The organism is Mesorhizobium sp. CAU 1741, from assembly GCF_039839275.1.
Classification (GTDB): domain Bacteria; phylum Pseudomonadota; class Alphaproteobacteria; order Rhizobiales; family Rhizobiaceae; genus Aerobium.
In genome coordinates, this window is record NZ_JBDOQP010000008.1 from 1 (window position 1) to 55,467 (window position 55,467).

General features: G+C 64.5%; 61 protein-coding genes (1 of these 61 only partly in view). 18 read left to right on the top strand and 43 right to left on the bottom strand.

The window, feature by feature from the left end; translation table 11 throughout:
• From AAFN84_RS23915 to AAFN84_RS23935, 5 genes are all read left to right on the top strand, one after another.
• Positions 1-478, top strand: a 478-nt coding sequence (locus tag AAFN84_RS23915; RefSeq protein WP_347517247.1) for a methyl-accepting chemotaxis protein, incomplete at its 5' end; no start/stop codon positions are given.
• 144 nt (positions 479-622) lie between these two features.
• Positions 623-1,084: a chemotaxis protein CheW gene (locus AAFN84_RS23920; RefSeq protein WP_347517248.1), complete on the top strand. Its 462-nt coding sequence runs from the start codon at positions 623-625 to the stop codon at positions 1,082-1,084.
• Positions 1,081-1,968, top strand: coding sequence for a protein-glutamate O-methyltransferase (locus AAFN84_RS23925; protein ID WP_347517249.1), 888 nt, complete (start codon positions 1,081-1,083; stop codon positions 1,966-1,968). The genes AAFN84_RS23920 and AAFN84_RS23925 overlap by 4 nt, the downstream gene beginning before the upstream one ends.
• Complete coding sequence (locus AAFN84_RS23930) at positions 1,965-3,002, top strand: chemotaxis response regulator protein-glutamate methylesterase (protein ID WP_347517250.1); 1,038 nt, start codon at positions 1,965-1,967, stop codon at positions 3,000-3,002. The genes AAFN84_RS23925 and AAFN84_RS23930 overlap by 4 nt, the downstream gene beginning before the upstream one ends.
• A 100-nt stretch (positions 3,003-3,102) precedes the next feature.
• Complete coding sequence (locus AAFN84_RS23935; RefSeq protein WP_347517251.1) at positions 3,103-3,696, top strand: chemotaxis protein CheD; 594 nt, start codon at positions 3,103-3,105, stop codon at positions 3,694-3,696.
• Between the two features lie 78 nt (positions 3,697-3,774).
• Here AAFN84_RS23935 and AAFN84_RS23940 read toward each other — a convergent pair whose 3' ends face one another.
• The 13 genes from AAFN84_RS23940 to AAFN84_RS24000 form a co-directional block, all read right to left on the bottom strand.
• Entirely contained in the window at positions 3,775-4,161 is a 387-nt protein-coding gene (locus AAFN84_RS23940; RefSeq protein ID WP_347517252.1) for a hypothetical protein, read from the bottom strand.
• Positions 4,162-4,257: 96 nt separating this feature from the next.
• Positions 4,258-4,647, bottom strand: coding sequence for a response regulator (locus tag AAFN84_RS23945; RefSeq protein ID WP_347517253.1), 390 nt, complete (start codon positions 4,645-4,647; stop codon positions 4,258-4,260).
• Positions 4,648-4,672: 25 nt separating this feature from the next.
• Entirely contained in the window at positions 4,673-5,149 is a 477-nt protein-coding gene (locus AAFN84_RS23950) for a chemotaxis protein CheW (protein WP_347517254.1), read from the bottom strand.
• The gene (locus tag AAFN84_RS23955; protein ID WP_347517255.1) at positions 5,146-7,428 is read right to left on the bottom strand and encodes a chemotaxis protein CheA; all 2,283 of its coding nucleotides are present in this window, start codon (positions 7,426-7,428) and stop codon (positions 5,146-5,148) included. Before AAFN84_RS23955 ends, AAFN84_RS23950 begins: the two co-directional genes overlap by 4 nt.
• Positions 7,429-7,448: 20 nt before the next feature.
• Positions 7,449-7,814 carry a response regulator gene (locus tag AAFN84_RS23960; protein WP_347517256.1) on the bottom strand — a complete coding sequence of 122 codons (366 nt, stop codon included), beginning with the start codon at positions 7,812-7,814 and terminating at the stop codon, positions 7,449-7,451.
• Positions 7,815-7,816: 2 nt separating this feature from the next.
• Positions 7,817-8,104, bottom strand: coding sequence for an STAS domain-containing protein (locus tag AAFN84_RS23965; RefSeq protein WP_347517257.1), 288 nt, complete (start codon positions 8,102-8,104; stop codon positions 7,817-7,819).
• Positions 8,105-8,115: 11 nt separating this feature from the next.
• A complete protein-coding gene (locus tag AAFN84_RS23970) occupies positions 8,116-9,720 on the bottom strand; it encodes a methyl-accepting chemotaxis protein (RefSeq protein WP_347517258.1) in 1,605 nt (534 codons plus the stop codon).
• Between the two features lie 304 nt (positions 9,721-10,024).
• The gene (locus AAFN84_RS23975) at positions 10,025-10,444 is read right to left on the bottom strand and encodes a MarR family transcriptional regulator (protein ID WP_347517259.1); all 420 of its coding nucleotides are present in this window, start codon (positions 10,442-10,444) and stop codon (positions 10,025-10,027) included.
• On the bottom strand, positions 10,441-11,025 hold the full coding sequence (locus AAFN84_RS23980; RefSeq protein ID WP_347517260.1) for an amino acid synthesis family protein: 585 nt from the start codon (positions 11,023-11,025) through the stop codon (positions 10,441-10,443). Before AAFN84_RS23980 ends, AAFN84_RS23975 begins: the two co-directional genes overlap by 4 nt.
• Positions 11,018-11,884, bottom strand: coding sequence for a UPF0280 family protein (locus tag AAFN84_RS23985; protein ID WP_347517261.1), 867 nt, complete (start codon positions 11,882-11,884; stop codon positions 11,018-11,020). The genes AAFN84_RS23980 and AAFN84_RS23985 overlap by 8 nt, the downstream gene beginning before the upstream one ends.
• The gene (locus AAFN84_RS23990) at positions 11,881-13,407 is read right to left on the bottom strand and encodes a 6-hydroxynicotinate reductase (protein WP_347517262.1); all 1,527 of its coding nucleotides are present in this window, start codon (positions 13,405-13,407) and stop codon (positions 11,881-11,883) included. Before AAFN84_RS23990 ends, AAFN84_RS23985 begins: the two co-directional genes overlap by 4 nt.
• A gap of 234 nt (positions 13,408-13,641) precedes the next feature.
• Positions 13,642-16,380 (bottom strand): molybdopterin cofactor-binding domain-containing protein, encoded by a 2,739-nt coding sequence (locus AAFN84_RS23995; protein ID WP_347517263.1) that lies wholly within the window; start codon positions 16,378-16,380, stop codon positions 13,642-13,644.
• On the bottom strand, positions 16,377-17,243 hold the full coding sequence (locus AAFN84_RS24000; RefSeq protein WP_347517264.1) for an FAD binding domain-containing protein: 867 nt from the start codon (positions 17,241-17,243) through the stop codon (positions 16,377-16,379). The genes AAFN84_RS23995 and AAFN84_RS24000 overlap by 4 nt, the downstream gene beginning before the upstream one ends.
• Before the next feature lie 126 nt (positions 17,244-17,369).
• On the opposite strand from AAFN84_RS24000, the gene pncA reads away from it, so the two are divergent.
• The gene (pncA, locus tag AAFN84_RS24005; RefSeq protein WP_347517265.1) at positions 17,370-17,981 is read left to right on the top strand and encodes a bifunctional nicotinamidase/pyrazinamidase; all 612 of its coding nucleotides are present in this window, start codon (positions 17,370-17,372) and stop codon (positions 17,979-17,981) included.
• Between the two features lie 3 nt (positions 17,982-17,984).
• Here pncA and AAFN84_RS24010 read toward each other — a convergent pair whose 3' ends face one another.
• From AAFN84_RS24010 to AAFN84_RS24050, 9 genes are all read right to left on the bottom strand, one after another.
• The gene (locus AAFN84_RS24010) at positions 17,985-18,506 is read right to left on the bottom strand and encodes an RNA pyrophosphohydrolase (protein WP_347517266.1); all 522 of its coding nucleotides are present in this window, start codon (positions 18,504-18,506) and stop codon (positions 17,985-17,987) included.
• A 6-nt stretch (positions 18,507-18,512) separates the two neighbouring features.
• Complete coding sequence (locus tag AAFN84_RS24015) at positions 18,513-19,706, bottom strand: divergent polysaccharide deacetylase family protein (protein ID WP_347517267.1); 1,194 nt, start codon at positions 19,704-19,706, stop codon at positions 18,513-18,515.
• A 107-nt stretch (positions 19,707-19,813) separates the two neighbouring features.
• The gene (locus tag AAFN84_RS24020) at positions 19,814-21,142 is read right to left on the bottom strand and encodes a S41 family peptidase (RefSeq protein ID WP_347517268.1); all 1,329 of its coding nucleotides are present in this window, start codon (positions 21,140-21,142) and stop codon (positions 19,814-19,816) included.
• Positions 21,132-22,439 (bottom strand): murein hydrolase activator EnvC, encoded by a 1,308-nt coding sequence (locus AAFN84_RS24025; protein ID WP_347517269.1) that lies wholly within the window; start codon positions 22,437-22,439, stop codon positions 21,132-21,134. Before AAFN84_RS24025 ends, AAFN84_RS24020 begins: the two co-directional genes overlap by 11 nt.
• Positions 22,440-22,512: 73 nt before the next feature.
• Positions 22,513-22,992: a 23S rRNA (pseudouridine(1915)-N(3))-methyltransferase RlmH gene (gene rlmH / locus AAFN84_RS24030; protein WP_347517270.1), complete on the bottom strand. Its 480-nt coding sequence runs from the start codon at positions 22,990-22,992 to the stop codon at positions 22,513-22,515.
• 40 nt (positions 22,993-23,032) lie between these two features.
• Complete coding sequence (rsfS, locus tag AAFN84_RS24035) at positions 23,033-23,491, bottom strand: ribosome silencing factor (RefSeq protein WP_347517271.1); 459 nt, start codon at positions 23,489-23,491, stop codon at positions 23,033-23,035.
• 37 nt (positions 23,492-23,528) lie between these two features.
• Positions 23,529-24,833 carry an MFS transporter gene (locus AAFN84_RS24040; RefSeq protein ID WP_347517272.1) on the bottom strand — a complete coding sequence of 435 codons (1,305 nt, stop codon included), beginning with the start codon at positions 24,831-24,833 and terminating at the stop codon, positions 23,529-23,531.
• An 84-nt stretch (positions 24,834-24,917) separates the two neighbouring features.
• Positions 24,918-25,505, bottom strand: a complete 588-nt coding sequence (locus AAFN84_RS24045) for a nicotinate-nucleotide adenylyltransferase (protein ID WP_347517367.1) — start codon at positions 25,503-25,505, stop codon at positions 24,918-24,920.
• A gap of 269 nt (positions 25,506-25,774) precedes the next feature.
• Positions 25,775-27,058 carry a glutamate-5-semialdehyde dehydrogenase gene (locus AAFN84_RS24050; protein ID WP_347517273.1) on the bottom strand — a complete coding sequence of 428 codons (1,284 nt, stop codon included), beginning with the start codon at positions 27,056-27,058 and terminating at the stop codon, positions 25,775-25,777.
• Between the two features lie 85 nt (positions 27,059-27,143).
• On the opposite strand from AAFN84_RS24050, the gene AAFN84_RS24055 reads away from it, so the two are divergent.
• Positions 27,144-27,497, top strand: coding sequence for a hypothetical protein (locus AAFN84_RS24055; protein ID WP_347517274.1), 354 nt, complete (start codon positions 27,144-27,146; stop codon positions 27,495-27,497).
• Here AAFN84_RS24055 and proB read toward each other — a convergent pair.
• Positions 27,489-28,622 (bottom strand): glutamate 5-kinase, encoded by a 1,134-nt coding sequence (gene proB, locus AAFN84_RS24060; RefSeq protein ID WP_347517275.1) that lies wholly within the window; start codon positions 28,620-28,622, stop codon positions 27,489-27,491. The genes AAFN84_RS24055 and proB overlap by 9 nt on opposite strands.
• Positions 28,623-28,839: 217 nt before the next feature.
• Complete coding sequence (gene obgE, locus AAFN84_RS24065; RefSeq protein ID WP_347517276.1) at positions 28,840-29,874, bottom strand: GTPase ObgE; 1,035 nt, start codon at positions 29,872-29,874, stop codon at positions 28,840-28,842.
• A gap of 102 nt (positions 29,875-29,976) precedes the next feature.
• Here obgE and AAFN84_RS24070 point away from each other — a divergent pair, with 102 nt between their 5' ends.
• The gene (locus AAFN84_RS24070; RefSeq protein ID WP_347517277.1) at positions 29,977-30,840 is read left to right on the top strand and encodes an endonuclease/exonuclease/phosphatase family protein; all 864 of its coding nucleotides are present in this window, start codon (positions 29,977-29,979) and stop codon (positions 30,838-30,840) included.
• Positions 30,841-30,847: 7 nt separating this feature from the next.
• Here the strand turns inward: AAFN84_RS24070 and AAFN84_RS24075 are convergent, their stop codons facing one another.
• The 9 genes from AAFN84_RS24075 to AAFN84_RS24115 all read right to left on the bottom strand — a co-directional run bounded on the left by AAFN84_RS24075 (position 30,848) and on the right by AAFN84_RS24115 (position 37,940).
• Positions 30,848-32,146 (bottom strand): TRAP transporter large permease, encoded by a 1,299-nt coding sequence (locus AAFN84_RS24075; protein WP_347517278.1) that lies wholly within the window; start codon positions 32,144-32,146, stop codon positions 30,848-30,850.
• Complete coding sequence (locus tag AAFN84_RS24080) at positions 32,146-32,610, bottom strand: TRAP transporter small permease subunit (protein ID WP_347517279.1); 465 nt, start codon at positions 32,608-32,610, stop codon at positions 32,146-32,148. Before AAFN84_RS24080 ends, AAFN84_RS24075 begins: the two co-directional genes overlap by 1 nt.
• A complete protein-coding gene (gene dctP, locus AAFN84_RS24085; protein ID WP_347517280.1) occupies positions 32,610-33,746 on the bottom strand; it encodes a TRAP transporter substrate-binding protein DctP in 1,137 nt (378 codons plus the stop codon). The genes AAFN84_RS24080 and dctP overlap by 1 nt, the downstream gene beginning before the upstream one ends.
• 25 nt (positions 33,747-33,771) lie before the next feature.
• The gene (locus AAFN84_RS24090) at positions 33,772-34,179 is read right to left on the bottom strand and encodes an OsmC family protein (RefSeq protein WP_347517281.1); all 408 of its coding nucleotides are present in this window, start codon (positions 34,177-34,179) and stop codon (positions 33,772-33,774) included.
• A 163-nt stretch (positions 34,180-34,342) separates the two neighbouring features.
• Positions 34,343-34,933, bottom strand: a complete 591-nt coding sequence (locus AAFN84_RS24095; protein WP_347517282.1) for a GNAT family protein — start codon at positions 34,931-34,933, stop codon at positions 34,343-34,345.
• 122 nt (positions 34,934-35,055) lie between these two features.
• Positions 35,056-35,325 (bottom strand): 50S ribosomal protein L27, encoded by a 270-nt coding sequence (gene rpmA / locus AAFN84_RS24100; RefSeq protein ID WP_347517283.1) that lies wholly within the window; start codon positions 35,323-35,325, stop codon positions 35,056-35,058.
• Positions 35,326-35,404: 79 nt separating this feature from the next.
• Positions 35,405-36,022, bottom strand: coding sequence for a 50S ribosomal protein L21 (locus AAFN84_RS24105; RefSeq protein ID WP_347517284.1), 618 nt, complete (start codon positions 36,020-36,022; stop codon positions 35,405-35,407).
• 251 nt (positions 36,023-36,273) lie between these two features.
• Positions 36,274-37,041: a TIM barrel protein gene (locus AAFN84_RS24110; protein ID WP_347517285.1), complete on the bottom strand. Its 768-nt coding sequence runs from the start codon at positions 37,039-37,041 to the stop codon at positions 36,274-36,276.
• 20 nt (positions 37,042-37,061) lie between these two features.
• The gene (locus AAFN84_RS24115; protein ID WP_347517286.1) at positions 37,062-37,940 is read right to left on the bottom strand and encodes an amidohydrolase family protein; all 879 of its coding nucleotides are present in this window, start codon (positions 37,938-37,940) and stop codon (positions 37,062-37,064) included.
• A gap of 105 nt (positions 37,941-38,045) precedes the next feature.
• On the opposite strand from AAFN84_RS24115, the gene AAFN84_RS24120 reads away from it, so the two are divergent.
• The 3 genes from AAFN84_RS24120 to AAFN84_RS24130 all read left to right on the top strand — a co-directional run bounded on the left by AAFN84_RS24120 (position 38,046) and on the right by AAFN84_RS24130 (position 41,154).
• Complete coding sequence (locus tag AAFN84_RS24120; RefSeq protein ID WP_347517287.1) at positions 38,046-38,507, top strand: DUF3237 domain-containing protein; 462 nt, start codon at positions 38,046-38,048, stop codon at positions 38,505-38,507.
• 66 nt (positions 38,508-38,573) lie between these two features.
• Positions 38,574-39,800: a 5-aminolevulinate synthase gene (gene hemA, locus AAFN84_RS24125; protein WP_347517288.1), complete on the top strand. Its 1,227-nt coding sequence runs from the start codon at positions 38,574-38,576 to the stop codon at positions 39,798-39,800.
• 118 nt (positions 39,801-39,918) lie between these two features.
• Positions 39,919-41,154, top strand: a complete 1,236-nt coding sequence (locus AAFN84_RS24130) for an MFS transporter (RefSeq protein WP_347517289.1) — start codon at positions 39,919-39,921, stop codon at positions 41,152-41,154.
• On the opposite strand, the gene AAFN84_RS24135 is transcribed toward AAFN84_RS24130, so the two are convergent.
• The 6 genes from AAFN84_RS24135 to hemC form a co-directional block, all read right to left on the bottom strand.
• The gene (locus AAFN84_RS24135; RefSeq protein WP_347517290.1) at positions 41,120-41,905 is read right to left on the bottom strand and encodes a glutamine amidotransferase; all 786 of its coding nucleotides are present in this window, start codon (positions 41,903-41,905) and stop codon (positions 41,120-41,122) included. The genes AAFN84_RS24130 and AAFN84_RS24135 overlap by 35 nt on opposite strands.
• Positions 41,906-42,385, bottom strand: a complete 480-nt coding sequence (locus AAFN84_RS24140; protein ID WP_347517291.1) for a TerB family tellurite resistance protein — start codon at positions 42,383-42,385, stop codon at positions 41,906-41,908. It abuts the gene before it with no gap.
• Between the two features lie 54 nt (positions 42,386-42,439).
• Entirely contained in the window at positions 42,440-44,125 is a 1,686-nt protein-coding gene (locus tag AAFN84_RS24145) for a heme biosynthesis HemY N-terminal domain-containing protein (RefSeq protein ID WP_347517292.1), read from the bottom strand.
• Between the two features lie 13 nt (positions 44,126-44,138).
• Positions 44,139-45,554, bottom strand: a complete 1,416-nt coding sequence (locus AAFN84_RS24150) for a phage tail protein (RefSeq protein ID WP_347517293.1) — start codon at positions 45,552-45,554, stop codon at positions 44,139-44,141.
• A gap of 91 nt (positions 45,555-45,645) precedes the next feature.
• Positions 45,646-46,368 (bottom strand): uroporphyrinogen-III synthase, encoded by a 723-nt coding sequence (locus AAFN84_RS24155; RefSeq protein WP_347517294.1) that lies wholly within the window; start codon positions 46,366-46,368, stop codon positions 45,646-45,648.
• Positions 46,365-47,294, bottom strand: a complete 930-nt coding sequence (hemC, locus tag AAFN84_RS24160; RefSeq protein WP_347517295.1) for a hydroxymethylbilane synthase — start codon at positions 47,292-47,294, stop codon at positions 46,365-46,367. The genes AAFN84_RS24155 and hemC overlap by 4 nt, the downstream gene beginning before the upstream one ends.
• A gap of 59 nt (positions 47,295-47,353) precedes the next feature.
• On the opposite strand from hemC, the gene tsaD reads away from it, so the two are divergent.
• The 5 genes from tsaD to AAFN84_RS24185 are packed head-to-tail and all read left to right on the top strand — an operon-like array spanning position 47,354 to position 50,829.
• Complete coding sequence (tsaD, locus tag AAFN84_RS24165; protein WP_347517368.1) at positions 47,354-48,442, top strand: tRNA (adenosine(37)-N6)-threonylcarbamoyltransferase complex transferase subunit TsaD; 1,089 nt, start codon at positions 47,354-47,356, stop codon at positions 48,440-48,442.
• Positions 48,439-49,440, top strand: a complete 1,002-nt coding sequence (locus tag AAFN84_RS24170) for an NAD(P)H-dependent glycerol-3-phosphate dehydrogenase (RefSeq protein ID WP_347517296.1) — start codon at positions 48,439-48,441, stop codon at positions 49,438-49,440. Before tsaD ends, AAFN84_RS24170 begins: the two co-directional genes overlap by 4 nt.
• A gap of 11 nt (positions 49,441-49,451) precedes the next feature.
• Entirely contained in the window at positions 49,452-49,748 is a 297-nt protein-coding gene (locus AAFN84_RS24175) for a YciI-like protein (protein WP_347517297.1), read from the top strand.
• Entirely contained in the window at positions 49,748-50,173 is a 426-nt protein-coding gene (locus AAFN84_RS24180) for an EVE domain-containing protein (RefSeq protein WP_347517298.1), read from the top strand. The genes AAFN84_RS24175 and AAFN84_RS24180 overlap by 1 nt, the downstream gene beginning before the upstream one ends.
• Entirely contained in the window at positions 50,173-50,829 is a 657-nt protein-coding gene (locus AAFN84_RS24185; protein WP_347517369.1) for a methyltransferase, read from the top strand. Before AAFN84_RS24180 ends, AAFN84_RS24185 begins: the two co-directional genes overlap by 1 nt.
• Positions 50,830-50,847: 18 nt before the next feature.
• On the opposite strand, the gene AAFN84_RS24190 is transcribed toward AAFN84_RS24185, so the two are convergent.
• Positions 50,848-51,414 (bottom strand): L,D-transpeptidase family protein, encoded by a 567-nt coding sequence (locus tag AAFN84_RS24190; RefSeq protein WP_347517299.1) that lies wholly within the window; start codon positions 51,412-51,414, stop codon positions 50,848-50,850.
• 93 nt (positions 51,415-51,507) lie between these two features.
• On the opposite strand from AAFN84_RS24190, the gene AAFN84_RS24195 reads away from it, so the two are divergent.
• Positions 51,508-52,191, top strand: a complete 684-nt coding sequence (locus AAFN84_RS24195) for a response regulator transcription factor (RefSeq protein WP_347517301.1) — start codon at positions 51,508-51,510, stop codon at positions 52,189-52,191.
• A gap of 55 nt (positions 52,192-52,246) precedes the next feature.
• Positions 52,247-52,702, top strand: a complete 456-nt coding sequence (locus AAFN84_RS24200; RefSeq protein WP_347517302.1) for a cyclic nucleotide-binding domain-containing protein — start codon at positions 52,247-52,249, stop codon at positions 52,700-52,702.
• Positions 52,703-52,738: 36 nt separating this feature from the next.
• On the opposite strand, the gene AAFN84_RS24205 is transcribed toward AAFN84_RS24200, so the two are convergent.
• The 3 genes from AAFN84_RS24205 to AAFN84_RS24215 all read right to left on the bottom strand — a co-directional run.
• Entirely contained in the window at positions 52,739-53,545 is an 807-nt protein-coding gene (locus tag AAFN84_RS24205; protein WP_347517303.1) for an exodeoxyribonuclease III, read from the bottom strand.
• Between the two features lie 141 nt (positions 53,546-53,686).
• Positions 53,687-54,352 carry an outer membrane lipoprotein carrier protein LolA gene (locus tag AAFN84_RS24210; RefSeq protein ID WP_347517304.1) on the bottom strand — a complete coding sequence of 222 codons (666 nt, stop codon included), beginning with the start codon at positions 54,350-54,352 and terminating at the stop codon, positions 53,687-53,689.
• Between the two features lie 103 nt (positions 54,353-54,455).
• Positions 54,456-55,467: the final stretch of a DNA translocase FtsK gene (locus tag AAFN84_RS24215; RefSeq protein ID WP_347517305.1), read on the bottom strand. 1,610 nt of this gene lie beyond the right edge of the window; only the last 1,012 of its 2,622 coding nucleotides appear in the window; the start codon falls outside the window, past its right edge; it ends in the stop codon at positions 54,456-54,458.

The window sequence follows — 55,467 nt, forward strand, 5'->3', positions numbered from 1 at the left end:
GATCTCGACGTCGACACAGCAGGTCGAGCAGGGCGTCGACCTCGTCGGCCAGACGGGCACGTCGCTGGAGAAGATCGTAACGCAGGTCGCCGAGATCACGGATCTGGTGACGGAGATCGCGGCGTCGGCGCGCGAGCAGTCGACGGGGCTGGGCGAGGTCAATGCGGCGGTCAACCAGATGGATCAGGTGACGCAGCAGAACGCGGCGATGGTGGAGCAGTCGACGGCTGCCAGCCACAACCTCGCGCAGGAGGCCGACGAGCTTGCGCGTCTGGTGGCGAAGTTCAAGCTTGGCACGCAGGCCGACGCGGGCAGACCAGCGGCAGGGCGGGCCAAGTCTGCGCCGGCGCCGGTGACGCGCATGCCAGCACGGCCGCAGCCATCCGCCCCCGCGCTCAAGACCGTGTCATCAGGCGGCGGACAGGCAGCGGCACTGCTCGCAAGCCAGCCCGAAGACGACGGATGGGAAGAGTTCTGAGCCTGGCGTAGACCCCACCCGGCGGCGTGTGTCGCCGGGCTCGGGAACAGTCCGAATAACGTCAAATTAACCAAACTCCGTGCCAACTGACGGCACAGCCAACGTGCGAATTCAGCAGCGCCGCAGGCCCTCGAGGGAAGGACCATGAGCAACTCATCCTCTGACCATTGGCAGGAACTGATTGCATTCAGAATCGGCGAACAGGAATTCTGCGTCGACATCATGTCGGTTCGGGAAATCCGCGGCTGGACCCCCGCCACGCCCCTGCCCCATGCGCAGCGTTATGTGCAGGGCGTCATCAACCTGCGCGGCACGGTGCTGCCGATCATCGACCTGTCGGCACGGCTGGGCTTCGGCTTCACCGCGCCTGAGGCGCGCCATGTGATCATCGTGGTGCGCTACGGCGACCAGGAAGCTGGCCTGCTCGTCGACGCGGTCTGCGACATTCTCAGCGTCACCGATTCCATGCTCCAGCCCACACCCAACGTGGCGAGCGAAACAGTCAAATCATTCATACGCGGAATCCTCGCGGTCGAAGGCCGCATGATCGGGCTGATCGGCCTGGAGCGCATTCTGCCTGACATGCAAGAGGCGGATGCCGCATGACGAACGCCGTTCGATCGGCCACGGGTGGACGGGGGCAGCCGCTGGTCGAGGGGGAGTTCCTCTTCACGACCGAGGATTTCAGTTCCATCGCACGCATGCTCTACGACGACGCGGGCATCGCGCTTTCCGAGAGCAAGGCGTCGCTGGTTTATTCTCGGCTGGCCAAGCGCCTGCGCGCGCTGGGGCTGGAAAGCTTCCGCGCCTATTGCTCGCTAGTCGCCGGCTCCGAAGGGGTTAGCGAGCGCCAGAACATGCTGGCGGCGCTGACGACGAATGTGACCCGCTATTTTCGCGAGCCGCATCATTTCGAGCATCTCAAGACCAAGGTGCTGCCCGACCTCGTTTCCCGTGCCAAGGCGCGCGGACGTGTCCGTATCTGGTCGGCCGGGTGTTCCACCGGCCAGGAGCCGTACTCGATCGCGCTGACCATTCTCGAGGCGATGCCGGACGCCGCGCAATACGACGTCCGCATCCTGGCGACCGACATCGATCCGAACGTGATCGCCACCGGTCGCGCCGCGGTGTACTCTGAAGAAGCCGTGCAGCCTGTCCCGAACGCCCTGCGCGACCGCTGGATGGTGCGCGTCAAGGACGCAGGCCGCGACGCCTGGGGTGCCGGCGCGGAGATGCGCACGCTGGTGTCGTTTCGTGAACTGAACCTGATGGGCCACTGGCCGATGAAGGGCAGGTTCGACGCGATCTTCTGCCGCAACGTCGTGATCTATTTCGACGAACCGACCCAGGCACGCATGTGGGCGCGCTTCGCGCCGCTGCTCAATCCCGCTGGCCGGCTCTATGTCGGCCACTCCGAACGGGTCACCGACATGGCAAAATTCGCCACGGACGGCCTGACCACCTATCGCCTCAAGGACGGCATCCTATGAGTACGGTGAAAGTTCTCGTCGTCGACGACAGTGCGACGATGCGCAGCCTGATCTCCGCCGTGCTGCGCAGCGATCCCGAAATCACCGTCGTCGGCCAGGCGGGCGATCCGCTCGAGGCGCGCGAAGCGATCAAGCGGCTCAATCCCGACGTGATCACGCTGGACGTCGAGATGCCCAACATGAACGGGCTGAGCTTTCTTGAAAAGATCATGCGCCTGCGGCCGATGCCTGTCGTCATGGTGTCGTCCCTGACGCAGGTGGGTGCGGATGTCAGCCTGGCCGCGCTGGAGCTTGGCGCGATCGACTGCGTCGGCAAGCCGACGACCGGCATGCCGGCCGAACGCGCGTTCTCGGAGCTTCCCGCCAAGGTCAAGGCCGCCGCCCGTGCCCGCGTTCGCTCCGGCTCCGACCGCGCGCCCAACCATGCCGCCGGCGGCAATTTCCGCTCGGACGGGCGCATCGTCGCGATCGGCTCGTCAACGGGCGGCGTAGAAGCGTTGCTGTCGGTCCTGTCGGCTTTCCCTGCCAACTGCCCGCCCACGGTGATCACCCAGCATATGCCGGGGACATTCACGAAGAGCTTCGCGGAGCGCCTGAACCGGGTATGTGCCGCCGACGTCTCGGAGGCCACTGACGGCGCACCGCTGAGCGCGGGGAAGATCTATCTGGCTCCCGGTGGCGAGAGTCACCTTCAGGTGGTCGGCTCTACAAGCCCGCGCTGCCGCCTCTCGCCCGAAGCTGCCGTGAACGGACACCGCCCATCCGTCGACGTCCTGTTCGATTCGGTTGCCAAGGCAAGCGGCAAGTCCGCACTCGGTGTGATCCTTACCGGAATGGGACGTGACGGCGCGCAGGGGCTGCTCGCGATGCGTCGTGCCGGCGCCTCGACCCTCGGCCAGAACGAGACCACCTCCGTCGTCTATGGCATGCCGAAAGTTGCATTCGAGATGGGCGCCGTGGAACGCCAACTCCCTCTGGAACGCATCGGCGCGGCCATCATAAACCAATGCAATCTTGCAAGGGAGGCGGTCTGATGCCTGCGAGGCCGGATTCGACCCACAATGAGCGCATGCTTGTTCGTGACACCGTTTGGTCGGTCTGCCCGCGGAACACACCCTCCCGTGGAGCATCCACATGACAGGTCAAGTCGCGGAGAGGGCAACCCGCAGCAGCGTTGCGAGCGCGGCTGGTGCCAGCAAACGAATCCACGTCGTTCAGGGCGAGCAGCACGTGACCACCGACCCGGATACGGTGTTGACGACGCTTCTGGGGAGCTGCGTTGCCGCCTGCATGCGCGACCCGGTGGCCGGCGTCGGCGGAATGAACCATTTCCTTCTGCCCGGAGGACGGTCGCCAACGTCTGATTTGCAGGCCGAACGTCACGGCGTCCATGCCATGGAGCTTCTGGTCAACGCCCTGCTCTCCAACGGAGCGCGGCGCGAGCGGCTGGAGGCAAAGTTGTTCGGCGGTGCTCGCCTGATCGACGGCCTGACGGATGTCGGGCGCCAGAACTCCGACTTTGCGGAGCGCTTTCTCGCCGACGAGGGCATCCGCTACGTCGGAGGCAGCCTGCGCGGCGAGCATGGCCGCAAGATCCAGTACTGGCCGATCCTCGGCCGCGCGCGCCAATCGCTGATGGAACGTGAGAGCCAGCAGGTCTTCGACGCAGAACGCAGGATCCGTCCGGTCAAGCCGGTGGAAAGCGACGGTTCGGTCGAACTGTTCTGAACCTGGTGTGCGCCAAATGCGAGAGCACCGGCAACGGCGTGCATACGCTTACACACCGGAGCAGGGTCGGTCGTCGGCTCAGAACAGGTCGACGTTGCCTGCGTCGTCTTCGGGCTTGGCCGCGATCAACGCGTCCGTCGTACCGATCGCACGGATCAGCTCGGTGAGCTTGAGAGTGCTCGTCGCGCCCGCAGTATTGATGCGCCAGTCCGGCTTCGATGCGTCGCCCAGGGCACGCAGGAAACCTGCCACGCCGGCAATGCGCTGGGCACTGAGATCGGCGTCCTGCATGGCCTTCACATAGTCCTCGTCGGCAGCACCGACATTCCATGTCGACTTGGCGATCATCGCCTGGTTGTGGTCGATGCGCCGGGCGATTTCCTCCAGCTCGGCATGGATTCTCACCAGCACGTCGGTCATCCGTTCCGCCTGGTCGAGCACGTCTTCGCGTTGTGGAAAGTTCATCTTACTCGTTCCTACGCTACACCCTGTTACACGCGGCCCTCTTTTTCGGGCTCTTTTCTTGAACGAAGCGGTCGACGGACCGCCGCGCCTGAGCAGTTAGTGCAACTTCCCTACGATCGCCTCGAGCGCGCGACGCAACTGATCGGCGTTGAACGGCTTGGTCAGGTAGTTGTTGAGGCCGAGCTTGCGTCCCTCGTCGAGCACCGCGCGATCAGGGCTGCCGGTGAGGATCATGAACGGCACCCGCGATGTCGGCTTGTAGGTGCGGATCGCGTGCAGGAACTGCAGACCATTCATCTTCGGCATGTTCATGTCGGAGATGATCAGATGAGACGGCGTCGTCATCATCATCTTCATCGCCTGCTCGCCATCGGCCGCAACCTGGATGTTGCGGAACCCGAGTGTCTCGAGTGCGTCCCTGACGAGAAGACGACTGGTCGTGGTGTCGTCGACGACGAGAATTTTCAACTGGGCTAGAAGCGACATGGCTCGTGTTCCTTTATACGAGGGCTCAGTTCAGGAGCCCCTGGCCTGCCTGGTTCTGGGTCAAGACATTGTCCAGTGCGATGAGGCTGATCATGCGGCCCTCCATCGCGATTACGCCCTTCATGAATGCCCGGGCGAGTTCCGAAGCGACGTTGGGCGTCGCCTGAATCGAACCGGAATTCACCGTGAGGATGTCTGAAACCGCGTCGACCAGCAGTCCGATCGTCTGGTTGCCGACCTGGGTGATGATGATGACGTGACGTGCGTTGGGCGTCGCCGGTTCGAAGCCGAGCCTGGCGGCGAGATCGACCACCGGAAGCACGGCACCGCGCAGGTTGATCACACCCTTCACATAAGACGACGAATGCGGAAGCGGAGTGGTGGGTGTCCAGCCGCGAATGTCGCGTACCGACATGATGTCCACGCAGAACTCCTGCTCACCAAGGCGAAAGGCGATCAGTTCGTTGCTTGCTGCGACGTCCTGTTCAACAATCTGCGTCATGCTGCGTTCCTTTTGCGGTTGGCATCGGCGCGTGCGGCGTCGGCGCGCGAGCCCGCGACGATCGCGTCGACGTCGAGAATGACGGCGACCTGGCCGTCCCCGAGGATGGTTGCTGCGGCGACGCCGAAGACGTGGCCGTAATTGGTTTCAAGGCTTTTGATGACGACCTGCTGCTGGCCGATAATGCCGTCGACCATCAGCGCGCATTGCGACTGGTTCTCGGTCTCGACCATCACCGCCACGCTTTCCAGTGGCTCGGCCTCATCCTCGCGATAGCCAAGGATGGAGCCGACATCGATCAGCGGGATGAAGGAGCCGCGGATCGCGATGACCCGCGCCTTCTCGCCCAGGCCGTGCACGTCGGATGCTTTGGGCTGAAGCGTCTCCACGATCGCGGAAAGCGGCACCACCAGCGTCTGGCCGGCCACCGTGACGACCATGCCGTCGAGCACCGCCAGCGTCAGCGGCAGGCTCAGCGAGAACGTCGTGCCGTGTCCCGGCTTGGACGAGATCGTGATGCGCCCGCCAAGCGCCTGGATCGAGCGCCGCACCACATCCATGCCCACGCCGCGGCCGGAGACGTCGGAGATGGTGGAGGCGGTGGAAAAGCCCGGTGCGAAGATCAGATCGTCGATCTCGCTGTCGGTCAACTGTGCGTCGGCGTCGACGATGCCCTTCTTGATGGCGATCTCGTGGACCTTGGCGCGGTTGATGCCCGCACCGTCGTCGGACACCTCGATGACAACGCGGCCGGAGCGATGGGCCGCGATCATGCGAACGACACCCTGCTCCGACTTGCCTGCCTTCACCCGATCCTCGGGCTTTTCGAGCCCATGGTCGATGGCGTTGCGGATCATGTGGGTCAGCGGATCGGCGAGCCGTTCGATGACGGTCTTGTCGACCTCGCAGTTTTCACCTTCCGTGACCAGACGAACCGACTTGCCGGTCATGTCGGCCACTTCGCGGACGACGCGCGACATACGCTGGAAGATCGGGCGAACCGGCTGCGCGCGGATCGCCATGACGGAGTCCTGAATCTCGCGCGTCAGGTGCTCGAGATCGTCGAGGCCGACGGCGACGTCCGAAAGCCGCGCGATGCCGGCTTCCGTAACCCGCTGTGCGAGCATCGATTGGTTGATCACGAGTTCGCCGACGAGGTCTATCAGCCGATCGACCCGGTCGAGATCGACACGGATGGTGGCGCCTTGCGCCTGGGCGGCAGCCGCCGTTGGCTGCGACTGCTGGTTTGCGGCGACGGGAGCGGCTTTCACAGCCGGCTCCACGGGAGCCGGCGCGGGCATCTCTACGATGACGGGCGCGGGAGCTTCGACCGGCGCACTCGCCACGGCAACCGATGCAGCTTCTTCAGCCGCGACCTGCGCCAGGACAGCCTGCACGGCTTCCGCAGCACTTGCTTCATCCAAACCCTTGGCGCCGATTTCCAGATCGCAGTCAAACTCCACGAACTCGAAGATTTCCCGGACGCTCTTCTCGTCCGTTCCGGAAATCGAGATGTTCCACGTAAGGCAGGCGCCTTCGGGATCGAGCTCGGTCAGGAGCGGCACCTCCGAGACGTCGCAGGTCACCTGCATCTCGCCCAGACGCCCCAGTTCGCGAAGCAGGCGAACGGCGTCGTTGGCCTTGGCGTAGAGGTCGGGCTTCGGTTTGAAGGTGATCTGGATGCCCTGCGCAATCTCGCTTTGCTCTTCGACGAGGTCGTCGAAGGAGATCGCCGTTGGCGCAAAGCCGAATTCGTCGACCTCTGGCGCGCCGGGATCCGCATCTCCGGCGAAATCGAACGCGACCGGCGTCGGCGCGAAACCGAACTCGTCGACCTCTCCCGGTGCAGGCGCCACCGCCGCGACCGGAGCTGCCGGCTTGGGTGCAGGAGGAGCAACACCGCCAGCCTTGGCCAGCTCGTCGGTCATCTGGGTGACGCGCGCCTCGTCCATATCGCCACCATCGCGAGCAATCCGGACCAGATCGGCGAGGATGTCGGCCGCGCGCAGCATCAGCTTGACGATCTGCGGCGTCGTTTCCAGCTTGCCGGCACGCATGCCGTCGAGCGTCGTCTCGAACGTATGGGCGAAGCGCACCAGATCATCGAGACCGAACGCTCCGGCCCCGCCCTTGATCGAATGCACGGCCCGGAAGACCGCGTTGATCGTTTCGAGATCGCCTTCCTCGCGCTCGATGATGAGCAGGCCGTCTTCCATCTCTGCGAGCTGTTCCTCGCATTCCTGGAAGAAGGTCTGCTTGATGGCGGCCATTGTGTCCATGACGTCAGTCTCCCCGGCGCTCAGGCGGCAACGCGATTGATGGCGGTCACCAGCTTGACTGGGTCGAACGGCTTGATGATCCAGCCGCTTGCCCCGGCGCGTCGGGCACGGTCCTTCTTGTCGTCCACGCTTTCCGTGGTCAGGACGAGGATCGGGATGGCCCGGTGCTTGTTGTTGCCGCGAACCGCTTCGATGAAGCCGAATCCGTCCATGCGCGGCATGTTGATGTCGGTGATGATGACATCGGGGTCACAGGTCTCGAGCACTTCGAGACCGTGAACCCCGTCTTCCGCCTGGAAGACATCCATGCCGGCGCCCGTCAAGGCAGCCTTGAGCATTTCCCGTATGGTGCGCGAATCGTCGACGGTGAGAATCTTCTTCGCCATGATCAGTTGTTCCTTGCGGAGAATTGGGAGAGATCGAGACCGGCGGTCTGGATCGCGTCGGCAAAAGCGGGCGACGGTTCCTCGATGCTGAGGTCCTGCCCGTCGGCCGTCCATGTGGCTGCCGCGGAAAGAAGCACCTGCAGGCACTGGGCCCCCACGCGCTCGATCTGCGATGCATTCAGTGCAAGGTCCTTGCCCCTGGCGGCGATCAACTCGGCAGCCAATGGTGCGGCGGCCTTGATGTCGAGTTCAGTTGGAAGCGTCATGCTTCCGGTAGCGGCTTTCCCCATGCCCCTCTCCTCTAAAACTCTTCCCATTCGGATGTCTCGGGTGCCATCGACACCGCAAGTGCTGTGGCCCCGGCGGTCGCATGGACCAGCCTCCGGGAAGGCGCGGCTGCGGGCGGTGGCGATGTCTCCACCGCACGCGGCCTGGTTGGTGCATTGGTCAGAACGAAGGCGGCGACACCCTGGCCGAGGGTTGCCGCCTCGCTGCGCAGCGAGTGCACGGCGGCGGTGGTCTGTTCGACCATCGCGGCGTTCTGCTGCGTGCCTTGATCCATTTCGCTGACTGCAGTGTTGATGGCCGACAGGCCGATCGACTGTTCGCGCGACGACGATGCGATCCCTGCCACGAGTTCATCCATCTCGACGACGCTCGTGATGATCCGCTCGGAGACTTCCCCGGTCTCGTCCATGAGCTTCACACCCTTGTCGACCTGGTCGGAACTCTTGGAGATCAGCGCCTTGATCTGCTTTGCCGCTTCGGCGGAACGCTGTGCCAAGCCGCGCACTTCCTGGGCGACCACGGCAAAGCCTTTGCCGGCTTCGCCCGCACGGGCCGCCTCCACGCCTGCGTTCAGCGCAAGCAGGTTGGTCTGGAACGCGATCTCGTCGATGACGCCGATGATCTGGGAAATTTCATGCGAGGATTTGGCGATTTCGCTGATCGCATGCACGGCATTGCGCACGATCGCGCCGGAATGCTTGGCTTCCTCGCGCGTCGAGACCACCTTGGCAGCGGCCTGCGATGCGCCTTCGGCGGCGCGCTGGACGGCATTGGTGAGCTGGTTGAGCGCCGCAGCCGTCTGCTCCAGGCGCAGCGCCTGCTGCTCGGTGCGGCGCGACAGGTCGTCGGCCGCGCGGCCGACCTCTTCGGAACTCGAACCGATGCTGTCGGCTGAATGAGCGACGCCGGAGAGCGTGCGTGCAAGCGATTCCGCCGTATGGTTGAAATCGCGCTTGAGCTGGTCGAATTCGGGCGCAAGTTGCTGCGTGAGGCGTGTCGATAGATCGCCGGCGGCAATCCTGCTGAGGCCATGCGTGATGGCCTTCACCGCCTCGCTTTGGCGCAGTTCGGATTCTGCGTGGGCGCGCTCGACCTGGGTCCGCTTTTCGTCCAGCGCCTCCAGATAGGTGGAGATAGCCAGGTCCATGTCGAGCATGATCGCCTTCACCAGCACGGCCAGCGAAGCGCCCATGGCTTCCGGACTCGTGCCACGCGAGAGAAGGCCTGGCCACTGCTCCTTGACGATGGCCTTGATCAGGTGCTCCGCGACCAGTGCATATCCGCCGATATACCAGCTTGGCTCGAGCCCGATGCGCGCATGGACTTCACCGATGCTCCTGACCGCCGTTTCGTAGCTTTCGCCATAGCTGGCCTCGGCGATGCCGGTCCAATGCGTTTCCTGGCGCGCCTTGGCGCTTGCAACATGGCTATCGGAACCAAAGAATTGCGCGGTATGTGGCGTCGCGCGGACTTTTTCATAGAACTGGGAGAGTGCCGGGCCGACATTGCGCGCCAGAGACGGCTTCAGCTTCCGCAGCGTCTCCCGCGCCTGGGAGTCCATGCCGATGAACGCAAGGCGGTCGTCGATCCTGATCTCTCTCGCCTGCGTGACGGCCATCAACGAAATCCCGTGCCGCAGGGTGTGCGGCAGTGCGCTGGATGAAAGCTGACATTCCGGTCACGCCGGATCAGAAGCGCGGCATCATGCCTTTGGCGTCCCCCACCAAGCTCCTGAAGCTACATAAGCGATCATTGGTTTCGTTCATGTTAACAAAGGTTGTTTGCGCTCAAGAGCTTATCTGACGCTGCGGCAGCGCCGTGCACGAGAGGAGGTCGAACGAAAAAATGTTCACGCTCTTCTCTCGATACTTCAAGTCGTTTGGATGTGAGACCGCGCTCGGCGCGGTTGACGGACGAGCAATTCAGGTAATCTTCGCCAGCAACCGCATCAAAGTATTGCGCTCGCGCGAGGTCAATTGTGCCACCGTTTCCTCGGTGATGCGGTGCGCGGTCGGAATGAAGCTGTTCAGGGCCTCGCGGCCGGTGGCGGTGAGGCTGACGACAAGGCGCCGCCGATCTTCTTCGTGACGGGTCAGGGCCACCAGGCCCCGTGCCTTGAGCCGGTCGATCACGCCCTTGATTGTTGCCGCATCCATGGCGACGAGCATGCCGAGCTGGTTCTGCGAGGTGTCGCCCACTTCGGCGAGCTTCGCCAACGCCGCGAATTGCGGCGGGGTCAGGTCGCCGATATGCCGCGCGAAGATAGATATGTGGCGCTGGCTCGCCTTGCGCAGCACGAAGCCGATCTGCTCTTCCAGCCGGTAGGGCTGTTCGGACGTCACCGCAGCCCGTCCTCGCCCTTGACCTGCCATGCCTCCAACCCTCCCATGCGGGAGTGGATGCGGCCGCCACACGCCATCGCCAAGGCGAACAGGATTTCATTTGGCCGTGGACCGTCAGGCGCCGACACTTCGATCGCGTCGAAATGGCTGCGCACATAAGCCGCATTGGTGTGACCCAGCGGCACGTCGAGCCGCGCGCCGAATGCACCGACCTTCATTGCCGACGGCACGATCGCCTTCGAGGCGCCGAGCCGCTCGCGCATCGCATAGCCGCCGGGCACGTGCCAGAGCGCACCATGCTCGATCTCGCCGTCCGCGCCAACGATCGCTCCCTTGCCGTAGCCGTCGATGGTGGCGACATCGCCTCCGAGCGCGGCGATCAGCCTGTCTGTGAGCATCAGGCCCAGCGGCTTGAGGTCGTCCATCGCGGGCTGCAAGTCTTCGACGAATTTGCCGGCGAAAGGGTTCGCGACCAGCGCGACGGCCGCCGCCCTGCGTCGCGGAGCCGACGAGGCTGGTCCGCCATCGTGGAATATCTCTTCCATGATGATGGCGATCTTTCGGACGACGAATTCAGGCATTGGCAAGCTCCCTCAGATCGATTTTCAGCAACGTTCCAGCCACGCGCGTCTGGCCGCCGAGAAACAGCGCAGCTGATGCGATGAGCCCACGGCGCACGAACTCCTCGACGACGTGCAGCCCGTTTTCCAGCGCCATTCCGGCATCCTTCTCGGATAGCGGTCCAACGCCGGTCGTCACAAGTCGGCTGCCGAGATCGCTGTCGGGCGCAAGCACGTTAGCCGGCGACCGTGTGATTGCGGGATGCCCCGGCAGGTCGACCGCGTTGGCGATCAGCGTCGCGGCGGCATCGGCAAGAGCCGCGTTTCCGGCAAGCACCGTGACCGCATCGGCGATGCCGAGCGAGTGGCTACGGCCGCGCCAGCCACTGGTGGCAATGGCACGCACGGGATCGGACGACTTGATCTCGATGCGATCGGCAATTCCGTGGCCCGTGCCTGCGATCGCCGTTTTCATGACTTCCCCCGAAGCAAGGTGAAGCGCGATGTCGCCGCCATTGTTGACATAGGCGCGGCGCAGTGTCCGGCCTCTCACCATTGCGGCCAGGACCTCGTCGGCGACGCTGCCGGCCACTGCAGCCATCGGCGTGATGAAGTTCTCGCCGAAGCGGCAGACGGCGTCTTCCATGCGCCGCGCCGTGGTCCCCGAAAAGGCTCTCGCCCGAAGCGTGGCTGGACGGCGAAGCTCGGTCAGTTCGGCAACCAGTTCTTCGAGCACGGTTGCGAAGCGGTCGATTGCCTGGCGATAGGCAAAACCAACTTCGCCCGCATCGCCGAATGCCTCCAGCACCAGATCGATCGGCCCATGATTGAGATGCAGCCGCCGTCCGTCCGGCAGCATCGCGGCCTGCGGCCCGTTCATGTCCGGCGCTCGCGCCGAAGCTGCGCCAAGGGTGGCCAGGCATTGCCCGACGGCGCGGGGATCGCCGTGCGCTCGTTGAGATATTCGCCGCCCTTGGCAAGCACGTCGTCAACCGAGCGCACATGGTCAGCGTAGCCGCCGAGGGCTTCATAGTGGTCACGGCGCATCGTGAACTCGATCGGGGCAACAAGAGCCGGCGTCGGCACGTAGCCGAAAGCGTTTTCCGGCAGCGTGGCAACATCGACCATCAGCGTGATGCCGCCGCCGGGCCAGACATAGACCGGCGCGCCGCCGCAGGTGACATAGGTCTGGAGCCTGTGCACGGAACGGGTCAGGTTGACCGGATTTTCCGTTACCCCCGCCCGCAGCGACCCACCGGCCCCGCCCATGAACAGCACCGTGCACAGCGCCGGTTCGCAATTGTCCTCGATCAGGTCCACCGATTTACGCAACCGATCGGGGAACGGCTTCTCCACCGGCTTCAGCTCGTCATCGAGTTCGAAATAGGCGAACTGCTCGCCGGTCGTCGATACCATCAGCAGCGACAGGCCCGGCCGCGCTCCCTTCTTGCCATTCCACTCGCCAAGGATTTCGAGCGGATTGGAGATGGTGGTGCCACCCCAGCCGAGGCCCGGCTCCGACACCTTGAAATAGCGTCCCGGCGTCGAACGCCGCCCGACGATCTTGATGCCGGTATCCTGCCAGCCGATGACCTTGCCGGCCTGATGCTCGGAAACGACGCCTGTGATGTGGTCGTCGACCACCACCACCTCGTCGACGAGGTCCTTCCATTGCGTGGCGAACATGCCGATGGTTGCCGAGCCGCAGCCGACACGCATGCGGTGCTCCGCGCGCCCGTCGATCACCGGGGGCATGCCGGCCTGTACGACGACGGTGGAGCCGTCATCAATGGTCAGTTCGACCGCCTGCCGGTTGCACAGTGCCAGCATGGTGTCGCAGGTGACGCGCCCTTCTGCCTTCGAGCCGCCCGTCAGATGCCGGACGCCTCCGATCGACAGCATCTGAGAGCCGTATTCGGCGGTGGTGACATGACCGATCGGTTCCCCGTTGGCGCGGACGATGGCCGTCTCCGAACCGATGTGCCGGTCCGTGTCGATCTTCACCTTGACGCCGCAATAGGAGAATATGCCCTCCGTCACCACGGTGACCAGATCGACACCCTCCACCTCCTGGCTGACGATGAACGGTGCCGGCTTGAAGTCGGGATAGGTCGTTCCCGCGCCGATCGCCGACACGAAGCGTCGCTCGCGATTGACCGGGTTGCCATCCCACCCTCGTCCATCGAAGGGAACGACCTCGCCGCCGCTTTCGGCGCGATGCTCGAGAATGGCGACGGGGTCGCAGCGCACGATCCGGCCACCGAAATTGCCATAGCGGTCGCAGGCGCCGGTGCGTCCTTCGGCGATGTAGCACATCACCGGGCAGGCATCGCAACGCAGCTTCTCACCCGCGCGCGCAGCGCCCGGATCGTGGGTCTCGAAGCGTTCGGACAGTTCACTCATGACATCGCACACTGGATGGGAGAGCGTATGGGTAAGACGGTGCTCCCTCACGCCCCCCTCTGTCCTGCCGGACATCTCCCCCACAGAGGGGGAGATTAGCCTTCAGTCTTCCTATCGCTTGTCCTGCAGCGCTGGCGATTGATGCCGCCATCAAATACAGCCGATCTCCCTCCGAGTGGGGGAGATGTCCGGCAGGACAGAGGGGGGCAACGTAGGGCACCAGCGCGTCTCGCATCACTGCACCGCCCTTGCCAGGTTGATCGCCGCCAGCACGCGGTCCGGCGTTGCCGGCACCTTGTCGATCTTCGCGCCGGAAGCATGCCGGATGGCGTTGACGATGGCCGGCGCTGTTGGGATCAGCACGTGCTCGCCAAGCCCCTTGGCGCCATAGGGTCCTTCCGGATCCGGCACCTCGACGAGGATGGTCTCGATCGGCGGCACGTCGCCGATGGTGGGAATGAGGTAGTCATGCAGGTTCTCGGTACGACCGGGAACGTATTCCTCCATCAGCGCCAGCCCGATGCCCTGCGCGATACCGCCTTCGACCTGGCCTTCGGCCAACAACGGATTGATCGCCTTGCCGACGTCATGTGCGGCGGTGATCTTGATGAGCTTGACGGTGCCGAGCTTCATGTCGACTTCGAGCTCGGCAAGCTGCGCGCCCCAGCCATAGACGGCATAAGGCTGGCCCTGTCCCTTCGCGTCGAGCGCAATCGTCGGCGGATCGTAGCTTTCGCAGGCCGAGAACACGAAACCGTCCGCGTCGGCGGCAAGCGAGGAGAGGTCAATCGTGCGGCTCGCCTCGCCTTCGCGAACCACAATCGTGCCGCCTTCCAGAGACAGCGCGGCGTCACCCGATACGTTCGCCGCGCGCAGCACCGCCTCACGCAATGCACGGCCCGACTTCTCCGCTGCCTTGCCGGAAATATAGGTCTGGCGCGAGCCCGATGTCTTTCCAGCATCCGGCGTCAGCGCCGTGTCGCCATGGACGAACTCGAACGCTTCCAGCGGGAGCCCGAGCGCTTGCGCCGCCATCTGCGGAATGACGGTGTTGGAGCCCTGCCCTATGTCCACCGCCCCCTGATGCATGACGATGCGGCCATCCGCCGTGATGCCGATCTTCATCGTCGACGGATTGGGAATGCCGGTATTGCCGCAGCCATACCAGCACGACGCCACGCCGACGCCGCGCTTGCGGCTCTCGTTGTCGGCATTGAACGCGGCGGCATCGGCCACGGCACGCGTCCAGTGCGGTCTCAGGGCTTCGAGACAGGCCGCTATCCCCACGCCGCTTTCCAGAACATGGCCGCTTACCGTGGACTGGCCATCACGCAGCGCGTTGCGCAGGCGCAGTTCGAGCCGGTCTATGCCGAGTTTCTCGGCAAGCGTGTCGTAGAGCGTTTCCTGCATCAGCGCCGCCTGCGGCACGCCGAAACCGCGAAAGGCGCCGGAAATCGGCCCGTTGGTATGCACGGCACGGCCCAGCGCGCGATAGTTCGGCGTGAAGTACGGCCCGGAGGCATGCACCGGAACACGACTGGCTACCGTCGGCCCCCAGCTCGCATAGGCGCCGGTGTTGAAATCCCCCTCGAAGATCATGCCGACCACGTGACCCTGCGCATCCGCGCCGATCGTCGCCTTCATCGCCGCGGGATGACGCTTGGTGGTGGAGGCCATCGATTCCTGCCGGGTGAAGGCGAGCCATGCGGGCCGGCCGGTCTTCAGCGCGACGAGTCCGATCAGCGGCTGCACAGACAGGTCAAGCTTGGACCCGAAGCCCCCGCCCGTTGCCGTGGGGATGATGCGCACCCTCTCCGGCGGCAGGCCGAGCACGGCGGCGGTGTCGTCCCGGTCCATGATCGGCGACTGTGTGCAGGCCTTGATGACCAGCGTATCGCCATCCATGTAGGCGTGGCCCGCTTCCGGCTCGATATAGGCGTGCTCGACATAGGACGTTTCGAGCCCGCCGGTGACGGTGACGGCAGCGCCGGCAAGCGCGGCCTCCGCATTGCCACGCTCCACCACGCCTTCCAGCAGAATGTTGCCTTCGCGCCCCTGATGCAGCCGGGCGACGCCGTTGCGGGCCTCGGGCATGCTGAGTGTATGTGGCAGTTCCTGCCAGGTGATCGGAAATTCGCTGATGTCCAGGTCGGCGATCGCGTCCGGCTCGCCGGCGACCAGCGCCACCGCTTCACCGCGAAACAGGACCAGCCCGTCCGCCAGTGCCGGCTGGTCAGCGAATGGCGGAATGACGCCGAAGGCGTTCCGCCCACCGATGTCAGCAGCCGTGAAAACGCCGACGACGCCCGGATGGGTATTCACGAACCCGTCGAGATCGCCGAGCGAAAACCTTGCATGCCAATGAGGCGATCGGACGACCAGCACCGCGAGTGCGCCGTCCGGCCTTTCGTCGGCGCCGAAGCGATCGGTCCCCATCACCTTCGGCACGCCGTCGAGCCGGGGCACGGATGCGCCGACAATGCCACTGGCGACGACAGGCTCCGACACAGCATTGCCCGCATCCATGACCGCCTTGACGATCTTGCGATAGCCGGTGCAGCGGCACAGCACGCCGCCCAGCGCATCGTTGACGTCATCCTCGGTCGGCGCGGCGTTGCGTTCAAGCAGAGCGGTGGCGCTCACCAGCAGCCCCGGCGTGCAGATGCCGCATTGCGCCGCTCCATGCCGCAGGAACGAAGCCTGCAGCGCCGACAGGGCGCCATTGGCAAGGCCCTCGACGGTGCGCAACTCTGCGCCGGCGACGCTTGCGGCCGGCACGAGACAGGAGCACACCGGTTCGCCGTCGATGAGTACGGTGCAGGCGCCGCAGTCGCCGGCATCGCAGCCGACCTTCGTGCCCGTCAGGTGCAGCTCGTCGCGCAACAGTGTCGACAACCGCATGACCGGGGGCACCGTCAGCCGGCGCTGCTCGCCATTGACGCTGAACGACAGATCGACATGCGCCATGGTCATGCGGCAACCTCCGCTGGCTTGCCTATGGCCTTTGCCACAGCGCCGTCGACTGCGCGCGCGACGATTTCACGGGCGGCCGCCAGACGGTAGACACCAGTGCCGCGGACGTCGTCGATCGGCGACAATTCGGCGAAATCGTAAGATTCAACTGTTTTCGCGAGTCCGGATCCCGCGGGCAGCCCGACGATGGCTCTTTCGAGCGCCGGCAATCGTCGTGCGACCGCGGAGCACGCGCCGACGGCGATCGCCGCATCGGCGACGCGCCTCTCACCGTCCAGCGTCAGCCTGACCGCCGTCATGGCGATCGAGATGACGAGATAGCGGCGCGCGCCGAGCTTGACGAAATGCGAGACGCCCGCGGCAGCGGCGCGCGGCACGTGGATCGCCGTGACCAGTTCGTCTGCCTGGCGAGCGGTGTCGCGATTGCCGAGGATGAAGTCGTGCAGAGGTATCATTCGCGTGGCGGCCCGCGAACGCAGTTCCACCTGTGCGTCGAGCGTCAGCAGCGGCGGCACACCGTCAGCGGCCGGCGATGCGTTACAGAGGTTGCCGGCAATCGTGCCCGTATTCTGAATCTGAACCGATCCGACCTCGCGTGCGGCGAGCTTCAGGCAGTCGAATGCCGGCGGCAGCTCCGCCCTGATCACGTCGGTCCATGTCGCCCGCGCCCCGAAAATGACGCTGTCCTGCGAATGAGTGACATGACGCAGGTCCGCAAGGCCGTTCAGGTCGAGGATGTTGTCACGGATCGGGCGGGAACCTTGCGCGGGGTAGAAATCGGTCCCGCCTGCCAGCAGACGCCAAGTGTCGCTGCCCAGCAGCGCGATTGCCTCGTCTGTCGACTGCGGTTTCGCGTAGCGCATATGTCCTGCTCCCATCCCCAGCATGCTCCGAAATTCATTCGTATGCAAACGATACGTGAGCCACGACTTTGCCGATCGCGCGTTTTTGTCCTACTTCTGTCGGCAGATCCGCGTTGCGAGGAATTCATGACTGACAAGGCCCTCATCGTCATAGACGTCCAGAACGATTTCTGCCCGGGCGGCGCGCTCGCCGTCGACGGCGGCGACGAAATCATCCCCGTCGTCAACCGGCTGATCGGCGCGTTCGATCATGTGATCCTGACGCAGGACTGGCACCCGGCGGGCCATTCCAGCTTCGCGTCCTCGCATCAGGGACGGAGCCCGTTCGACACGATCACCATGCCGTATGGCGAGCAAACCTTGTGGCCGGATCATTGCATCCAGGGAACCGAAGGTGCGCAATTCCATCCCGGGCTGGAATGGACGAAGGCAGAACTGGTGATCCGCAAGGGCTTTCGCCCGGCGATCGATTCCTACTCGGCCTTTTTCGAGAACGATCACCAGACGCCGACGGGGCTCGCCGGCTACCTGCGCGAGCGCGGCCTTTCGGATCTGACGCTGATTGGTCTGGCAACCGACTTCTGCGTCGCCTATTCCGCCCTCGACGCGATCCGCTCCGGCTTCAAGGCAACGGTATTGCTTGAAGCCTGCCGGGCGATCGATCTCGGCGGTTCACTGTCCGCGATGACGCAGGAGATGACGGCCGAGGGCGTGGTGCTGACGGAGCGTATCGTTTGACGCTCAGGCCAGATGCCGGAAAGCGGCGATCACCTCTTCATAGACCTTGCGCTTGAATGGAACGATCAGTTCCGGCAACTCCGCCATCGGCTTCCAGGCCCATGAATCGAATTCGGCCTCGTGGCCGCCCGGCGGCGGGTTGATGGCGATTTCACTTTCGTCGCCGTCGAAGCGGAACGCGAACCATTTCTGCGTCTGGCCGCGATATTTCCCCTTCAGCGCAATGCCGACGAGATGGGCCGGCAGGTCGTAGTTTATCCAGTCCGGCGTCTCGGCAAGCAAGGTCGCGGTGCGGATACCGGTCTCCTCGTAGAGCTCCCGCTTGGCCGCCGGCAGAGGGTCTTCGCCCTTGTCGATACCGCCCTGCGGCATCTGCCACAACTGGTCCGTTCCCGCCATCTCGCTATCGGCGAGCACAATGCGCCGGCCGGCCCAGACGAGGCCTGAGCCGTTCAGCACCATGATGCCGACGCAGCGGCGATACGGAAGGGTCTCGGGGTCGACCGGCGTGTCCGTCTTTGCCATCGGTTCTCAGCCTCTTTCGGGATCCACTGCGACCGCCGAAATCGGGACGATCTCGACGCCGCGCCGCCGTGCCTCCTGCACCCAGGTGGCCACCGCGTCAACCGTTACGTCGAACGCCGAGCCGACACCGACTGCATAACCTTTTGCACGCGCCGTGCGCTCGAGGTCGTCCAGCTTGGCCAGGATCGCGCCGCGTTCACGCTCGCCGTCGATGGCGACATCGCCCGCGGCGTAAGGTACGCCCTGCTGTTTTGCCAGGTCGGGCGCGAGGCTGCGGGCCGACGAACCGTCGTCGACATACATCAGCCCGCGCTTTGCCAGTTCCGCGAAGAAGGGCGTCATCGCCGGCTCGCTTGTGACGAAGCGCCCACCCATATAGTTCATGACGCCGGTATAGTTGGTAATGCGCGACAACGCCCAATAGAGCCGATCGCGGTTCTCCACGGGTTCTGCCGACACGGTCAACGTATTGCGGCCTGGGTCGATCTGGGGATAGTCGAACGGCTCGAGCGGCACCTGCATGATGATCTCATGTCCATCCTGGCGCGCAGCCTGCATCCATCGGTCAAGACTGTTGCCGCCACTGGCGAATGCGAGTGTCACTTCCGCCGGCAGCGCCGCGATCGCCGCCTGGGTGCCGGTCTGGGAAACGCCGAGACCGCCGATGACGATGGCCACCCTTGCGCCCCGCGCGCCGGACCACGGACGCGCGTAGACGTCGAAAGGCCGGCGGCCATCGGCAGCGCGCATCGGCAGCAGGCCCGCATCGGTTTCCTCGATCAGCGCGCGGTCGGGCAGATGCGCCATTCGCAGATCCTGGCCGAGCGTCGTCGGGTCCCGAATGACGATGACATTGCTGCCCTCCTCGCTGCTCTCGGGAGGATTGACGCGAATGATCGACGCGCCCCCGGCGCTCTGGCCGCTATCCGGGTAGGCTTCGGAGGATGGTGGCGGAAGAGGAGACGCGTCCTCGACGTCTGCGGGCGCGACAGGTGTCGACAGAACCACCTGCTGCGGCGTCCTGTAGGGGCGCTCGCCGAACGCGATCACCGCCGATGCGGCGACCAGGCCCACCGCCGCAAACCCCAGGGCGATCTGGCCAAGGCCGATGCGACCGCCGTCCCGCGCCTCCCGGTTGCGCGCACCTGCGTCGAGACCGAGAGGTCTGTCGATGTCCTTCTCGAAGGGAGGCTTTGTCACCGGCTGCGATGGTCCCTGATCGCCGAATCACGAATCCGCGCCGGTGCTCGCACACGAGCCGCCGACGCGGAAATGAATTGTCCCCGGCGGACCGGGGACAAGACGCCTTACTGGTTCAGGACCGCTTCGTCCGGATTGGGCGGGAAAGCCGGATCGGACTCGTTGCCGCGTAACAGGTCGAGAGCATATTTGAGCTGCACGTCGTCCTCCGGATCCGGCGGCACGTAGGCCACTGAGCCCGAACCGGTCTCATCCTCTTCGGTACCCTTGATGTGTCCCGGTAGGCTGGACTCACCGCGCGACACGTCCTGACCCTGGAATTCCTCGGGCAGCGGCTGGTCGACGCTTATGTCGGGCGTAATGCCCTTGCCCTGGATCGAGGTGCCGGACGGCGTGTAGTAGAGCGCCGTGGTCAGCCGCAGCGCGCCGTTCTCGGCAAGCGGTATGATGGTCTGCACCGAACCCTTGCCGAAGGACTGGGAACCCACCACCGTGGCGCGTCGGTGATCCTGAAGGGCACCGGCCACGATCTCCGAGGCACTCGCCGAACCACCATTGATGAGGATCACCAGAGGCTTGCCGTCGATGCTGTCGCCGGGCCGCGAGTCGAAGCGCGTGATGTTCTGCGGTTCGCGTCCGCGCGTCGAGACGATCTCGCCGCGATCCAGGAACGTGTCGGTGACGCTGACCGCCTGGTCGAGCAGTCCGCCGGGATTGAGCCGAAGATCAAGCACATAGCCCTTGAGGTCTTCCTCGGGCACCTGCTGCTTGACGTCGTCGATCGCCGCCTGCAGGTCGTCGAAGGTCTTTTCCGTAAAGGAGTTGATCTTGAGATAGCCGACATCGTTCTCGACGCGGTGGCGCACCGCCCGCACCTTGATGATGTCGCGCACGATCGTCAGCTTGATCGGCTCCGCAACATTCTCGCGCACGATCGTCAGCTCGATCGGCGTATCGACCGCGCCGCGCATCATGTCGACCGCGTCGGCCAGCGTCATGCCGCGGACCTGGGTGCCATCGATTTCGGCGATCAGGTCGCCAGCCAGCACGCCTGCGCGTTCGGCCGGTGTGCCCTCGATCGGCGAGATCACCTTGACGAGCTCGTCCTCCATCGAGACCTCGATGCCCAGCCCGCCGAATTCACCGCGCGTCTGCACGCGCATGTCCTGCGCGGCATCCGGGTTGAGGTAGGACGAATGGGGATCCAGCGAGGAAAGCATGCCATTGATGGCGCTTTCCACCAGCTTCTGGTCTTCCGGCTCCGTGACGTACTGTGCGCGGACGCGCTCGAATATGTCGCCGAAGATCGCCAGTTGGCGATAGGTTTCCGAGCCTGCCGCGTTCGCCGTGGCACCACCAGCCCCATTGACGAGGCTCATGGCTGACGCTCCCATGAGCGCCCCGGCAAACAGAAGCGACAACGACTTACGTATCATTTCCTGTCCTTCCAGAACTGCGCCCCGCCCACCATGGGGCCGGATCGACGGGTTTTCCATCCTTGCGGAACTCGACATAGAGCTCCGGGCCGGTGTTCTCTTCCGTGAAGGCCACGGCGCTTGCAATTCTCGTTTCGCCCATCAACCCGACCGGCTCTCCTGCGAGCACGGACTGTCCCGGCGAGACGCTGATTCTTCCCATCCCCGCCAGCACGATATGATAACCATCGCCCGCATTCAGGATCAAGAGTTGGCCATAGGAACGGAACGGTCCCGCATAGAGGACCGAGCCGTCGACCGGCGCGGTGACAATTGCCGCCGAATGTGTCGCAACCATGTCGCCCTGCATGACACCGCCGCTGTCGTCGTCCTCGCCGAACCCTCGCGCGACGTTGCCCGCGACGGGCAGGTCGAGGGCGCCCAGAAGCGCCGCGAAAGGCTCCGATTCTCCCAAAAGCGGGCCGTTCCCGCTCGGCGGCGGCATGTCGGAGGACGGCTGCTCGGCACGTCTGGCAGCGATCTCGATTTCGCTCTCGAGCGCATCGATGAGTTCGCGCAACGAAGACGCCTGGTCGGCGAGCTCGCCGGATCGCGCCTGTTCGATGGCAAGCTGCTGCTCCGATTGCGCCTGCAGGCGCTGCTTTTCATCAAGAAGAAGTGATAGACGTTCCTTCTCTTCCGCCTGTTCGGCGACCGTTGCAAGCAGCCGCTTTCGCTGGCTTTCGATCGTGGCGGCTATCCGCGCAAGTTCCCGCAAGTCACCGATCAGTACTTCGGTCTCGCTGCGAAGTTCCGGCACGACGGCGGCCAGCAGGATCGCACTGCGGACGGACGCAAGCGCGTCTTCCGGCCGGACCAGGATGGCCGGAGGCGGATTGAGGCCCATGCGCTGCAGCGCGCCCAGAACTTCGGCAAGGATTCCGCGACGCTCATGCAGCGAGCCGCGCAGATCGCTCTCCTGAAGGCGCAGCACATCGAGCCGCGAGGCGATGTCGGAAGCGTCCTGCGCAAGCTTGCGCTCTGTCTTCGCCGCCTGCACTAGCGCAGCCGACAGGCTCGCGTGATCCTTGCGGATTTCGGCGATCTCCTCTGCGATCTCGGCAACCCGCTCTTCGGAAAGACCCAGTGCCTCGGTGATACGCTCATATTGCTGCGCCTGCTGGGCGCGCCGGTCTTCCAGCGCGGCGGCATCCTGCGCACGCGCGCCGCCGGCCATGCTCGACATGAGCATCGCCGCCGCCGCGGTCGTCACCAGGAATGCCCTGGCCCTGCCTGCCATGTCTCGTTTGTCGGTCACCAATGGCACGCTATCGCCGCTTCGTTAAGGAAACATCAACCATGATCGCCCGGGCCGGATAGCCTGAGACCTCTCAAGCCCGGTGATAGGGATGGCCCGAAAGGATCGTCACGGCCCGGTATAGCTGTTCGGCAAGCATGACGCGGGCAAGCTGGTGCGGCCAGGTCTGCGCTCCGAACGACAAGACGAGGTCGGCGCTCGCGCGGGAGGCCTCGTCGTGGCCATCCGGTCCGCCGATGGCGAAGACGAGGTGCCGCCGTCCGCCGTCCCGCAGATCGCCGATGCGCCCGCTGATCTCTTCGGATGTCAGGTTCCTGCCGCGTTCGTCGAGGAGGAACAATGCCGCGTCGCCGCGATGACCCTCGAGCGATGCGGCTTCCTCGCGTCGCCGCTCATCCGTGCCGCGCGCGCGGCTTTCCGAGATCTCGGCAACGCCAGCGAATTCGAGCCCGATCGAAGGGCCGGCCTTGGCCAGACGCCCGAAATACCGGTCGGCAAGCTCCCTTTCGGGGCCGGTCTTCATCCGGCCCACGGCGTGAACGCTCAGACGCATGCCTGCCTTCCCGCGATCCCGGCCCCTGGGGCCGCGAATGCTAGTGCACGGTTTCTTCCTCGAGGTCGGGAGCCTGCCACATCTTCTCGATGTTGTAGAACTCGCGCACTTCCGGACGGAACACGTGGACGATGATGTCTCCCGTGTCGATCAGAACCCAATCGGCCCCTGAGAGGCCTTCGACACGCGGAAAGCCCAACCCGGCATCCTTCATCGCCTGGATGAGGTGGTCGGCGACTGCGGCGACGTGACGATGCGAACGTCCCGACGCAACGACCATGTAGTCGCCGAGGCTGGATTTGTTCTGAATGTCGATGGATACGATGTTTTCGGCCTTGGAGTCGTCGAGACTGGCAAGAACGAGGTCGAGGGCACGGGAAATCTCGGCATTGCCGCTGATCCCGGCCGGCGAAGGCTGGATGTCCGCCTTCTTCCGCAATGCTGTTCTCAGTGTCTTTCCTTTCCAACAAGAACAAGCCGGTCGGCGCCCGTTTGGCATCCGACATCCATTAGATAGGCAGAGTCTGGCAACAGTTTCAAGACTTCGGCAGATTCGTGATGTCCGAGGCATCGGCCTCGCCATCCGTCGGCCCGAAGCCAAGCTCGACGGGAAGCGGCACCTGGCCCGTCATCGGCGCGAACGACCCGGTTTCTTCCGCCGGAACGGCAGGCGTGCGCAGGATCCGCAGGATCACGAAGACACAGAAAAGCGCAGCTATCACGATGGCTACCAGCATGAAGGCCTGCGTGCCGTAGATCGCCGTCAGGATGGTTCCCAGGCCAGGCACCACGAACCCGGATACAGACCAGACGAAGAGCATCGTGCTCGACAAGGTGACGAGGTCGTCCTTTGAGGCGCGGTCGTTGGCGTGGGCCGAGGACAGCGAGTAGATCGATTCCGATGCGCCGCTCCACACCATGTAGATCAGGATCATCATCCACAACGCGCCGCCATCGGTTATGCCCGCGGTGATACCAGCCACGACCACGAGCACCGATGCCGCGACGAGCACGTAGCGCCGGTCGGTGCGATCAGAGATCCAGCCGAATGGAAGCTGGAAGATCAGCGTCCCCAACGGCATCGCAAACATCAGCGTCGCCACTTCGGTCTGGCTCAGGCCGCTTGCCGTGGCATGGATCGGAGCGAAGCCTGCGACCATCATCGACAGACCGCCGACCGCCAGCATGCCGGCGACGCCCACCGGCGAAATCGCCCATGCCTGCCTGAATGCGATCGACGCACCTTCCGGCGGCGGCGGCGGCGGCAGGCGCGTCATGCCGACCGGCAGGATGGAGAGCGCGGTAAACGCCACGCCGATCAGCGGGATCGCGGCCCCGGCGATATCGAGAAAGCCCATCAGCCATGAGCCGATGCCCAGCCCGACAATGTAGCTGACATAGAAGATCGCCATCACCCGCCCGCGCACCGCATTGGCGACCGCGTCGTTGAGCCAGCTCTGCGCCACGATGAACATGCCGCAGATCGCGAACCCGTAGAGAGCGCGCGCCGCGATCCACACCACGGGATCTATCCCCGCGCCGATGATGGCATTTGAAAGCACGATCAATGCCGAGAAGATCATGAACGCGCGTGCATGGCCGACACGATGCACGAGACGGCCGGTCAGCAGGCACCCGGCGATGCCGCCAGCCGACAATCCGGTGAGGATCACGCCTGCCCAGGTCGGATCGTAGCCCGACAGTCCAAGCCGGACGGGAATGTAGGCGAACATCAGGCCGTTTCCGACCGCCGCCAGCGCCGTCGAGGCGATGACACCGGCCACCGCCACCAGATTGGCGGGCTGGGTCTCGGGAGCGGTGTTGGCGACGGCAGATTGCATTGACACAATTTGCGCCGGGACCCCGCTTAGCGCCGCGCCAAAAACGACATGGCTGGCGTGGACCGCACGATTGCGGCGGCTGGATCAAGCCTTGCCGGCAGCGCGGATCGCGGTCGACGACAGCGACGAGCGCGGCCCATGGATGAAGGTCCAGGCGGGTGCGCGCAACCGTGCAAGGAGGGCCGCGTCACGTTCGGGAATACGCGCATAGTCGAAGGTCCGCGCCATCACCGACGACATGAAGGACAGCGTCGATCCCGGCCTGTCGATCACCGCGATGGGCATGGTCATCGCGATCTCGCGCCAGCGCTGCCAGCGGTGGAATCCGGCCAGATTGTCGGCACCCATCACCCAGACGAAGTCCACGCCGGGATTGCGCGCGCGAACCAGCGCCACGGTATCGGCGGTGTAGCGGACGTTATGCGCGGCCTCGAAGGCGGTGACCTTGATGCGCGGGTCGCGCGCGATCGCATCCGACTGAGCGATGCGCTCGGCCAGCGGCATGATCTCACGCCCGGCCTTCAGCGGATTTCCCGGTGTAACCATCCACCAGAGCTGATCGAGCTGCAGCGTCCGCAAGGCGATCTCGGCGACAAGCGCGTGCCCGGCATGCGGCGGATTGAACGACCCCCCGAAAAGGCCAACCTGCATGCGCTTCTCGACATGAGGCATTCGGAGGTAGCGGGGTGAGACGCCAGATGCCGTCATCTGCGCGATATCCGGTCAGGTTGCACCCCTTCGCGCCCCCCTCTGTCCTGCCGGACATCTCCCCCACGAGGGGGGAGATCAGCCTTCACGTTGCTGGGAACCAATCCTGCAGCGGTGGTGTTTGGCCTGGGCCATGCCGACAGCCAATCTCCCCCCTCGTGGGGGAGATGTCCGGCAGGACAGAGGGGGGCGCGAAGGAACTCCAAACCTCAGCCGCTAAATGTCACGGGGCTTCACGGCCTTACCTGTCCCGTGCCGCGCACGCGGTACTTGAACGAGGTGAGCTGCTCGACGCCGACCGGACCGCGCGCATGCATGCGGCCCGTGGCGATGCCGATTTCCGCCCCCATGCCGAACTCGCCGCCATCGGCGAACTGCGTCGAGGCATTGTGCAGGAGGATGGCGGAATCGATCTCGTTGAAGAAGCGCTCTACCACTGCCGCATCTTCCGCGATCACCGCTTCCGTGTGATGCGAAGACCATCGCTCGACATGATCGATCGCCTCGCCGATGCCATCGACCAGCTTCACCGATATGATCGCGTCGAGATATTCGGTCGCCCAGTCCTGCTCCATCGCCGGCTTTGCCCCGGCAAACATGGATGTCACGTCTTCGCTGCCGCGAATTTCGCAACCCGCCTTTGCCAGAGCATCGAGGATCGGGACCAGATGTGTATCCTTCACCGCCCTGTCGACAAGCAGCGTCTCGGCAGAACCGCAGATGCCGGTGCGGCGCATCTTCGCGTTGACGGCGATCTTCACCGCCATGTCGAGCTTTGCGGACTTGTCGACATAGAGATGGCACAAGCCTTCGAGATGCGCGAAGACCGGCACTCGCGCCTCGCTCTGCACCCGTTCGACGAGGCTGCGCCCGCCGCGCGGCACGATGACATCGAGATTGCCGGCCAGCCCCTTGAGCATTTCGCCGACGGCGGCGCGATCCGTCGTCTGCACGAGCTGGATCGCATCTTCGGGCAGGCCGGCCGCCTTCAGTCCCCGGACGAGACAGGCGTGAATGGCGGAAGACGAATTGATCGAGTCCGAGCCGCCACGCAGGATCACCGCGTTGCCGGCTTTGAGGCACAGAGCGCCGGCGTCCGCCGTCACGTTCGGGCGGCTTTCGTAGATCACGCCGATGACGCCGAGGGGCGTCCTGACGCGCTCGATATGCAGGCCATTGGGACGGTCCCATTCGGCGATGATCTCGCCGATTGGGTCCCTCAACTCGGCAATCGAGCGGATTCCGTCCTCGATGGCTCGAATACGATCGGGCGTAAGTGTCAGGCGATCCACCATCGCCGGCGAAAGCCCGGATTCTTGGGCATTGGCAAGGTCGATCGCATTCGCATCCAGAATGGTTTGTCCGCCATCGCGCACGAACTGCGCCATCGCGACGAGGGCGGCATGCTTGCGCTCGGCCGATGCCAGCGCCAATGGTCGGGCCGCCGCGCGCGCGTTGCGGCCGACTTGCGCCATCAGCTTGGCGACGTCTTCGGACTCTCCGGCCTTCTCGAGCATGCCCGTTCTCCTTCCAGATGCCGCGGAGCTTTACACCTGCATGGCCATTGCTTCAATGTCGGCATTTCTTCGGGGGGAGAGAACGATGCCTTATCTTTCGAACGAGAAGCTGCGCTTGATGCGCAACAAGTACGATCATGACGTCGCACGCTATCTTGCGGAAACGGCGACGCGCAAATGCCTGATCAGCTATGGCGAACTCGGCGATGCGTTTGGGCGATCTGCCCGGGGCTGGGGCGATGTGCTTGGCGGCATAGCGCTCCGATGCCACGAACACGGTTTGCCGCTCCTGCCGGTCATCGTAGTGGAGAAGAAGTCGCGTCTGCCGTCAACAGGTGCGCTCCTGTACAAGGACCTCGGAATGATCGACGATTCCGCGGTCGCGACGATGCAACAGCGCTGTTTCGAGCATGACTGGTCGCGAACGCCGTTAGGGTGAGGCGGTCTCGGCATGCGCCGACATCACCATGTCGTCGCGATGCACCATGGCCGAGCGTGCCTCGTGGCCCAGCACTGCCTCGATCTCCGCCGTCTTGAGACCCGCGATCCTGACGGCGTCGGCCGCGTCGTAAGCTGCGAGACCACGCGCAATCTCGCGGCCCGACGGATCGAGCACCGCCACCGTGTCGCCGCGCGAGAAATTCCCCGACACCAGCGTCACACCGGCCGGAAGCAGGGACTTGCCCGACAACAGCGCCCTCACCGCGCCGGCATCGACGGTCACGCGGCCAGCGGGCTCGAGATTGCCGGCGATCCAGGTCTTGTAGCCGCGCACCGGGTTCGCGCTTGCTGCGAACCATGTCGCCCTCTCGCCTTTGTCGATAGCCGACAGCGGATTGGGGCGCGTTCCGGAGGTGATCACCATCGCGGTTCCCGCAACCGTCGCGATCTTGCCCGCATCGAGCTTGGTGCGCATGCCGCCACGTGAAAGTTCGGAGGCGGCAGCGCCGGCCATCGCCTCGATCGCCGGGGTAATGCGCTCTACGAAGGGGATGAACTCGGCGTTCGGGTCGATCGCCGGCGGCGCGGTGTAGAGGCCGTCAATGTCGGAGAGCAGCACCAGCAGATCCGCGCCCATCATCGTCGCGACGCGGGCCGCTAGCCGATCATTGTCGCCATAGCGGATTTCCGAGGTGGCGACGGTGTCGTTCTCGTTGATGACCGGCACCGCCTGCATCTTCAGCAGCGTCCCCACCGTAGCGCGCACGTTGAGATAGCGCCGCCGCTCCTCGGTGTCGCCGAGCGTCACCAGCACCTGGCCGGACTTGAGCCCATGCCGTGCCAGCGCGTCCGCCCATGCGCCCGCCAGCGCGATCTGCCCGACGGCCGCTGCCGCTTGGCTCTCTTCCAGTCGCAACGCGCGCGACTTGAGGCCCAGCATCGTTCGCCCCAACGCGATGGCGCCGGAGGAAACCACCAGCACCTCGGTGCCCTGCACGGTCAGCACGGCGACGTCATCGACCAGCGAGGCCAGCCAGTCGCGCTTGAGTCCGCTCTTGCGGTCGACAAGCAATGCCGAGCCAATCTTCACCGTGATGCGACGGAAAGAAGAGAGTTTGTTCATTGGCGGGACCGGAAGCGTCGCATCCCGTCGCGCCCCCCTCTGTCCTGCCGGACATCTCCCCCACATGGAGGGAGATTGGCTGTCACACCGGTATCCGCCAAACATGTTCGTTGGAGGACAGGCGACACGGGCTTTGAAATCTGATCTCCCCCCTCGTGGGGGAGATGTCCGGCGGGACAGAGGGGGGCAACGTAGAGCATCAACTTATCCCTGCGCCCTACTTCGTCCAGCGCTCGTCATCCTCGACCGGCGCTTCTTCCGCCCGAGCCTCCTGCACGATCGACATGAGCGCTCGCAGCGTTTCCTCGACGCCTTCGCGGGTGACGGCCGAGAGCAGGATCGGCGCCCGGCCGCAGGCGCGCTTGAGCGCCGCCACCTTCTTCTTGCGGGCGTCCGGGTCCAGCGTGTCAACCTGGCTCAACGCGACGATCTCGGGCTTCTCGTCCAAGCCATGGCCGTAGGCTTCGAGTTCGCCACGAACGGTCTTGTAGGCCTTGCCGGGATGCTCTTCCTGCGCGGACACGAGGTGCAAAAGGACACGTGTGCGCTCGACATGGCCGAGGAAGCGGTCGCCGATGCCGATGCCTTCATGCGCGCCCTCGATGAGGCCGGGAATGTCGGCGATGACGAATTCGCGCGCATCGACACGCGCCACGCCGAGGCCGGGATGGAGCGTGGTGAATGGATAGTCCGCGATCTTCGGCTTCGCCGCCGTCACCGTGGCGAGGAAGGTTGACTTGCCCGCATTGGGCAGGCCGACGAGGCCTGCGTCGGCGATCAGCTTCAGCCGCAGCCAGATCGTCCGCTCCTCGCCAGGAAGACCGGGATTGGCCCGACGTGGCGCCTGGTTTGTGGAAGTCTTGAAGTGCTGGTTGCCGAAGCCGCCATTGCCGCCCTTCGCGATCAGGAAGCGCTGGCCGACCTCCGTCAGGTCGCAGATCAGGGTCTCATTGTCTTCCTCGAATATCTGCGTGCCGGCCGGAACCTTCAGCGTCACGTCCGAGCCCTTGGCGCCGGTGCGGTTGCGCCCCATGCCGTGAATGCCGGTTTGCGCCTTGAAATGCTGCTGGTAGCGATAATCGATCAGTGTGTTGAGGCCGTCGACCGCTTCAGCCCACACGTCGCCGCCGCGACCACCATCACCACCGTCCGGCCCGCCGAATTCGATGAACTTTTCGCGCCGGAACGAAACAGAGCCTGCCCCGCCGTCGCCGGACCGGATATAGACCTTCGCCTGATCGAGAAATTTCATCGGATTGACAGCCTGTGGCTTGTTCTGGTTGTGGAGCGCCTGCTCTAACGCATGCGGGCGGCGGAATCACCTGTGAAAACGGCCTGACGGAGACGAAACGGCATGAAATGCGTCAGCTACAACATTCAGTTCGGCTTCGGCATCGATGCCCGGTACGATCTCGGGCGTGTCGTTGACGCCGTTCGGGGAGCCGACATCATCGCGCTGCAGGAGGTCACCCGCAACAGCCCGATGAATGGCGGGCGCGATCTCGTAGCGGACATCAGGGCGATGCTGCCCGACTATTTTGCCGCCTACGGGCCCAATTTCGAGGCGGATATAGGATCGCACGTCAAGGATGGCACCGCCGTCGATGTCCGGCTGCAGTTCGGCAACATGATCTTGTCGAAGACTCCGATCCTGCTGTCGCGCAACTTGCTGTTGCCGCGTACCCGCAGCTACGACAAGGTCAATCTCCAGCGCGGCGCGCTTGAAGCGCTGATCGACACCCCTTTCGGCCCCACCCGCTTCTATTCGCTGCATCTCGACCACCGCGGCACCGACGAACGCCTGCGCCAGATCGATTTCCTGATGGAGCGCCTGCTTGCCTATCCGCTGGAAGGCGGCGGCATCACCGGCATCTCGGAAATGGGCTTTCCCGAGCCGCCAGTGCCGGAAACCTATGTCGTGATGGGCGATTTCAACATGCTGCCGGGATCAGCCGAATATCACGCCGTCGTGGGCATGCCGGACCATGAATTCGGTACGCCCGTCGTCGCCACCCGCGCTGTCGATGCAGGCGCGCTGCCGGTGGGCGACACGCAGCCGACCTGTGTCAATCTCGAGGATCCATCAGACGCTTCGATGCACAAGCGGCTGGACTACTGCTTCGTCCATCCACTGCTTGCGTCGCGGGTCAAGTCAGTGCGCGTCGACGCCGGGGCCATCGGCTCCGATCACAAGCCGGTATGGATCGAGTTCGGCTGAGCCTCACTCAGCGCATCGTCTCCGGCAGCCAGGTCGCGATCTGCGGCACGTAGATCAGCAGCACCACGACCGCCAGCGAAGCGAGCACGAATGGCCAGACGCCGGCGAATATCCGGCTGGCCGGCACGCCGGTCGCCCGCTCCAGCACGAAGACGTTGAGCCCGATCGGTGGTGTCAGCATGGCGATTTCCATCAGGATCGTCAGGTAGATACCGGTCCAGATCGGGTCGTAGCCCAGCGCAACGGTGATCGGCAGAACCAGCGGCAGCGTCAGGATGAGCATGCCGAACGTGTCCATGATCGCGCCAAGCAGCAGGTAGACCAGCGCGAGCGCCAGCAGGACAACCTGCGGCGATGCATCGAGCCCTGACACCAGCCCGACGACCGCGTCGGTCAGCCGCGTCTGCACCAGGAAACGCGACAGGATGATCCCGCCGGTCAGGATCAGGAAGATCGCGGCTGACGTACGGATCGTCTCCTTGAGAGCGGCGCGCAGGGCCACGAGGCTCAGCCGCCGGCTTGCAAGCGCGATCAACACCACGCTCGCCACGCCGATGCCCGACGCCTCGGTCGGTGTGAACATTCCCGCATAGATGCCACCGATGACGACGACGAAGATGACGATGACCGAAACCAGCCCGACCGCGTGCGACGACAGTGGCCGTTCCGATTCACCCAGCGGCAGGCTGGCGGCCGACGCATATTGGCGCCGCTGCACCATCACGGTCGCGACGAATGCCAGCATCAGGATGAGGCCGGGGACGATGCCGGCGATGAACAGCGCCCCGATCGAGGTCTCGCTCCACACGCCGTAGATGACGAGGGGAACGCTCGGCGGAATGATGATGGCGAGCGTTGCGGCGCTCGCCACCGTCGCCGCCGCGAGCTTGTCGCTGTAGCCGCGCTTGATCATCTGGGGCACGGCGATGTTGCCCATCGTCGCCACCGCCGCCACGCTGGAGCCCGTGACCGCGCCGAAGCCGGCAGAGGCCAGCACCGTGGAGACGCCGAGGCCGCCCGGCAGACGTCGCAGAGCACGCTGCGCAAGCGCGAAGATGTCTTCCGCCAGCCCGGCATGGAAGATGAGCTGCCCCATCAGGATGAACAGCGGCACGGCGATGAACAGGAAATTGGTACCGTTGTCCCACAGCGCCAGCCCTACCTGTGTCAGCGCCTGGGATGGCCCCGAAAGCACCGCGTAGCCGACCGTGCCGGCGCCGAGCAGTGCATAGCCGACGGGCAGGCCCAGCAGCACGACGACCAGCATGCCGCTCATCACCACGATGCCGAGCGTGAGCGGATCCATCAGTCGTCTCCACGCACCGCGCGCGACGCGCGGACGAATTCCGCCAGCGCCGAAAGGCCGGCAGTGAGCGCCACAAAGCCGGCGAAAGGCCAGAAGCTGATCGCGATCATCTCGGCGCGGTCGCCGTACCGGAACATGTCCAACGCCATCAGGAGCACCGCATAGCCGATGGCGAGCGCGACAAGCCCGGTCAGCACATGGCGCAGCGCCACCCAGATCTGCCCTGCGCGGTTGCGGAAGAACCTGTCGAACAGCCCGACCCTGATGTGCTGATCGGCAAGGCCGACGCCCGGCAGCGCACCGACGACAACCAGCAGCAGGAGCAGTTCCTTAACGTCATTGCCCCACCGCAAGGGCAGGTTGAGCACGTAGCGCAGGACCACATCGGCCGCTACCAGCACGGCGAGCCCCGGCAGGATGAGATAGGCGATCCAGCCTTCGAGGAAGTCGATGACGCGCTGCATCATTGCGCTGCTGGAAGCAGGCCCTCTACCGGCTCGTTGACCGTTAGTTCGAAGATTTCCTCGGCACCCATGTCACCATACTCGGCTTCGAGACGGCGGATGTCGTCGATCAGTTCGCGCGCGGGCAGACCTTCAGCTTCGCGCGCCTCGATCCAGTCTTCAAGCACGGGTTCGAGCGCGGTACGCCAGCTTTGCTTTTCCTCATCGTTGAGTTCGATCAGCTCGACGCCATTGTCCGCATAGGTTTGGAGCGCCTGCTCGCGGAATTCGACACCGAGCCGCTGGCTGACGGCATGGCCGATATTCTGCTGGAAAGCTCCGAAAGTCGGCTTCAGCGCGTCCGGAAGACCCTCATAGGCCTCACGGTTGATGCATGTGTCGATGTGCTGCGCGGTAAGGCCGAGGCTGGTATGGAACTTCGCCAGTTCGTAGATCTTGAACGGCACGAAACCGGGGTCGACCCAGATCACCGCATCGGCGATTCCCTGCTGGAAGGCGGTGTAGATCTCCGGAAACGGAATGTTCAGCGTCGTGATGCCCAGCGCCTCCGCAGCCTCGGGCGGGAACCCCTGGGCAATTACGCGCAGGCCGCGAATGTCTTCGGGCGTACGGATCGGCTTGTTGCTCATGATGTCCGACACCCCGGCGATTGCCGTATAGCCGTAGAGCACGCCGCGGCCTTCCCACTCGGGAACGAAATATTTCGGCGCCAGCTCCTGGATGATGCGCGTGGCGGCAACGGGGTTTGCAGGCGTCACGAAGGGTAGCTCGATCGCCTTGTGAAGCGGGAAGCCACTGCCTTCATACGACGTGTAGCAGGCCGCATAGTCGCTGACCCGGTTGCGCACCGCGCGCCAGCCGTCGGCTGCCGCATGAAGTGTGCCGCCATGATATTCCTCGATGACGAGCTTGCCATCGGTCGCTTCCTTCAGCCAGTTGAACCCCTTGGTCCAGACCTCCGGCACCAGCGAGGCGGCGGGATTGGGCGAAGAAAACTTCAGCGTCACCGGGTCGCCGTCATAGGCAACTTCCGGCTCGGCTGCGGGTACCTTGTGCGCCAGCCAGTCCTCGACCGTGAACGCATGGGCGGGCATGGCGGCAAAAGCCAGCGCGAGGGATAGGGCGAGTCGACGCATATGGGTCTCCTGAAATCGCTGTTGTCTATGCCGCGCGTCCGACGACGAGCGTGTCGCCGGCGCGCAAGGTATTGCTGATGGTGCAGATGTCTTCGGCAGCCTCGATCAGCCGCTGCTGGACGGCCTCGTCGAGCGGATCGGAGAAATGCACGACGATTTCGAACCGCCCCAGGCGGCTAGGCTCGTCCTCGGCCTTGATCGCCTCGACCTCGACGTCGATCTGGCCGAGCGCGCCGATATCGGCCGCACGCGCGGCGATGCGCACGCTCGCGGCGATGCAGGCGGCAAGAGCGGCCGCCTGGATTTCGAGCGGCGTGAAGCCTTCGGCCCGCGGGGAAAACACCGCCTCGATGGACTGATCGCGATCGTTGCTGACGGTGCAGGATGCCGCCGTGGCACTGCTTGCCCACACCTTGGCTGATTTGACTGCCACTTTACCCTCACACTGTACCGAGCCGCGAAAATAGCATGAATTGACGCGGCGACAGAAGGAAAACCGTTCCGCTTCGGCCGGTTATCGCGATGTGACGGGTGCGTCCGGCGCGACTGCGCCGGATCGCTGTTCCGCCGGCATTTTCACCGGCCGGCGGATTGTTTCAGACCTGTCCCCAGCTTCTCAGGCTCACCCAGGTACTGCGGTCCAGCGAATAGCGCTCGACCGGTACGCGACCGGCCGCGATAGACTCCAGCATGCCCTGCCCGGAATACTGGAAACCGCATTTGTGGATCACCCGGCGCGAGGCCGAGTTGATCACCCTGCACGACACGTGAAGACGATCGATCGTGCTGGCGCGAAAGGCGAGATCGACCAGCACATGCGCAGCCTCCGTCGCGTAGCCGCGGCCCCAATAGGGTTCGCCGATCCAGTATCCGAGTTCCATGCCGTCGGGCCCGCCATGAAGGCCCGCGCATCCAATGAAGGCTCCATTGCCGGCGAGCGACACGGCATAGTTGCAGCCGCCGCGATCCTCCTTCCCGGCATTTGCGATGAAGCTCATTGCTTCTTTCGTGCCATAGGGGTGCGGCATGCGGCCGAGCATCTCGGCGATGCGCCTGCTGTTGGCGAGTTCCGCCAACTCCGCGACATCGTCGAGGTGCGGCGGCCGCAGCACCAATCTCTCGGTGACGAGGACGGGGCAGTCAATTCTGGGACATTCGTCCTCGACGTCTTCCTTCTCGGCAATCATCGTTCAGCCCTCCAAGGCAAAGAAAAAGGGGAGATGGCGACCCATCTCCCCTTGATCCTTTTCCGGACTGTCCGGACACCGGTTCCCGAGATGGGGCGCCGGTGTCGTGGTGCGGATCCGGCTTATTCCGCTGCTTCCTTGATCGGGTTTACCGATACGTAGGTTCGGCCATTGGCTTTGCGTGCAAAGGACACGGCGCCAGTCTCGACCGCAAAAATCGTATGGTCCTTGCCCATGCCGACGTTCACGCCCGGGTGCCACTTGGTCCCGCGTTGACGAATAATGATGTTGCCCGGAATCACGGCTTCGCCGCCGAACTTCTTGACGCCAAGGCGCTTGGACTCGGAATCGCGACCGTTACGCGAAGAACCGCCAGCTTTCTTGTGTGCCATCGTAGTGCTCCTTTGCGCTCCAGCGAGCGCCTCAATATCTCAATGCCCGCATTCGCGGGAAAATTCAACCTCGGCGATATTACTTCGCCAGTTCCTTGGCCTGATCGCGCCAGTCGCCGATCTGGTCGGCGCTGAACGGCATCGCTTCGTCGATCTTGGCGATGTCCTCGTCGGTCAGCGCGGCGATCTGCTTGAAGGTGGTGATGCCCTGCTCATTAAGCTGGCCAGCCGCCACAGGGCCGATGCCCTTGATCTCGGTCAGGTCGTCACCCTTGCCCTTCGGCGCCTTGAACAGCGGCGCTGCAGCCGTCTCGGCCTCGGCCGACTTGGCCTCTGCCTTCGGCGCTTCCTTCTTGGCGGCGGCCTTCTTGGAAGGCTTTGCGCCGTCGGTCAGGATCTCGGAGATGCGCACCGTGGTGAGCAATTGGCGATGACCCTGCTTGCGGCGCGAATTCTGGCGGCGGCGCTTCTTGAACGCGATGACCGTCTTGGCTTTGCCCTGCTGAACGACTTCGGCGGCAACCGAAGCGCCATCGATGAAGGGGGCGCCGAGCGTGACGTTTTCACCCTCGCCATAAGCGAGCACGGTGCCGAGCGTGACGATGTCGCCGACTTCGCCGACAATTTTTTCAATCTTCAGGACGTCATCGGCGGCAACGCGATACTGCTTGCCACCGGTCTTTATGACTGCGAACATTTTCTTGCCTTTCGCTGTTCGTTCCGGCCTCTAGCGAACGCCTTTCGGCGGTCCGGCCGTCTTTTTATTCAGTCGGTTTGGTGTCTGCGTTCTCCTGCGCTGCCGCGAAATCCTCGCTGTCCGCGCAAAGAACGACCGGCGCGGAGAGACCCCACGCCGGATTTGCGCTCCCGATACAGGAGCCGCCAACGCGAGTCAAGGCGAGCTGAGGACCCGCGACAGGGCGATCGTATGGTGATTTGCCGCTGGCATCACCGCATCCAGCCAAGCGAATCCTTCGTCCCGCTCGATGGACGATATTCGGCACCGGCCCAGCCGTCATAGCCGGATGCGTCAATCGCGGCGAAGACGCGCTCGAATGCGATCTCGCCGGTACCGGGCTCGTGCCGCCCCGGCGTATCGGCGAACTGGACATGGGCGATGCGCGGCAGGGCCGCACGGAAGCCCTCGATCAGGTCGCCTTCCATGATTTGCCGATGATAGAAATCGAACTGGACGGCGAGGTTGTCGCGCCCTGCCTCATCAAGAATGGCGATCGCCTGTGCGGTGCGGCGGACGAGGTAGCGCGGGACGTCACGCGTGTTGCATGGTTCCACCATCACCGTGACACCGTCCTCGGCGAAGATATCAGCCGCGCGCTGGAGGTTGCCGACCAGCGTCGGGGTCGCCTGAGCCTCGCTGACGCCCTCCGGCACGCGGCCCGAGAGCACATTGACACGCTTGCATCCAAGCGCCCGGGCATAGTGCCGGGCGAGGATCAGGCCCTCCTCGAAAGCCCGCTCCCGGCCAGGCACGCAGGCAAGTCCGTCGCCTCCGGTCATCAGGTTGCCCGCCGGCACGTTGATCAGCACCACGTCGACACCCGCGGAAGCGGCACGCGCCGCCACGAGATCGGCAGGATGCTCGTAGGGAAACTGGATGTCGACACCAGCGAAGCCGAGATCGGCGGCCGCGTGGAAGCGATCGAGGAACGCGTATTCGGTCAGCATCATGCTGGCGTTGATCGAAAAGCGCGGCATCAGCTTTTCCCCCGACTGTCCTAGACGAGTTTGAGCAGCTTCGCGGCGTTCTCCTTGAGCACCAGCGGGCGAACCTCGTCCTTGATGTCGAGCTTCTCGAAATCGGCCAACCAGCGATCCGGCGTGATCGCCGGCCAGTCGGAGCCGAACAGCATCTTCTTCTTCAGGATCGAGTTGGTGTACTGCACAAGGATCGGCGGGAAATATTTCGGCGACCAGCCGCTGAGGTCGATATAGACGTTCGGCTTGTGGGTGGCCACCGAGAGAGCCTCTTCCTGCCAGGGGAAGGACGGATGCGCCAGGATGATCGGCATGTCGGGAAAATCAGCCGCGACATCATCGAGATACATCGGATTGGAGAATTTCAGCCGCATGCCCATGCCGCCCGGCATGCCGGCGCCGACGCCGGTCTGGCCGGTGTGGAACAGGGTGATGGCGCCTTCCTCGGCAATCGCCTCGTAAAGAACATAGGCCGCGCGGTCGTTGGGATAGAAGCCCTGCATCGTCGGGTGAAACTTGAAGCCCTTGACCCCGAATTCGCGCACCAGCCGCCGTGCCTCGCGGGCACCGGCCTTGCCCTTCGCCGGATCGATGGACGCGAACGGGATCATGACATCGCTGTTTTCGGCCGCGATCTGCGCCACTTCCTCGTTGGCGTAGCGGCGGAAACCGGTCTCGCGCTCCGCGTCGACCGGAAAGATCACGCAGCCGATCTTGCGCTCGCGATAGTATGCGGCCGTCTCCGGCACGGTCGGAAGCATGCCCTTGTGTCCGGCCGGATTCTTGAAATATTTCGCCATTCCGGCCTGGAATTCGTCGTAGCCATCGTCGCGCGGGCCGCAGCACGGCTCTTCCGCATGGGTGTGGATGTCGATGGCGATGAGTTCGTCGAGCTTCATGGGCTTCCTCCCTGCAATCCGCCGAGCTGGTCATGGTTCGATTGAGATTGTTATAGTTGAAAACAATCTCGTGCCAAGGCACTATCGCCCGCGGGAGGAACGATCATGCTGGAAAAACCGGAGCTTCGCCATCTCTGCGACGTTGTCGCCGAACTCGGCCCGCCGATGGAACTCGGCCAGGGGCGCGGCGGACGCCGCCGCATCATTCCGATCATCGGCGGCAGTGTCGAAGGCGAGCGCATCAAAGGCCGCATCCTTGACCTCGGCGCGGACTGGCAGACGATATTCGCTGACGGGGCGGGCGAACTCGACACGCGCTATTCCATGGAAACCCACGATGGAGCGCTGATCGACATCCGCAATTTCGGCTACCGCACCGGTCCGCAGGAGGTCCTTGCGGCGCTGGGCCGAGGCGAATCGGTTGACCCGTCGCTGTATTACATGCGCACCCATCCGCGCTTCGAAACAGGCGACGCGCGCTATGCCTGGCTCAACACGCTGATCTGCGTCGGCACCGGCGCGCGCGAAGCATCACGCGTGCGCATCACGATGTTCGAGGTGACCTGAGGCTGGCGGAACTTGACGCGCGCCGGCCGAGACACGACACTGCGGCCGGTAATCGGGAATTCTTGCATGAACTTCGAAGCCTTTTTCGCCACGAAGTTGGACGGCCTGCGCCATGAAGGCCGCTATCGGGTATTTGCAGAGCTGGAACGCCGGGCGGGCGGATTTCCCAATGCGGCGCGTTACGACGGCGCAGGCGGGCCTGCGCCCGTAGGTGAAGTCACCGTGTGGTGCTCCAACGACTATCTCGGCATGGGCCAGAATCAGGACGTGATCGCCGCGATGCACGAGGCGCTGGACACCTGCGGCGCCGGCGCCGGCGGCACCCGCAACATCTCCGGCACCAATCATTACCATGTACTGCTGGAGCGCGAACTGGCCAACCTGCACGGCAAGGAAGCGGCCCTTCTCTTCACCTCTGGCTACGTCTCGAACTGGGCCAGCCTGTCGACTTTGGGCGCCGCGCTGCCAGGTTGCGTCATCGTCTCGGATGCCGGCAACCACGCCTCGATGATTGAAGGCATCCGGCACTCGAAGGCCGAAAAGCGCATCTTCAGACATAACGACTGGAAAGACCTCGACCGTATCCTTTCGAAATACGGACCTGACCGGCCCAAGATCGTTGCCTTCGAGAGTGTCTATTCGATGGATGGCGACATCGCGCCCATGGCCGAGATCGTCGCGGTGGCCGAGAAGCATGGTGCACTGACCTATCTCGACGAGGTCCATGCGGTTGGCATGTACGGCCCGCGCGGCGGCGGCATCGCCGAGCGCGAAGGGCTGATGCACCGCATCGACGTCATCGAGGGCACGCTGGGCAAGGCCTTCGGCGTCGTCGGCGGCTACATCGCCGCCTCGGCCAATCTGGTCGATTTCATCCGCTCGTTCGCCTCCGGCTTCATCTTCACGACCGCCCTGCCGCCGCATGTGGCGGCCGGCGCACTGGCCTCGATTCGCCATCTCAAGACCAGCGATATCGAGCGCATGAGCCAGCGGGCCGCGGTCAGGAAGGTGCGCGCACGGCTCGACGCGGCGGGCATCCCGACCATTCCCAACGACAGCCACATAGTGCCGGTGATGGTCGGCGACGCCGCCAAGTGCAAGTGGATTTCCGACCTGCTGCTCGACGGCCACGGCATCTACGTGCAGCCGATCAATTATCCGACCGTGCCGACGAAGACCGAACGGCTGCGCATCACGCCCACACCGCTGCACACCGACCACGACATCGACCGCCTCGTCGCCGCGCTCTCCAGCCTCTGGGCCCAGTGCGCGCTGGCAAGACAGGTCGCTTGATGGTGACTTCGAACTGCGGCTGACGATCGTCCATCGATTGGGCCAAGGCCAAGCAACAGGCGCGCACGCGGCTGAATTGCGCTATGTGAGGGATAACATCACGAGTTGAAATTCCTCCATGTCGACAGACGCCCATCCCGAAGACCGCTACGCCGCATTTCGCCATTCGTCCTACCTGCGGTTCTGGCTGGCGCGTTTTCTCGCCACCTTCGCAACCCAGATCGTCTCGGTTTCCGTCGGCTGGCAGGTCTACGACCTCACACGTGATCCGTTCGATCTTGGCCTCGTCGGGCTGATCCAGTTCGCGCCGTCATTGCTTCTGGTGCTCGTCACCGGCGCCGTCGCCGACCGGTTCGGTCGCCGGCTCATCATGGCGCTGTCGATCATTCTCGAAGCGTTCTGCGCCCTGGCGCTCCTTGTCTTGACCCTGCGCGGGCTGACATCGGTGGTGCATGTGTTCATGGTGCTGGCCATGTTCGGCGTCGCGCGCTCGTTCTTCGGCCCGGCTTCGGCCTCGCTGGTCGCCAATCTGGTGCCCGCACAGGACTTCGCCAATGCGATCGCCTGGAATTCATCCGCGTGGCAGATGGCGACGATCGTCGGTCCGGTCGCTGGCGGTCTGCTTTATGGCGTCGCGCCGGAGGTGGCCTACGCGGTCGCCGGGACGATGATGGCACTGGGCGGCGTGTTGATCCTGTCGATCCCAAAGCCACAGCAGCACACGGAGACCGAGCAACCATCACTGGAGACGCTGTTTGCCGGGTTCCGCTACATCCGCGGCGAGAAGATCGTGCTCGGCGCGATCTCGCTCGACCTGTTCGCGGTGCTGATGGGCGGCGCGGTGGCGCTGCTTCCGGTCTATGCGCGCGACATTCTCGAACTTGGCCCGTGGGGCCTCGGCCTGCTGCGCGCCGCACCCGGTATGGGCGCGATCCTGGTCGCGATCTGGCTCGCCGGCCATCCGATCCGCGACCATGCCGGCATCATCATGTTCGTCTTCGTCGGCTTCTTCGGCGTGTTCACCGCGATCTTCGGCGCCTCGAACATGCCGTGGCTGTCGATCGCAGCACTTGCCCTGATGGGCGCGGCCGACATGATCAGCGTCTATATCCGCGAGACCCTGATCCAGCTCTGGACGCCCGATCGGGTGCGTGGCCGCGTCAATGCCGTCAACATGGTCTTCGTCGGCGCGTCCAACGAACTCGGCGAGTTCCGGGCCGGCACCATGGCGGCCCTCGTCGGCACCGTGCCAGCAGTGGTTTTCGGAGGGATCGGCGCGATCGGCGTGGCAGTCCTGTGGGCCTGGCTGTTCCCCGAACTCAGGAAGGCTCGGCGTCTCGACGGACGGGTGTGACGTTCCTGGCAACGGAATGCGCTGATTGCGGCGCATTCGCCGGCGGCCGGTGCTCGAAGATGAGACCGAGGAAGTCCTCCAGCCAGCGCTTAAGCCGCATGTCCCACAGCATGCGCCCGGCAAGGTGCTCGCGTCCGGCCTGGGCGCCAGGCAGGACGAAGCGCTGCGCGCCGCGCACCACCCATCGCTGCATCATCACCCGCGTCAGTTCGGCATGAAACTGGATACCCCAGGCATTGTCGCCATAGCGGAATGCCTGGTTGGGATAGTGATCGGCCTCGGCAAGCAGCGTTGCTCCTGACGGCAGCGAGAACCCCTCGCGGTGGAACTGGTAGACCATGTCGGGCCAGTCGAGCAGGCCGCGCCCCTCCTGCGTGGCACGCAACGGATACCAGCCGACCTCGACCAGCCCGTCATCGTGGCCAGCGACCCTGCCACCGAGATGGTTGACCAGCATCTGGGCACCGAGACAGATGCCGAGGAACGGCTTGTTCTCGGCCAGCGGAACCGCGAGCCAGTCCGTTTCGCGCTTGACGAATTCGTCGGGATCGTTGGCGCTCATCGGGCCGCCGAAGACCACGGCGCCGCGATGATTGTCCAGCGTGTCTGGCAGCGGATCCCCCAGTGGCGGCCGGCGGATGTCGAGATGGTATCCGGAGGCGGCGAGTAACTGCCCCACCCTGCCCGGGCTGGACAGCTCCTGATGAAGGACGATCAGTATGCTACCCTTGTCGGGGTCCCTTGCCAGCATTCAGTCTTCCCATTTTCCTTCGCCCAGGCCGCGCCGGTCACGCACCTTTTGGCGCATTTCCACCCGTTCACGCTGCGAAACGCCAATCAGCTCGGCAACCCGCCAAACGATGTTGTCTTCCAGCTCATGCAGTTCGCCGTCGGCATAGACCATCTCCCACAGCAGACCGATGAACTCCACCTTTGAGGCCGCATCCAGCCCGCGATTGAGCACACTGGTGAACGCGAACAGGTCGATGGCTTCATTGTGAGCGGCATCGCCGGCGGTAACGATCTCGTCCAGCTCTTGCCCCGAAATCGCGTAGGCCTGCGACAGCATCTCGCGCATGCGTGTATGTTCGATCTGGTCGCGTACGCCGTCGGCTTCCATGACGTGGAACATCAGGGCAGCCGCGGCGACGCGTGGATCATCGGTGCCGAACTCGGCCCTCGGCGCGGCTTCGGAAAGCGTACCGAAGAACGACTTCAATCTGTCGAGCATGAGATGGCCTGTCCTCGTACCGTTCAGGTCACATTATTAACGCGAAGCCTGGCCTTAGAACAACCGGAAGCGTCGTGATTCGCCCGGCGCGTTTTCATTGTCGTCGTCGTTCACACCCGGATCGTCGGGCAACGGCGGCGGGACCACCGTCTCCTCCTTTTCTGCCAGCGGAGTCTGCCCCGCAGGGGCTGCGGGCGCCGGCTGAGGCTTGCTATCGGTGCTCGCCGCCTCCGCCGGCCTCTCGACTGTGATGGTGCTGGCGGGCGGTGTCGGTGCAGCGGGCGGCGCCGCCGTTTCGGGTAGGGATTGCACCTCATCGATCACCGGCGGCTCCGGTTCGGCGGGCTCCGCTTCCTCCACCGGCTGCGGCGCCGCAGCCAAGGTAGCGGCCGGCAATGCGGCCATCATCGAAGGTGACGGCTGCCGCTCCTCGAACTCGACGAGCTGCCCCAAACGCTCCGTCGGAGCGCGCCACTCGAACGCGTCGAGCCTGCCGGTAACCGGTGAGATCGGGGCCCATTTCTCGGCAACGTAATTGTCGGCGACCCAGGCTGGATCACGCGGTGCACGCACCGCCTTGCCGAGATATTGCCGGATCTTGCCTTGGTCGCCGGTCTCCGCCTCCTCGATGTCCGCCAGCAGAAGATAGGCCCCTTCGCGCGGTTCGAGCCGGATGGCGGATTCGGCCTCGCGGCGCGCGATCGCGAGCTCATTGGCTTCGAATGCCGCGCGCGCAACGGCCATTGCCGATTCGACATGGTTCAACTTGAGGGACTGCAGTTTCTTGGCGCGCTCGAGACGATCATGGGTCGAGTCTCCCGGTCGGGCGTGGATATAGACGTCTGCCACTTCCGGATGAGGCTGCTTTTTCCACATCGCTTCGAGAATTTTAGCGGCCTTGCGCGTATCACCGATACGCAGCAGTGCCTTTGCGGCAACAGTGGCCGCCGGCACGAGGTCGGGCGCGACGCGGTTTGCCTCGAGCGCCGCCGCCCTTGCCGCCGCCGGATCGGACTCGAGCACCTCGATCGCCTTGGCCGTGAGCAGGACCGCTTTGCGCCGGCTGGCGGCATCCTTCTCGATCTGGTGGGTGGACTTTTGAGCATCGACGAGCCGCAAGGCTTCGTCCCACTCTCCAGCCTCGGTCTTCTCTTCGAGCGTCGCATCCGCCGCCCAGCCGAGCTGCGGCGCCTTCTCGGCCGCCCGCGCCGCATAGTGACGCGCGGCGGTTCGGTCGCCGAGCCGTTCGGCTTCGAGGTAGAGTCCGCGCAGGCCGAGCAGCCGCGTCTCGGGGTCGTCCAGCATCGCCTCGAACTTGCGCCGGGCGGCGTCATGATCGCCCTCCAGCAGCGAAGCCTGGGCGTCGAGCAGGTGGATCAGCGGCTCCTGGTCCGCGCTGATCAGCTTCATCGCTTCCTTCTTCTTGGCGCGCGCCAACCCGGCATCCCCTGCGCCGGCGGCGATCATACCCGATGAAAGTGCCTGGTAACCGCGGTCGCGCCGGCGAACCCGGAAATAGCGCGAGATCGTATAAGGGCTGTACCAGATGCTCTTGAGCAGCCACCACGTCACCATCACCGCCACGACGATCGCCGCGACGACCACGGCGGCGACCATCAGGGTCACCTGATACTGGTAGCCGCCGAAGGTGATGACCATGTCGCCGGGCCGGTCGGCGAGCCATGCAAAGCCCAGACCGACGAGAAAGACGAGTCCGATAAAGAACAGGATACGCAGCATCGAAGCCCCTTCCTCAGTTTTGCAGCGCTGTCGAAAGCGCCTGATCCACGAGGCCGTCCGCGGCAAGGCGCGCGCGCACCTTGTCCATGAACGCCGCGCCGGCGGCCTTCGCGTCGTCGGGCAGCGTCTCGTACTCCGTCACCGCGCGCTCGTAGTCGCCGGCCTGGATAGCCGCATCGAGCCGCGCGGTGATCGCCGGGACATCCTCGCCCTCGACCATGCCGACCGGACGCACCTGTACCAGCCCCATGGCGCTCGACGTCAGTCGATCGAGAATGCCGGCGTCCGGATCCTCGGTGCGGCCGGCGGCGATCATCGCATTGGCTGCCGCGTCGGACTCCGCGGCGATTTCGGTGCGCGTCGGCACACCGTCGGCAGCCATCTCGTTCAGTTCGGCAACCTGCGCTGCATCGGGCGCAAGGGAGAGATAGGTTTCGAGCTCGGTGGTAAACGGCATGCCGCGATCGATCGCCGCCTTGAGCGCGGACGCGGCGATGATCAATGCAGTCGCCGGCTGGTCGGCCGCCTCGTCGACGCGCCCGGAGAGCGTCGCAATCGTCTCCTCGATGGCATCGAGCCGGCTCGATGCAGCCGTCTGGGCCTCGCGCGCCGCGTCGAGCTCATCGCTCAGCGTTGTGATGCGGTCCTCCAGGGGCGCCAGGTCGACGCTCGCACCTTCCGTCCCCGATTGCGCCCCGAGCTGCTGCACGTCTTCGCGCAGGCTGTAGAGTTCGTCGGCAAAGGACGAAACACTCTGTTCCGTCTCGCTCAGCCGTCCCTGCATGTCGGGGTCGCCGGCTGAAGGCGTTGTCGCCTCAGCGATCTCCTCGCGCAGGGCCGCGATCTCCGATTCCAGCGCAGCGATGGCCGGGCCGGGATCGGACTGCAACACGTCATCCCCGCCCTGGTTCGGCAAGGCGCCGGAATAATAGAGTCCGCCAGCGACCAGAAGCGCGATTGCGCCGCCGGCAACGCCTGCCAGCAATCCACTCCCTGAGGAGCGGCGCTCCGGCGCCACCGGAGGTGGCGTGGACGACGCCGACTCCTTGCGCCCGAAAGTCTGGCTCGATGACGACGCCGTCGCTGAAGCACCCGTTCTGGGAGTATCGGATGAAGGTGTACTGGCGCTATCGCGCGACGCTTGACGCTCGGCGGATGCCGTTCCCGTTCCCGTCGGCACCGAGGTCTTCGAATCGGAACGCTTCGGCTCCGCGGCGTCTGCGGTCTCCGGCTTCGTCTCGGCTGTCACTTCCGCAGCTTTGGCGTCTTCGACCGCGTCGGCCACAGTGCCCGCACCTGCGGACACCGGCGACGGCGCGTCAGACGCCTCGGCCTCCGCTTTCCGGCGGGAGACTTCGCCGGGCGTGAGGTCGATCGTCACCGGTTCCCTGGAACTCTTCGAATGACGGGTTCGAGGCGTCTTGACCATGGCGGATCCCTTCAACGGATGATGCGGAGCGAGAGCAGTCCTGATCTAGAATGATGGACCGTCCATTAAAAGTCCCGAGACGCCGGGAAGTTCACGCCTGCGACGACATCGCCTGCAGCACGGCAGCTTCGGATGGCTCGGAACTGACGATCGTGCGCCCCGCTGCGAAGGGACCGAGGGTATCCGCTACATTTGCAGAGATACAGAAAAACAATGTCCGTTCAAGCAGTTGCGCAGTGACGCGGTGGCTGGCCAGCTCCGCGAGAAGCGCCGCCCCCCGGGGCGACATCACCATTGCGCCCCAAATCGTGTCGCCGCCAAGCGTAGCGCCCAGAAAGTCAGTAGAGTAACTGACTTTCTGGGCGCGGTAGGTTTCGTACAGCGCGACTGCCAGCCCTGCCTGTCGCAACCTGTCGTGAAGACCGAACGTCCGATGCACCCCTGTAACATGCAGGAGCCGGCTGCCCGCAGGCAGCATGGCGGCGGCCAAACGCGCCAGTTCAACGGCATCGCCGGACACACTGCGGACCGCCGTGAAGCCAGCGGCTTCTGCAGCAGCCGCGGTGGCATCGCCGACCGCGATGACCGGCTTGTCGGCCAACGCCGCGAGCAGAGCGGCAGGCGCGTGGCGCACCGCGTTGACACTTGTCAACACCACCACGTCGACATGGGCGGGGTCTGGCAGGGTCGACGGATGGCTCTGAACGATTTCCGTCAGCGGTAGGATGAGGGGGGCAAACCCCCGCGCCGTGAGCTTTTCGCCGGACCTGTCCGCGCCGGGTTGCGGACGCGTGACAAGGACGCGCCGTGTCACGACCAGCCGTCGAAGAAGCGCGCTCCCGCCTTCTCGCGGATGCGCGCCCCTGCCGCGCGACCGAGATCGCCGGCCTCCGAGATACGTCCCTGTGTGGCGATCTCGTACACCTCTCGCCCATCGGGGGTCAGGATCATGCCGTGGAACTGCAGCCTGTCATCCTCGATCGTGGCAAGACCGGCGATCGGCGTCCGGCAGGAGCCGTCCAGCGTCGCGAGGAACGCACGTTCGCAGGCAAGCGCCCGCTCGGTCGCATGGTGGTTGATCGGCTGCAGCATAGCCTTCACGGGAGCATCGCCGATGCGGCTCTCGATACAGATCGCCCCTTGGCCGGGCGCTGGCGGAAATGCCTCCGCAGGCAGGAGTTCGGTGACGACTTCGGCAAGCCCGAGCCGTTTGAGGCCGGCATTGGCCAGCAGCGTTCCTGCCACTTGCCCCTCATGCAGCTTGCGCAGACGTGTCTGTACGTTGCCCCGGAACATCACCACGTCGATGTCCGGCCGCGATCGGCGAATCAGTGCCTGCCGGCGCAGCGAGGAGGAGCCGACGACGGCGTTGTCCGGCAGGTCGGTCAGCTTTGCCGCTTCACGGCCGATGAAGGCATCGCGCACGTCTTCCCGCGCGAGGAACGCGGAAAGCTCGAGCCCGTCCGGCAACATCGTCGGCATGTCCTTGGACGAATGGACGGCGATGTCTATCCGCCCATCGAGCATCGCTTCCTCGATTTCCTTGGTGAAGAGGCCCTTGCCGCCTGCCTCCGAAAGAGGGCGGTCCTGGATGCGGTCGCCGCTGGTCGAGATGACGACCACCTCGAACGCCTCTTCCGGCAGATCATGGGCCGCCATCAGGCGCGAGCGGGTCTCGTGCGCCTGCGCAAGCGCCAGCGCGCTGCCGCGCGTTCCGATCCTCATGACATCCATTTGCATGCGTTGCGTCGTCCGTGATAGTGCCGGCCAACTCCTATCGGGGAATGACCGGTACAGCAATGATCCGCATGCTCGGCATAGAGACCAGTTGCGACGAGACAGCCGCTTCCGTGGTCGCTCTGGACGATTCGGGCAGGCCGCGCATCCTGTCCAATGTCGTGCTCAGCCAGATCGATGACCATGCCGCTTTTGGCGGCGTGGTGCCCGAGATCGCTGCGCGTGCCCATGTCGAGGCGCTTGACGGCCTCGTCGAGGCGGCTCTCGACGAGGCAGAACTGGAGCTTCGACACGTCGACGGCATCGCGGCGACCGCCGGTCCCGGCCTCATCGGTGGGCTGATCGTCGGCCTGATGACCGCCAAGGCGATGGCATCGGCGTCCGGCAAGCCGTTGATCCCCGTGAATCATCTGGAAGGCCATGCGCTGACGGCGCGCCTCACCGACGACGTCGCCTTCCCCTACCTGCTGTTGCTGGTTTCGGGCGGGCATACGCAAGTCATCCTCGTTCGCGGCGTCGGCGACTACGAACGGTGGGCGTCGACCATCGACGATGCTCTGGGCGAGGCATTCGACAAGACCGCCAAGCTGCTCGGCCTGCCCTACCCCGGCGGGCCGAATGTCGAGCGGCAGGCCGCACGAGGTGACGCGTCACGCTTCACGTTCCCCAGACCTCTCAAGGGCGAAGCGCGGCTGGACTTTTCGTTTTCGGGCCTCAAGACTGCCGTGCGTCAGGCGGCCAGCGCCATCGCACCACTATCCGAGAATGACGTTGCAGACATCTGCGCCTCCTTCCAGCGGGCGATCACGGAGACCCTGGCCGAGCGCGTCGGTCGCAGCCTCGATCGCTTTCGCGCGCTTTATCCCGATGTCACGGCATCCGCGCTTGTGGTCGCAGGTGGCGTCGCCGCCAATCAGGCGATCCGCGCGACGCTCAACACTCTCTGCAAGCGTCATGGCATGCGCCTGATTGCGCCGCCCATCGCGCTGTGCAGCGACAACGCCGCAATGATCGCCTGGGCCGGCATCGAACGGTTGCGGGCCGGCCTTCAGGTCGAAGAGCCGATGGCGATGGCGCCTCGCTCGCGCTGGCCTTTGGACGAAGACGCAGCGCCGATCATCGGATCTGGCAAGCGGGGAGCGAAGGCATGAGCGGGACCTTCAGGATCTGCGTGCTCGGCGGCGGCGCATGGGGTACGGCGCTGGCGCTGACGATGCTGCGTGCCGGCCACCACACCACGATGTGGGCGCGCGACGCGCAGACGGTCGAGGCGATCAACGATTCACGGACCAATGCGCGATACCTGCCCGGAATCATTCTCGATGAAGGATTGCGGGCGACCGCCGATCTCGCCGGGGCGGTGGCAGGCGCAGACTGCGTGCTCTGCGTGGTGCCGGCCCAGGCGACGCATGCGTTGCTCGACGATCTCGCCGCGGTGCTTGGAAACGGCGTTCCGGTTGTGCTGTGTGCCAAGGGCATTGAACGCGAAACCGGCCGGCTGCTGTCGCAGATCGCTGGCGAAGTGCTGCCCGGCAATCCGATTGCCGCGCTGTCGGGACCAAGTTTCGCGACCGACGTGGCACGCGGCCTGCCAACCGCCGTCACGGTCGCGGCCGAAGACGAGGCGCGAGCCGCGCGGCTTGCCGGCATGCTCTCCGCGCCGGCCTTCCGCTGCTATTCGAGTACAGACCTGATCGGCGTCGAGCTCGGCGGCGCGCTGAAGAACGTGCTTGCCATTGCTGCTGGCGCGACCGCCGGTGCGGGGCTTGGGGCAAGCGCGCAGGCCGCGATGGTAACGCGCGGCTTCGTCGAGCTCCGCCGCGTCGGCGCGGCCTTCGGCGCCCAGCCCGAAACGCTCATGGGTCTGTCGGGCCTTGGAGACCTGATCCTGACCTGCGGCTCTGCCCAATCCCGCAATTTTTCCTACGGTCTGGCGCTCGGACGTGGCGACGACCTCGACAACCATCCGTTGGCCGAAGGCGTCTACACCGCGGGCATCGCCGCGCAGATCGCCCGCGAAAAGGGTGTTCAGGCACCAATCATCGACGCGGTGGGCAGCCTGCTGCGCGGCGACATCACGATTTCCCAGGCGGTAACCGCACTTATGGCACGACCGCTCAGGAGCGAGCAGGAACAGACGCAAGCCTAACGGAGACGACGATGATCTTCACTCTCATCTGCAAGGACAAGCCCGGAAATGTCGACGTCCGTCTGGCCAACAGGCCGGCGCATGTCGACTACCTGATGGCGCTCGACAAGGCCGGCAAGCTGAAATTCGCCGGCCCGTTCATCGGCGAGGACGGCAAGCCGATGGGCAGCCTCGTCGCCGTCGAAGCCGACGACCGCGCCGGCGCCGAGCAGATCGCCGCGGGCGACCCCTATGCCAAGGCCGGGCTGTTCGCGAGCACCGAGATCCTGCCCTGGAACTGGGTGTTCAAGGCTCCGGAGGGCAATTGATGGCCTACTGGCTCTTCAAGTCCGAGCCGGACGTGTGGTCGTGGGAGATGCAGAAAGCCAAGGGCAAGGCCGGCGAGGAGTGGACCGGTGTGCGCAACTACCAGGCGCGCAACAACATGCGTGCCATGCAGATCGGCGATATGGGTTTCTTTTATCATTCAAACAGCGGCCTGGAGATCGTCGGCATCGTCGAAGTCTGCAAGCTCGCCCATCCTGATTCCTCGACGGACGATGCCCGCTGGGAATGCGTCGACATCCGCGCGGTCAAGGACATGCCCAAACCGGTGACGCTGAAGGACGTAAAGGCCAATCCCAAGCTGTCCGATATGGCGCTGGTCACCTCCATGCGGCTTTCCGTCCAGCCGGTGAAACTGGATGAATGGCAGGAAGTCTGCCGCATGGGCGGCCTGTCGCCCGCGCCTTGATCGACATACTTTCGCCAGAGCGAGCGGAAGCGTTCATCCGCGCCAACACGGCGCTGATGGCCCCACCGCACGTGCCCGAGCTCCGGCTTCATCTTGCCGACGAGGCGCATGATTTGTGGAGCCGCACCGAGGCGGAACTGGAGTCGATCGGCCTCCAGCCACCCTTCTGGGCGTTCGCGTGGGCGGGCGGACAGGGGCTGGCACGCTATGTACTGGACAATCCGGACATCGTCGCCGGCAAGCGCGTGCTCGATTTCGCCTCCGGTTCAGGCCTCGTCGCCATCGCGGCGGCCAGGGCCGGCGCGGCCCACGTTCTTGCCGCCGACATCGACCCGTTCTGCGCTGCCGCCGTCGCGCTCAATGCCGCCGCCAACGAGACCAAGATCGATTTCACGGCTGACGACCTCGTGGGTCTGACCGGCGATTGGCATGTCGTGCTTGCTGGCGACGTCTTCTACGACAAGGCGTTCGCCGAACGGCTGATGCCCTGGTTCACCAGCCTCGCGCGGGGCGCCACGACGGTGCTGGTGGGCGATCCGGGCCGCTCCTACCTGCCGAAGACGGCGATGACGGCGCTGGCCACCTATCAGGTCCCCGTCACGCGCGCGCTTGAAGACGCCGAGGTCAAGAAGACCACCGTGTGGCGCTTTGGCTGAAACGGTCCGGTGGCGCGTTCAGCGCGTCACGACCAGCACCGTCTTGCGCGACAGGTAAGGCAGCATCCTGCTCATCACCCGTGGCTCGACGGCGACGCAGCCTTCCGTGGGAAGGAACCCGGGCCGCGCGAGGTGAAAGAAGACGGCGCTGCCCATGCCGCGGCGGCGCTGGCTGACATTGTAGTCCATGACGATGCAACAGTCGTAGAGATGGTCCGGGCGCTTCATCCGCTCGCAGCTCGCCGGATAGGGCAGGATGACATGGCGGTTGTAGTTGCGGTCGTCGACTGCATCGCACCAGCCGTCATCCGTGCCGATGCGCCGCAATGTGAGGCGGGAGCGGCGCCCACCCTGCCATCCCCCGCGCTGCCAGCCGTAAAGCAACCGCATCCTCGCAAGCGGCGTCGCGCCGTCACCCTCGCGCTTGATGGCCTTGATTCCGCCGCGGCCCAACGCGCAGGGAAACACGAGATGGCCCCAGCGCAGCAGCCCCTCGCTGGGCCTGCCCGGCCTCCGTCGCACGATGATCGGCGAGGGACGTCGGCGTGCCTCATTGTGCTCATGAATTTTGAGGTATGATGCCACTGCGGAACAATTCGTCGTGATAGTCTTTTTCAGGCGCAAGCTTCCGCATAAACCCTTGGGTGGTCAACCGCCTGCTGCAGCAACGGATACAACATGACGTCACGCACTATCCTCATCGTCGACGACGACGCCGACCTGCGCGAAATGCTGGTGGAACAATTGTCGCTTTACGAAGAGTTCGAGGTGCTGCAGGAGTCGACCGCCGGAAAGGGCGTGCAGAGCGCCCGCGGCAGCATCGTCGATCTGCTGATCATGGACGTGGGCCTTCCCGACATGGACGGCCGCGAAGCGGTCAAGCTGCTGCGCAAGGGCGGCTTCAAGGCGCCGATCATCATGCTGACCGGCCACGACACGGATTCCGACACCATTCTCGGGCTCGAAGCCGGCGCCAACGACTATGTCACCAAGCCGTTTCGCTTTGCCGTGCTGCTGGCGCGTATTCGCGCGCAGCTTCGCCAGCACGAGCAGAGCGAGGACGCGACATTCTCGGTCGGTCCCTATGTCTTCAAGCCGAGCCAGAAGCTCCTCACCGATCCCAAGGGAGGCAAAGTCAGGCTGACGGAAAAGGAAGCCTCGATCATCAAGTATCTCTACCGTGCCGACCAGAAGGTGGTAACGCGCGACGTACTGCTCGAGGAAGTGTGGGGTTACAATTCAGGCGTGACGACGCACACGCTCGAGACCCATGTCTACCGGTTGCGGCAGAAAATCGAACGCGATCCGTCCAATGCAGAGATTCTTGTGACCGAAAGCGGTGGCTACAAGCTCGTCCCTTGACTGTTTTGCCCCCACGGCGGATGAACCGAATGGGGCTTAACCAGGGACAGCCAATTTGGCGCTTGACGACGACATCCGCATTCTGTCCGGCGTCGGCCTTTTTGCCGAACTGAGCGCGGAACAGCTCAGATTGCTTGCCTTCGGCGCGGAATCGGTCCGCTTTCGCGCCGGGCAGGAGATTTTTCGCGAAGGGGCGCAGGCCGATTGTGCTTTTGTCGTCACTTCCGGCCGGGTCGTGCTCTATCGCGACCATGATGGCGAAGCCGTTGCGGTATCGAGGCTCGAGGCCGGCTCGATCATCGGCGAGCTGGCGCTGATCGCACCCACGACACGCCTGACCTATGCGGCCGCCGAGACGGACGTCCAGCTCATCCGCCTCAACCGTACGCTGTTTCGCCGTATTCTCGAAGAGTATCCGGAAGCGGCCGCCCACCTCCACCAGCGCATGTCGGCCGACCTGCACGAGTTTCTGAAGAAGATCGAGCGGATAGCGCCGAAATTCTCGGAATGATGGGAGAGGGTGCCGGCGCTTGTCGCCGTGACACGCCTACTCCAGGTCGAAACGCGCGATCACCGGCACGTGGTCGGATGGCCGGTCCCAGCCGCGTGCGTGCCGCAGCACCTTGATCTCCTGCAGCGCCGGGGAAAGGTTCGGCGACGACCAGACATGGTCGAGCCGCCGGCCCCGGTCCGACGCCGCCCAGTCCTGCGCCCTGTAGCTCCACCACGTGTAGAGCCTCTGTTCCGGCGGAATGTATTGACGCATCAGGTCGACCCAGTTGCCCGACCGGCGCATGGCTTCGAAGCTCGTCGTCTCGATCGGCGTGTGGCTGACCACGTTGAGCAGTTGCTTGTGCGACCACACATCGGTTTCCAGCGGCGCGATGTTCAGGTCACCGACCAGCACGGAGGAGAGCGCGTCACCCTCGTCGGCCGGAACGTCATGCATCTCCGCGACGAAGTCGAGCTTGTGGCGGAATTTGGGATTGATCTCCGGGTCGGGCTCGTCGCCGCCGGCCGGCACGTAGAAATTGTGCAGCAGGATCCGGCGTCCGCCCGCCTCGACGTTCACCGACAGGTGGCGGCAGTCGCCATTGTCACAGAAGCGGCGCTTCTCCACGGTCTCGATCGGCCGGCGCGCCACGGTCGCCACTCCGTGATAGCCCTTCTGGCCGCTGATCGAGACATGCTCGTAGCCGGCCTTGCGAAAGGCCGCATGCGGAAACAGGTCGTCGGGGCACTTGGTTTCCTGAAGGCAGAGCACGTCGGGCTGGTATTCCGCCAGGAAGCGCTCCACCAACGGCATTCTGAGCCGTACGGAATTGATGTTCCAGGTGGCGATTGAAAATGGCATGTGCAAAACCCGACCGTCGATGATGGGCCGGGAACCTGCCAGTCTTGGCGTCGTGACACAAGCAGCCGCGCGGCAAAGCCGTTGCGGCGGCCTTCAATCCACAGGAACAGCGCTGCTCAAGGATGCAGCGACGGCCGGGCGCTATCTGCGCTCCTGCCGCATCTGGTCCAGACGCTGATAGTCGATGGTGAAGACGGAGGGGTCGAACTGCACGCCCTGCTCGACGTTGAAGATCATCACTGTCGTATCCTTGCCCTGCGCGTCAGTGATCGTCCACTGGCGCAGTTCGTAGTTCGCCGGATCGAACATCATCGTGATGGTCGAGTCGCCGAACAGCGAACGATCGGCGAGCTGGATCGTGGTCAGGTCGTCTTCCTCCCGGACGCTGCGAACCTTGTCGCCGGAAAGATCGATGCGTTCGTCGAGAAGCAGCTTGAGCGGGGTCTTCGACAGCGGATAAATGTCCGCGGTGCGCAGCTTTGTGTTTTCGAGCACGACGGAATTGCCGTCTGACATGACCCTGAAATGCGACGGCGACTCATAGTTGAACCGCACCTTGCCGGGTCGCTCGATGAAGAACTTGCCGCCGGTCTGCTCGCCACGCGGGCCGAACTGCACGAACTCGCCCATCATCGTGCGAACGCTGGCAAAATGATCGGCGATGCGCTGCGGCGTGCCAGCACCCTGTGCGTTTGCAAGCGAAAGCAGCGGCCCGGCGAACTGCCCCATGGCGACGAGACCGAAACCGAGCGCCGCCTTGCCGAGGAAATCGCGCCGCGAGATGGAATTTCGCTCCGTGACGTTCATTGCATCATGTCCTTGAATCATGCTTCCCGGGTAGACGTCCAGTTGGGCCGAAATGCGGCTTCCGCGCCAAAAACGACGAAGCCGCAATTTGGTTGCCGCGTTCCTAGAACTTGTCTTCCTCGGTGGGCACGAGAATCTCGCGCTTGCCGGCGTGATTGGCCGGTCCCACGATACCCTCCTGCTCCATCTTCTCGATGATCGAGGCGGCACGATTGTAGCCGATGCCCAGCCTGCGCTGGATGTAGCTTGTCGAGGCCTTTCCGTCGCGCAGCACGACTGCGACGGCCTGATCGTAGGGATCGTCCGAATCGTCGAAATTGCCGCCGCCGGATGAGCCGCCCTTGCCGCCGGATTCCTCCTCCTCGCCATCATCCTCGGTGATGGCGTCGAGATATTCCGGCACGCCCTGGAGCTTCAGGTGGGCAACGACCTTCTCGACTTCGTCGTCCGAGACGAACGGTCCGTGGACGCGCTGGATGCGCCCGCCACCCGCCATGTAGAGCATGTCGCCCATGCCCAATAGCTGCTCCGCGCCCTGTTCGCCAAGAATGGTGCGGCTATCGATCTTCGACGTCACCTGGAAGGAGATGCGGGTCGGGAAGTTCGCCTTGATGGTGCCGGTGATCACGTCCACGGAAGGACGCTGCGTCGCCATGATGACGTGGATGCCGGCCGCGCGCGCCATCTGTGCGAGGCGCTGAACAGCACCTTCGATGTCCTTGCCGGCCACCATCATCAGGTCGGCCATCTCGTCGATGATGACGACGATGTACGGCATCGGTTCGAGGTCGAGATGCTCGGTCTCGTAGATCGCCTCGCCGGTCTCGCGGTCGAATCCCGTTTGCACGGTGCGGGAGATCTGCTCGCCTTTTTTCTCCGCCTGCACGACGCGCTGGTTGAAGCCGTCGATGTTGCGCACGCCGACCTTGGACATCTTGCGATAGCGGTCCTCCATCTCGCGCACCGTCCATTTCAGCGCGACGACGGCCTTTTTCGGATCGGTCACGACGGGCGTCAGCAGATGCGGTATGCCGTCATAGACGGAGAGCTCGAGCATTTTCGGGTCGATCATGATCAGGCGGCACTGCTCCGGAGTCAGCCGGTAGAGGATCGAC

Coding starts and splice junctions, on each gene's coding strand:
- rlmH (WP_347517270.1), bottom strand. CDS start 22,992: ATGCGTCTGAGCGTTCACGCCGTGGGCCGGATGAAGACCGGCCCCGAA.
- AAFN84_RS24000 (WP_347517264.1), bottom strand. CDS start 17,243: ATGCGCTACGCGAAACCGCAGTCGACAGACGAGGCAATCGCGCTGCTG.
- tsaD (WP_347517368.1), top strand. CDS start 47,354: ATGATCCGCATGCTCGGCATAGAGACCAGTTGCGACGAGACAGCCGCT.
- AAFN84_RS24210 (WP_347517304.1), bottom strand. CDS start 54,352: ATGAACGTCACGGAGCGAAATTCCATCTCGCGGCGCGATTTCCTCGGC.
- AAFN84_RS24130 (WP_347517289.1), top strand. CDS start 39,919: ATGTCGACAGACGCCCATCCCGAAGACCGCTACGCCGCATTTCGCCAT.
- AAFN84_RS24110 (WP_347517285.1), bottom strand. CDS start 37,041: ATGCCGCGCTTTTCGATCAACGCCAGCATGATGCTGACCGAATACGCG.
- AAFN84_RS24095 (WP_347517282.1), bottom strand. CDS start 34,933: ATGATTGCCGAGAAGGAAGACGTCGAGGACGAATGTCCCAGAATTGAC.
- AAFN84_RS24080 (WP_347517279.1), bottom strand. CDS start 32,610: ATGCAGCGCGTCATCGACTTCCTCGAAGGCTGGATCGCCTATCTCATC.
- dctP (WP_347517280.1), bottom strand. CDS start 33,746: ATGCGTCGACTCGCCCTATCCCTCGCGCTGGCTTTTGCCGCCATGCCC.
- AAFN84_RS23920 (WP_347517248.1), top strand. CDS start 623: ATGAGCAACTCATCCTCTGACCATTGGCAGGAACTGATTGCATTCAGA.
- AAFN84_RS23965 (WP_347517257.1), bottom strand. CDS start 8,104: ATGGGGAAAGCCGCTACCGGAAGCATGACGCTTCCAACTGAACTCGAC.
- hemC (WP_347517295.1), bottom strand. CDS start 47,294: ATGCAAATGGATGTCATGAGGATCGGAACGCGCGGCAGCGCGCTGGCG.
- AAFN84_RS24105 (WP_347517284.1), bottom strand. CDS start 36,022: ATGTTCGCAGTCATAAAGACCGGTGGCAAGCAGTATCGCGTTGCCGCC.
- hemA (WP_347517288.1), top strand. CDS start 38,574: ATGAACTTCGAAGCCTTTTTCGCCACGAAGTTGGACGGCCTGCGCCAT.
- AAFN84_RS24205 (WP_347517303.1), bottom strand. CDS start 53,545: ATGCCATTTTCAATCGCCACCTGGAACATCAATTCCGTACGGCTCAGA.
- AAFN84_RS23935 (WP_347517251.1), top strand. CDS start 3,103: ATGACAGGTCAAGTCGCGGAGAGGGCAACCCGCAGCAGCGTTGCGAGC.
- AAFN84_RS23940 (WP_347517252.1), bottom strand. CDS start 4,161: ATGAACTTTCCACAACGCGAAGACGTGCTCGACCAGGCGGAACGGATG.
- AAFN84_RS23925 (WP_347517249.1), top strand. CDS start 1,081: ATGACGAACGCCGTTCGATCGGCCACGGGTGGACGGGGGCAGCCGCTG.
- obgE (WP_347517276.1), bottom strand. CDS start 29,874: ATGAAATTTCTCGATCAGGCGAAGGTCTATATCCGGTCCGGCGACGGC.
- AAFN84_RS24070 (WP_347517277.1), top strand. CDS start 29,977: ATGAAATGCGTCAGCTACAACATTCAGTTCGGCTTCGGCATCGATGCC.
- AAFN84_RS23995 (WP_347517263.1), bottom strand. CDS start 16,380: ATGACCATGGCGCATGTCGATCTGTCGTTCAGCGTCAATGGCGAGCAG.
- AAFN84_RS24175 (WP_347517297.1), top strand. CDS start 49,452: ATGATCTTCACTCTCATCTGCAAGGACAAGCCCGGAAATGTCGACGTC.
- AAFN84_RS23990 (WP_347517262.1), bottom strand. CDS start 13,407: ATGAGTGAACTGTCCGAACGCTTCGAGACCCACGATCCGGGCGCTGCG.
- rpmA (WP_347517283.1), bottom strand. CDS start 35,325: ATGGCACACAAGAAAGCTGGCGGTTCTTCGCGTAACGGTCGCGATTCC.
- AAFN84_RS23960 (WP_347517256.1), bottom strand. CDS start 7,814: ATGGCGAAGAAGATTCTCACCGTCGACGATTCGCGCACCATACGGGAA.
- AAFN84_RS23945 (WP_347517253.1), bottom strand. CDS start 4,647: ATGTCGCTTCTAGCCCAGTTGAAAATTCTCGTCGTCGACGACACCACG.
- AAFN84_RS24195 (WP_347517301.1), top strand. CDS start 51,508: ATGACGTCACGCACTATCCTCATCGTCGACGACGACGCCGACCTGCGC.
- AAFN84_RS24055 (WP_347517274.1), top strand. CDS start 27,144: ATGCCTTATCTTTCGAACGAGAAGCTGCGCTTGATGCGCAACAAGTAC.
- AAFN84_RS24135 (WP_347517290.1), bottom strand. CDS start 41,905: ATGCTGGCAAGGGACCCCGACAAGGGTAGCATACTGATCGTCCTTCAT.
- AAFN84_RS24115 (WP_347517286.1), bottom strand. CDS start 37,940: ATGAAGCTCGACGAACTCATCGCCATCGACATCCACACCCATGCGGAA.
- AAFN84_RS23970 (WP_347517258.1), bottom strand. CDS start 9,720: ATGGCCGTCACGCAGGCGAGAGAGATCAGGATCGACGACCGCCTTGCG.
- rsfS (WP_347517271.1), bottom strand. CDS start 23,491: ATGCCAAACGGGCGCCGACCGGCTTGTTCTTGTTGGAAAGGAAAGACA.
- AAFN84_RS24040 (WP_347517272.1), bottom strand. CDS start 24,833: ATGCAATCTGCCGTCGCCAACACCGCTCCCGAGACCCAGCCCGCCAAT.
- AAFN84_RS24170 (WP_347517296.1), top strand. CDS start 48,439: ATGAGCGGGACCTTCAGGATCTGCGTGCTCGGCGGCGGCGCATGGGGT.
- AAFN84_RS24145 (WP_347517292.1), bottom strand. CDS start 44,125: ATGCTGCGTATCCTGTTCTTTATCGGACTCGTCTTTCTCGTCGGTCTG.
- AAFN84_RS24010 (WP_347517266.1), bottom strand. CDS start 18,506: ATGGCAAAGACGGACACGCCGGTCGACCCCGAGACCCTTCCGTATCGC.
- AAFN84_RS24050 (WP_347517273.1), bottom strand. CDS start 27,058: ATGCTCGAGAAGGCCGGAGAGTCCGAAGACGTCGCCAAGCTGATGGCG.
- AAFN84_RS23950 (WP_347517254.1), bottom strand. CDS start 5,149: ATGACGCAGATTGTTGAACAGGACGTCGCAGCAAGCAACGAACTGATC.
- AAFN84_RS24140 (WP_347517291.1), bottom strand. CDS start 42,385: ATGCTCGACAGATTGAAGTCGTTCTTCGGTACGCTTTCCGAAGCCGCG.
- AAFN84_RS24120 (WP_347517287.1), top strand. CDS start 38,046: ATGCTGGAAAAACCGGAGCTTCGCCATCTCTGCGACGTTGTCGCCGAA.
- AAFN84_RS23985 (WP_347517261.1), bottom strand. CDS start 11,884: ATGAACGGGCCGCAGGCCGCGATGCTGCCGGACGGACGGCGGCTGCAT.
- AAFN84_RS24045 (WP_347517367.1), bottom strand. CDS start 25,505: ATGCCTCATGTCGAGAAGCGCATGCAGGTTGGCCTTTTCGGGGGGTCG.
- pncA (WP_347517265.1), top strand. CDS start 17,370: ATGACTGACAAGGCCCTCATCGTCATAGACGTCCAGAACGATTTCTGC.
- AAFN84_RS23955 (WP_347517255.1), bottom strand. CDS start 7,428: ATGGACACAATGGCCGCCATCAAGCAGACCTTCTTCCAGGAATGCGAG.
- AAFN84_RS24075 (WP_347517278.1), bottom strand. CDS start 32,146: ATGGATCCGCTCACGCTCGGCATCGTGGTGATGAGCGGCATGCTGGTC.
- AAFN84_RS24150 (WP_347517293.1), bottom strand. CDS start 45,554: ATGGTCAAGACGCCTCGAACCCGTCATTCGAAGAGTTCCAGGGAACCG.
- AAFN84_RS24020 (WP_347517268.1), bottom strand. CDS start 21,142: ATGATACGTAAGTCGTTGTCGCTTCTGTTTGCCGGGGCGCTCATGGGA.
- AAFN84_RS23980 (WP_347517260.1), bottom strand. CDS start 11,025: ATGCCTGAATTCGTCGTCCGAAAGATCGCCATCATCATGGAAGAGATA.
- AAFN84_RS24180 (WP_347517298.1), top strand. CDS start 49,748: ATGGCCTACTGGCTCTTCAAGTCCGAGCCGGACGTGTGGTCGTGGGAG.
- AAFN84_RS23930 (WP_347517250.1), top strand. CDS start 1,965: ATGAGTACGGTGAAAGTTCTCGTCGTCGACGACAGTGCGACGATGCGC.
- proB (WP_347517275.1), bottom strand. CDS start 28,622: ATGAACAAACTCTCTTCTTTCCGTCGCATCACGGTGAAGATTGGCTCG.